This is a genomic window from Luteimonas sp. 100069, from assembly GCF_003813845.1.
In the GTDB taxonomy this organism is placed as follows: Bacteria; Pseudomonadota; Gammaproteobacteria; order Xanthomonadales; family Xanthomonadaceae; genus Luteimonas; species Luteimonas chenhongjianii.
This window is the reverse complement of record NZ_RPFN01000001.1, coordinates 229040-286710: the sequence shown is the minus strand read 5'-3', so window position 1 is coordinate 286710 and position 57671 is coordinate 229040. Positions and strand designations below refer to the sequence as shown.

At 69.4% G+C, this 57671-nt stretch carries 45 protein-coding genes and 1 pseudogene (2 of these 46 running past the window's edge); 21 read left to right on the top strand and 25 right to left on the bottom strand.

Annotated features, from left to right (window positions below; all coding sequences use genetic code 11):
* The 3 genes from EGK76_RS01245 to rluD form a co-directional block, all read right to left on the bottom strand.
* Window positions 1-205: the 5' portion of a DUF4166 domain-containing protein gene (locus EGK76_RS01245; RefSeq protein WP_123831303.1), read on the bottom strand. Its footprint begins 362 nt before the window's first position; 205 of the gene's 567 nt are visible here — the first part of the coding sequence; its start codon is at window positions 203-205; the stop codon falls past the left edge of the window.
* A gap of 374 nt (window positions 206-579) precedes the next feature.
* Complete coding sequence (pgeF, locus tag EGK76_RS01240) at window positions 580-1350, bottom strand: peptidoglycan editing factor PgeF (protein WP_123831301.1); 771 nt, start codon at window positions 1348-1350, stop codon at window positions 580-582.
* Window positions 1347-2336 carry a 23S rRNA pseudouridine(1911/1915/1917) synthase RluD gene (gene rluD / locus EGK76_RS01235; RefSeq protein WP_096299849.1) on the bottom strand — a complete coding sequence of 330 codons (990 nt, stop codon included), beginning with the start codon at window positions 2334-2336 and terminating at the stop codon, window positions 1347-1349. The genes pgeF and rluD overlap by 4 nt, the downstream gene beginning before the upstream one ends.
* Before the next feature lie 90 nt (window positions 2337-2426).
* On the opposite strand from rluD, the gene EGK76_RS01230 reads away from it, so the two are divergent.
* The 4 genes from EGK76_RS01230 (at window position 2427) to EGK76_RS01215 (ending at window position 6444) form a co-directional block, all read left to right on the top strand.
* Entirely contained in the window at window positions 2427-3293 is an 867-nt protein-coding gene (locus EGK76_RS01230) for an outer membrane protein assembly factor BamD (RefSeq protein ID WP_096299850.1), read from the top strand.
* Between the two features lie 127 nt (window positions 3294-3420).
* Window positions 3421-4341: a lauroyl acyltransferase gene (locus EGK76_RS01225; protein ID WP_123831299.1), complete on the top strand. Its 921-nt coding sequence runs from the start codon at window positions 3421-3423 to the stop codon at window positions 4339-4341.
* Entirely contained in the window at window positions 4338-4907 is a 570-nt protein-coding gene (locus EGK76_RS01220) for a PH domain-containing protein (RefSeq protein ID WP_123831297.1), read from the top strand. Before EGK76_RS01225 ends, EGK76_RS01220 begins: the two co-directional genes overlap by 4 nt.
* Complete coding sequence (locus tag EGK76_RS01215) at window positions 4894-6444, top strand: PH domain-containing protein (protein ID WP_096299856.1); 1551 nt, start codon at window positions 4894-4896, stop codon at window positions 6442-6444. Before EGK76_RS01220 ends, EGK76_RS01215 begins: the two co-directional genes overlap by 14 nt.
* Window positions 6445-6534: 90 nt before the next feature.
* On the opposite strand, the gene EGK76_RS01210 is transcribed toward EGK76_RS01215, so the two are convergent.
* From EGK76_RS01210 to def, 5 genes are all read right to left on the bottom strand, one after another.
* Window positions 6535-7641: a glycosyltransferase gene (locus EGK76_RS01210; RefSeq protein WP_199730828.1), complete on the bottom strand. Its 1107-nt coding sequence runs from the start codon at window positions 7639-7641 to the stop codon at window positions 6535-6537.
* Between the two features lie 20 nt (window positions 7642-7661).
* Window positions 7662-8669, bottom strand: coding sequence for a glycosyltransferase family 2 protein (locus EGK76_RS01205; RefSeq protein ID WP_096299860.1), 1008 nt, complete (start codon window positions 8667-8669; stop codon window positions 7662-7664).
* A gap of 116 nt (window positions 8670-8785) precedes the next feature.
* A complete protein-coding gene (rsmB, locus tag EGK76_RS01200) occupies window positions 8786-10078 on the bottom strand; it encodes a 16S rRNA (cytosine(967)-C(5))-methyltransferase RsmB (RefSeq protein ID WP_123831293.1) in 1293 nt (430 codons plus the stop codon).
* Between the two features lies 1 nt (window position 10079).
* Window positions 10080-11006, bottom strand: coding sequence for a methionyl-tRNA formyltransferase (fmt, locus tag EGK76_RS01195; protein ID WP_123831291.1), 927 nt, complete (start codon window positions 11004-11006; stop codon window positions 10080-10082).
* 100 nt (window positions 11007-11106) lie between these two features.
* Complete coding sequence (gene def, locus EGK76_RS01190) at window positions 11107-11622, bottom strand: peptide deformylase (protein ID WP_096299866.1); 516 nt, start codon at window positions 11620-11622, stop codon at window positions 11107-11109.
* A 134-nt stretch (window positions 11623-11756) separates the two neighbouring features.
* Between def and EGK76_RS01185 the strand changes: the two genes are divergently transcribed.
* The 10 genes and pseudogenes from EGK76_RS01185 to EGK76_RS15470 all read left to right on the top strand — a co-directional run bounded on the left by EGK76_RS01185 (window position 11757) and on the right by EGK76_RS15470 (window position 27408).
* Window positions 11757-12914: a LysM peptidoglycan-binding domain-containing protein gene (locus EGK76_RS01185; RefSeq protein WP_096299867.1), complete on the top strand. Its 1158-nt coding sequence runs from the start codon at window positions 11757-11759 to the stop codon at window positions 12912-12914.
* Window positions 12915-13000: 86 nt separating this feature from the next.
* A complete protein-coding gene (dprA, locus tag EGK76_RS01180; protein WP_123831289.1) occupies window positions 13001-14152 on the top strand; it encodes a DNA-processing protein DprA in 1152 nt (383 codons plus the stop codon).
* Window positions 14153-14185: 33 nt separating this feature from the next.
* Window positions 14186-14659, top strand: coding sequence for a DUF494 family protein (locus EGK76_RS01175; RefSeq protein ID WP_096299870.1), 474 nt, complete (start codon window positions 14186-14188; stop codon window positions 14657-14659).
* 599 nt (window positions 14660-15258) lie between these two features.
* Window positions 15259-16227, top strand: coding sequence for an RDD family protein (locus EGK76_RS01170; protein WP_123831287.1), 969 nt, complete (start codon window positions 15259-15261; stop codon window positions 16225-16227).
* Window positions 16228-16367: 140 nt separating this feature from the next.
* Window positions 16368-18827, top strand: a pseudogene (locus EGK76_RS01165) (DNA topoisomerase I); the annotation flags it as partial.
* Window positions 18828-18951: 124 nt separating this feature from the next.
* On the top strand, window positions 18952-19518 hold the full coding sequence (locus tag EGK76_RS01160) for a Sua5/YciO/YrdC/YwlC family protein (protein WP_123831283.1): 567 nt from the start codon (window positions 18952-18954) through the stop codon (window positions 19516-19518).
* 191 nt (window positions 19519-19709) lie between these two features.
* The gene (gene gltB, locus EGK76_RS01155; RefSeq protein WP_123831281.1) at window positions 19710-24179 is read left to right on the top strand and encodes a glutamate synthase large subunit; all 4470 of its coding nucleotides are present in this window, start codon (window positions 19710-19712) and stop codon (window positions 24177-24179) included.
* A gap of 148 nt (window positions 24180-24327) precedes the next feature.
* On the top strand, window positions 24328-25809 hold the full coding sequence (locus EGK76_RS01150; RefSeq protein WP_123831280.1) for an FAD-dependent oxidoreductase: 1482 nt from the start codon (window positions 24328-24330) through the stop codon (window positions 25807-25809).
* A gap of 259 nt (window positions 25810-26068) precedes the next feature.
* Window positions 26069-26764, top strand: coding sequence for a DUF4124 domain-containing protein (locus tag EGK76_RS01145; protein ID WP_158613426.1), 696 nt, complete (start codon window positions 26069-26071; stop codon window positions 26762-26764).
* Window positions 26764-27408, top strand: coding sequence for a DUF4124 domain-containing protein (locus EGK76_RS15470; protein WP_199730827.1), 645 nt, complete (start codon window positions 26764-26766; stop codon window positions 27406-27408). The genes EGK76_RS01145 and EGK76_RS15470 overlap by 1 nt, the downstream gene beginning before the upstream one ends.
* Before the next feature lie 143 nt (window positions 27409-27551).
* Here the strand turns inward: EGK76_RS15470 and EGK76_RS01140 are convergent, their stop codons facing one another.
* Window positions 27552-27824, bottom strand: coding sequence for a hypothetical protein (locus tag EGK76_RS01140; RefSeq protein WP_199730826.1), 273 nt, complete (start codon window positions 27822-27824; stop codon window positions 27552-27554).
* 112 nt (window positions 27825-27936) lie between these two features.
* Entirely contained in the window at window positions 27937-28713 is a 777-nt protein-coding gene (locus EGK76_RS01135) for an SDR family oxidoreductase (protein ID WP_096299886.1), read from the bottom strand.
* A gap of 63 nt (window positions 28714-28776) precedes the next feature.
* On the opposite strand from EGK76_RS01135, the gene EGK76_RS01130 reads away from it, so the two are divergent.
* Window positions 28777-29025 carry a hypothetical protein gene (locus tag EGK76_RS01130; protein ID WP_123831276.1) on the top strand — a complete coding sequence of 83 codons (249 nt, stop codon included), beginning with the start codon at window positions 28777-28779 and terminating at the stop codon, window positions 29023-29025.
* Between the two features lie 20 nt (window positions 29026-29045).
* Here EGK76_RS01130 and EGK76_RS01125 read toward each other — a convergent pair whose 3' ends face one another.
* The 7 genes from EGK76_RS01125 to EGK76_RS01095 form a co-directional block, all read right to left on the bottom strand.
* Window positions 29046-30632, bottom strand: coding sequence for an SDR family oxidoreductase (locus tag EGK76_RS01125; protein ID WP_123831275.1), 1587 nt, complete (start codon window positions 30630-30632; stop codon window positions 29046-29048).
* A gap of 597 nt (window positions 30633-31229) precedes the next feature.
* Window positions 31230-32321, bottom strand: a complete 1092-nt coding sequence (locus tag EGK76_RS01120) for a GDSL-type esterase/lipase family protein (RefSeq protein WP_233580185.1) — start codon at window positions 32319-32321, stop codon at window positions 31230-31232.
* Window positions 32322-32431: 110 nt separating this feature from the next.
* The gene (locus EGK76_RS01115) at window positions 32432-33070 is read right to left on the bottom strand and encodes an RpiB/LacA/LacB family sugar-phosphate isomerase (RefSeq protein WP_123831272.1); all 639 of its coding nucleotides are present in this window, start codon (window positions 33068-33070) and stop codon (window positions 32432-32434) included.
* Between the two features lie 82 nt (window positions 33071-33152).
* The gene (gene kduD / locus EGK76_RS01110; RefSeq protein ID WP_096299896.1) at window positions 33153-33908 is read right to left on the bottom strand and encodes a 2-dehydro-3-deoxy-D-gluconate 5-dehydrogenase KduD; all 756 of its coding nucleotides are present in this window, start codon (window positions 33906-33908) and stop codon (window positions 33153-33155) included.
* Window positions 33909-33950: 42 nt separating this feature from the next.
* Window positions 33951-34799, bottom strand: coding sequence for a 5-dehydro-4-deoxy-D-glucuronate isomerase (kduI, locus tag EGK76_RS01105; RefSeq protein ID WP_123831270.1), 849 nt, complete (start codon window positions 34797-34799; stop codon window positions 33951-33953).
* 239 nt (window positions 34800-35038) lie between these two features.
* A complete protein-coding gene (locus EGK76_RS01100) occupies window positions 35039-36091 on the bottom strand; it encodes a LacI family DNA-binding transcriptional regulator (protein WP_096299900.1) in 1053 nt (350 codons plus the stop codon).
* Window positions 36092-36183: 92 nt separating this feature from the next.
* On the bottom strand, window positions 36184-37815 hold the full coding sequence (locus EGK76_RS01095) for a family 43 glycosylhydrolase (RefSeq protein WP_199730825.1): 1632 nt from the start codon (window positions 37813-37815) through the stop codon (window positions 36184-36186).
* 408 nt (window positions 37816-38223) lie between these two features.
* Here EGK76_RS01095 and EGK76_RS01090 point away from each other — a divergent pair, with 408 nt between their 5' ends.
* Window positions 38224-39633, top strand: a complete 1410-nt coding sequence (locus EGK76_RS01090) for a sugar porter family MFS transporter (RefSeq protein WP_123831268.1) — start codon at window positions 38224-38226, stop codon at window positions 39631-39633.
* Window positions 39633-40505: a methylglyoxal synthase gene (locus tag EGK76_RS01085; RefSeq protein ID WP_123831267.1), complete on the top strand. Its 873-nt coding sequence runs from the start codon at window positions 39633-39635 to the stop codon at window positions 40503-40505. The genes EGK76_RS01090 and EGK76_RS01085 overlap by 1 nt, the downstream gene beginning before the upstream one ends.
* Window positions 40506-40774: 269 nt before the next feature.
* On the opposite strand, the gene EGK76_RS01080 is transcribed toward EGK76_RS01085, so the two are convergent.
* The 4 genes from EGK76_RS01080 to EGK76_RS01065 are packed head-to-tail and all read right to left on the bottom strand — an operon-like array spanning window position 40775 to window position 44433.
* Window positions 40775-42058 (bottom strand): TRAP transporter large permease, encoded by a 1284-nt coding sequence (locus EGK76_RS01080; protein ID WP_123831265.1) that lies wholly within the window; start codon window positions 42056-42058, stop codon window positions 40775-40777.
* A gap of 1 nt (window position 42059) precedes the next feature.
* Window positions 42060-42578, bottom strand: a complete 519-nt coding sequence (locus tag EGK76_RS01075; RefSeq protein ID WP_096299910.1) for a TRAP transporter small permease — start codon at window positions 42576-42578, stop codon at window positions 42060-42062.
* Window positions 42579-42607: 29 nt separating this feature from the next.
* Entirely contained in the window at window positions 42608-43600 is a 993-nt protein-coding gene (locus EGK76_RS01070; RefSeq protein ID WP_123831264.1) for a TRAP transporter substrate-binding protein, read from the bottom strand.
* Window positions 43597-44433, bottom strand: a complete 837-nt coding sequence (locus tag EGK76_RS01065; protein WP_233580184.1) for a 2-keto-4-pentenoate hydratase — start codon at window positions 44431-44433, stop codon at window positions 43597-43599. Before EGK76_RS01065 ends, EGK76_RS01070 begins: the two co-directional genes overlap by 4 nt.
* A 142-nt stretch (window positions 44434-44575) precedes the next feature.
* Between EGK76_RS01065 and EGK76_RS01060 the strand changes: the two genes are divergently transcribed.
* The 4 genes from EGK76_RS01060 (at window position 44576) to EGK76_RS01045 (ending at window position 50547) form a co-directional block, all read left to right on the top strand.
* A complete protein-coding gene (locus EGK76_RS01060; RefSeq protein ID WP_123831262.1) occupies window positions 44576-45535 on the top strand; it encodes an alpha/beta hydrolase in 960 nt (319 codons plus the stop codon).
* Window positions 45535-47139: a carboxylesterase/lipase family protein gene (locus EGK76_RS01055; RefSeq protein WP_123831260.1), complete on the top strand. Its 1605-nt coding sequence runs from the start codon at window positions 45535-45537 to the stop codon at window positions 47137-47139. Before EGK76_RS01060 ends, EGK76_RS01055 begins: the two co-directional genes overlap by 1 nt.
* 182 nt (window positions 47140-47321) lie before the next feature.
* Window positions 47322-48137 (top strand): rhamnogalacturonan acetylesterase, encoded by an 816-nt coding sequence (locus EGK76_RS01050; RefSeq protein ID WP_233580183.1) that lies wholly within the window; start codon window positions 47322-47324, stop codon window positions 48135-48137.
* Window positions 48138-48234: 97 nt separating this feature from the next.
* On the top strand, window positions 48235-50547 hold the full coding sequence (locus tag EGK76_RS01045; protein WP_233580122.1) for a glycoside hydrolase family 95 protein: 2313 nt from the start codon (window positions 48235-48237) through the stop codon (window positions 50545-50547).
* A gap of 45 nt (window positions 50548-50592) precedes the next feature.
* Here the strand turns inward: EGK76_RS01045 and EGK76_RS01040 are convergent, their stop codons facing one another.
* From EGK76_RS01040 to EGK76_RS01025, 4 genes are all read right to left on the bottom strand, one after another.
* Window positions 50593-52323 (bottom strand): glycoside hydrolase 43 family protein, encoded by a 1731-nt coding sequence (locus EGK76_RS01040; RefSeq protein ID WP_199730824.1) that lies wholly within the window; start codon window positions 52321-52323, stop codon window positions 50593-50595.
* Window positions 52323-56102 carry a LamG domain-containing protein gene (locus EGK76_RS01035; protein ID WP_233580182.1) on the bottom strand — a complete coding sequence of 1260 codons (3780 nt, stop codon included), beginning with the start codon at window positions 56100-56102 and terminating at the stop codon, window positions 52323-52325. Before EGK76_RS01035 ends, EGK76_RS01040 begins: the two co-directional genes overlap by 1 nt.
* Before the next feature lie 85 nt (window positions 56103-56187).
* Entirely contained in the window at window positions 56188-57261 is a 1074-nt protein-coding gene (gene pelA / locus EGK76_RS01030; protein WP_123831254.1) for a pectate lyase, read from the bottom strand.
* 8 nt (window positions 57262-57269) lie between these two features.
* Window positions 57270-57671 carry the end of a pectinesterase family protein gene (locus EGK76_RS01025; protein WP_123831252.1) on the bottom strand. It continues 513 nt past the right edge of the window, so 402 of the gene's 915 nt are visible here — the last part of the coding sequence; its start codon lies beyond the right edge, outside the window; it ends in the stop codon at window positions 57270-57272.

Genomic DNA, 57671 nt, shown 5'->3' with positions numbered 1-57671 from the left:
AGTCCACCGTGAGCGGCGCATCGACCATCGCGGGCGGCAATCCAGCCAGTCGCGCACACAGGCGCGATAGCAGGCCGGTTCCGCGCTCCACCGTCACCTGCCCCGCATGGCGCGACGTGCCGTGTGCGCCATGCAGGCTGCGCAGGGTGTCGGGCAGTCGGAAAAACGCGGCGCCGAGCAGGGTCTGGTAGAGGGTCGGCGTCATCGCACACGCATCGCAAGGGGCGGCGCAGGATAGCGCCTGCCGCGGACCACGGGTCGCCCCGTGCGCTCGCGATGAGCGTAGCTGCGCCCGAGGGCGCGAATCGGCGACGACCTGGCATCAAGGCTGGCGAGCCGCCTGCCTGCTGGCATGGCGCGGCCATGATCCCCACGATTGAGGTTCGTGCCTCATGCCGGGGCGCCGCGCGCGCCGAACCAACTGCGGCCGCTGGCGCGGCAGCGCATCAGGCATCACTCGCCCTTAGGGCGCACATGTGCAGCAGCAAACAGGCATTCCGAGCGTCGACAGATACGCGCTGCGAGCAAAGCACCGGCATCGCAAGGCGCCTTCGCCAAGGTATTTCCACCGCTCTCGCGTCAGCGGGCATCCATCCACACCAGCGTGGCCAGGCGCCCGGTGCGCTGGTCGCGACGGTGGGAATAGAACGCCTCCGGCTCGGCAATCGTGTCCCGGTCGCCGCCGTGGATCGCATCACCGCGCAGGCCGGCCGCCTCCAGCCGCCGCCGCGCCAGCGCATAGAGATCGACGCGCCAATGGCCTGCGCGCGTGGCGGCGAACGCGGTCTGCGCGCCCGGATCCGCGCCGGTGAACGCATCGCGCACCTCGGGCCCGACTTCGTAGGAGGCCGGTCCGGCGGCGGGGCCAAGCCAGGCGAGCAGTCGCGATGGTGGCGTCCGCATTGCGGCCACCGTGGCCTCGAGCACGCCGCCGGCCAGGCCCCGCCAACCGGCGTGCGCCGCGCCGACTTCGCTGCCGTCGGTCGCGGCGAACACCACCGGCAGGCAGTCGGCGGTGAGGATCGCGAGCACCACTGCCGGGGCCGGGGTGACTGCGGCGTCGGCCTCCACCAGTGCCTGCTGCGCTTGGGCGGCGGGCGCGACGAAGCGCACCACATCGACGCCGTGCACCTGCTGCAGCCAGTGCGGCGGCGACGGCAGGCCGGCGAGTCCGACCAGGGCCGCACGATTGCGCGCGACCGCCGCCGGATCGTCGCCCGAGGGCGTGTTGCAGTTGCCGAGGTTGAAGGTGTCGAACGGCGCACCCGACACGCCGGCGCCGCGCCGCAGGGTGGTCAGCGCGTGCACGCCGCGCGGCGCAGGCCACTGCGCGTGCAGCAGCGCGCTCACCTGCGTCCCATCTCCGCGTGCTGGATCGAATCGGCGCGCAGCACCTTGAGCAGGGCCTGCATGTCGTCGGGTAGCGGCGCCGAGCAACGCACGGCCTCGCCGGTGACCGGATGCTTGAACTCGAGCGTTTCCGCATGCAGCGCCTGGCGACGGAAGCCGCGCAGCATCGCGATCATCTCGTCGGACGCGCCCTTGGGCAGCTTCAGGGCGCCGCCGTAGAGCGGGTCGCCGAGGATCGGATGGCGCAGGTGCGCCATGTGCACGCGGATCTGATGGGTGCGACCGGTCTCGAGACGACACTCGAGCGCGGTGTGCGCGCGGAACCGCTCGCGCAGGCGGTAATGGGTGACGGCCTCGCGCCCGTCCTCGCGCACGCCCATGCGCAGGCGGTCGCGCGGGTGGCGGTCGATCGGCGCATCCGCCGTGCCGCCCGAGACCAGCGCGCCGACGACGACCGCGAGGTACTGCCGGTGCACGTCACGCGCGGACAGCTGTTCGACCAGGGCGTTGTGCGCCTCCAGGGTGCGCGCGACCACCATGACCCCGGAGGTGTCCTTGTCGAGCCGGTGCACGATGCCGGCGCGCGGCAGGGTCGCCAGCGACGCGTCCCGGAACAGCAGGGCATTGACCAGGGTGCCGTCGTGGTTGCCGGCGCCGGGATGGACCACCAGCCCGGCCGGCTTGTCGACGACGATCACCTGATCGTCCTCGAACAGCACCGACAGCGGGATGTCCTGCGGCTCGGCGGCGGTCTGGGTTTCGAGCACGACGTTCAGGCTGACGGTCTCTCCGCCCACCACGGCGTCGCGCGGCCGCGGCACGGCGCCATCGAGCAGCACCTCCCCGGACTTGATCCAGCTGGTCAGCTTGGACCGCGAGAACTGCGGGAACAGTTCGGCCAGCACGGCGTCGAAACGGCGCCCCGCTGCGGCATCCGGCACGGTGGCGGTGCGCTGATCGGGAAGGTCGTTGGGGTCATGCTGCATCGGGACGGCTCGGGTTCAGGCGGGGAAAGCCGGGCAGACGACCCGGACTGTTATTATCCGCGGTTCGTGCCCATACGCCCAATCGACCCCATGACCCGACGCCCCGCCTTGCCGTTCCGCGCCCTGGCCCGCACTTCGCTGCTCCTGCTGCTGGTGGTGCTGCTGGCCGCCGGGTGCTCTCGCGACACCCGCGACGACGAGAACGAAGGCGTGCCAGTCGCCGAGCTCTACCAGAAGGGCCACGACTCGATGCGCCGTGGCAACTGGAACAACGGCGCGACCACGTTCCGTCGCCTCGTCGCCCAGTACCCCTACGGTCCGTATACCGAGCAGGCGCTGATCGAGACGGCATACGCCAACTACAAGATGGGCAACAACGAGGAAGCGATCTCTGGCATCGACCGCTTCATCCGTACCTATCCCACGCACCCGAACATCCCCTACATGTATTACCTGCGCGGTCTGGTCAATTCCAACCGCGACACGGTGTTCCTGCAGCGCGTGTGGAGCCTCGACCCGAGCCGCCGCGACCTGGCCTCGCCGAACCAGGCCTACGCCGACTTCAATACCGTCGCCGACCGCTATCCCAACAGCCGGTACGCCGCCGACGCCCGCCAGCGCATGGTCGCGCTGCGCAACACCTTCGCGCGTCACGAGATCGAGACCGCCCTGTACTACCTGCGCCGCGAGGCCTACGTGGCCGCCGCGCAGCGCGCGACCTACCTGCTGGAGACGTATCCGCAGAGCGAGTACCAGAACGACGCGGTCGCCCTGCTCGCGGTGGCTTATGAGCGGCTCGGCAACGAGGCCCTGGCGGCCGATGCCCGCCGGGTGCTGCAGCAGAACGAGCCCAACCACCCGGCGCTGACCGGACAGTGGCCGAACGAGCCATGGCGCATCCGTCGTCTCAACCCGTTCGCCACCGAGCGCACGGCGATCGACGCCAGCCGCGACTGAGCCGGCGCGCATGACCCGACGCGCATGACCCACGACGCCGCCCACAGGGCGGCGTCCTGCGTTTCAGGCTGCGTCCGGCGCGGGGGCGCCTATCCCCGTTTCGACGACAGCGCCTAGACTTCCCGACATGCCGGACCTGATCGCGCGACTCCTCTACGCCCTGGCCACGCTGGTGGGCGGCTTGCCCCTGCCGGCGATGCGCGGCCTGGCGAGCCTCGCGGGGCGCTGCATGCGTCTGGCGGGCAGCCGCGAAAGCCGGGTCGCCCTGCGCAATCTCGAACTCGCCTATCCCGAGCTTTCGCCCGAGGAGCGCGACGCCCTGCACCGTGCGGTGCTGCGCACGACCGCGCTGCAGGCGCTGGAGACGCTGCGTCTGTGGACGCGGCCGCACCGCGAGAACCTGCGGCGCCTGCGCGAGCAGCATGGCGTGGGCCTGTTCGACGCTGCGCTGGCCGGGGGCCGCGGCCTGATCGTCTGCGCGCCGCATTACGGCAACTGGGAGCTGCTCAACCAGTGGCTGGCCGCGCGCACGCCGATCTCGATCCTCTACCGGGCGCCCGAATCGCAGGTCGGCGAAGCCTTCCTGCGCCTGGTCCGCGCCGGCGTGCCCGATCGCGTGCGCCAGGTCCGCGCCGAAGGGCCCGCCGTCCGCCAGCTCTGGAAGACACTCAAGGAAGGCGGCGTCGTCGGCATCCTGCCCGACCAGCAGCCCAAGGCCGGCGATGGCGAGTTCGCCCCGTTCTTCGGCATGCCCGCGCTGACGATGACCCTGGTCTCGCGCCTGGCCGAGCGCACCGGCGCGACCGTGCTCTTCGCCTATTGCGAACGCATCGGCGACGGCCCGGACTTCGCGCTGCGCATCGAGCCCGCGCACCCGGCGATCGCCGATACCGACCTCGTGCGCGCGACGACGGCGCTCAATGCCGGCGTCGAGCACATCGCGCGTCGTGACCCGGCGCAGTACCAATGGACCTACAAGCGCTACAAGGCCCGACCGCCGGGCACCGGCGAAGACAATCCCTACGCCGACCTGGAACGTCGAAGATGAGCGCGCCGATGACCGCCAGCCACGACCACGCCGCGGCACCGCCGCCCCTGCCGGCCGAGGCGACAGTGCCCGCACCGCAGGTCGAAACCGATATCTGGCAGCCATTGCCCACGCGCGCCCGCACGCTCGCGACGATCACCACGCTGATCGGGACGGTGGTACCGCTGGGCATCGCGCTCGGCGTCGGCCTGGTCGCTTCCGCGCGCCAGCCGTCGTCGTTCGCGATCGCCGGCGTGCTGTTGCTCGGGGTGCCGGCATGGACGGTGTGGATCGCGCGGCGGCGCTGGCTGCGCACGCGCTGGCGTCTGGACGACGACGGCTTCGGCGTGCGCCGCGGCCACATGTGGCGCAGCGACACGCGCGTGCCGGGCAACCGCGTACAGCATCTCGACGTGCGCCGCGGCCCGCTGGAGCGCGCGTTCGGGCTGGCGACACTGATCGTGCATACCGCCGGCACCCGCAACAGCGCGGTGGCGCTCTCCGGCCTCGACCACATGCAGGCAGAGCGGCTGCGCGACACCCTCGCCGCGCGCGCAGCGCGCGACGACGACCATGACGACGCCTGAGCCCGCCGCAAGCGAGGCCCTGCTGCCCGAAGACCGGGAACGCAGGCTGCACCCCGCCAGCTGGCTGTTCGTGCTGCTGCAGAACCTGCGGCAGTTCATCGTGCCGCTCCTCGTCCTGCTGTTCGCCGGCGGCCGCCGGGACGACGGCTATCCGTGGTGGCTGCCGATGGTCGGCGTCGGCGCGCTGGTCGTGGTCTCGATCTGGCAGTACCTCACGTTCCGCTACCGCATCGAGGACGACCGGCTGATCGTGCGGAGCGGCCTGCTGGAACGCAGCGTGCGGCAGATCCCGTACTCGCGCATCCACAACGTGGCCATCCACCAGAGCCTGCTGCACCGGCTGATGGGCGTGGCCGAGGTGCGGCTGGAGTCGGCCGGGGGCACCAGGCCTGAGGCGCAGATGCGCGTGCTGCGCCTGCCCGAGGCGCTGGCGCTGGAGCAGCTGATCCGCGATCGCGGGCAGGCGGTCCACGTGGGCGCGGATGCCGGGCCTGCGTCGACGCCCGCCCCGGCCGGCATCACCCTGCTCGCGCTGTCGACCTGGGAAGTGGTCAAGCTGGGGCTGATTTCCAATCGCGGCATGATCGTGGTCGCCGGCGCCTTCGCCCTCGCGTTCCAGGCGCTGCCCGACCGCATGGCGGGCCGCCTCCTGGTCGACTACGGCCGCGAAGCCTTCGGCTATGCCAGCGGTTTCGCTGCGACGTGGATGGCCAAGGGCCTCGTGCTGCTGGCCGTGGTCGGTGCCGCGCTGCTGCTGATCCGTGCGTTCTCGGTGCTGCTCGCGCTGCTGCGCTACTACGGGTTCCGGCTGCAGCGGCAGGGGCGCCGGCTGACCGTCGAGCGCGGCCTTCTCGCGCGCTCGCGCAGCAGCGTGCCGCGCCGGAGAATCCAGGCCTGGACCATGACCGAGGGCGTGCTACACCGCCTGTTCGCCCGGCGCACGCTGGATATCGACACGGCGAGTGCCCGCGGCGCCGATGGCCAGGGCGATGCCGGCGCGCAGCGCGGACTCGACGCCCTGGCGCCGATCGCGCCACCGGCGACATGCGACGCGATCGTGCGCGACGTCGCCCTGCTGCCGGACTGGCCGCCGCAGGCATGGCGCCCGCTGCATCCGCGCGCATGGCAGCGCCTGGTCATCGGCGATGTGCTGATGACCGCCATTGGGTGCGCCGTGCTGGTCTGGTTCTTCCAGGCCTGGGGCACGCTCGCGCTGCTGTGGCTGCCGTGGTCGATCTTCGTCGCACGCCGGCATGCCGCCCGCGCCGGCTACGCCGTCGATGCATCGCTGGTCGCGGTGCGCGAAGGCTGGTGGACCCGGCACTGGCGCTTCGCCGAGGTCGGCAAGCTGCAGGCGGTCGAGCTGCGCCAGTCGCCATTGGACAGGCGCTATGGCATGGCATCGGTCTGGTGCGACACCGCCGGCGCCAGCCCGCTGGCAACGCCGCTGCGCCTGCGTCTGCTACCGCTTGCCGAGGCCGAATCCATCCACGCCACGCTCGCCCACCGGATCGCCCGGCGGCCGCTGCGCTGGTGACCGCAGCTCCCGCGCGTTCGGCGTTGGATCGGGCGGATGGCGCCCCGTCGCAAGCCCGGCCCCGGATCGCGGCCCGACCTGCGTTGCGGCTCAGTCCGGGCGCGCCGTCCCGGCGTCCCGGGCAAGCTCGAGAAACAAGGCCTCGTAGCGCGCGTTCATCCGCTCCCGGCCGTATTCCTCGACCGCGCGCAGGCGGGCCTGCCGCGCGATCGACGCCGCCAGCCCGTCGTCGCGCAGCAGGCGTTCGAGCGCATCGGCCAGCGCCTGCGCGTCCCCCGGCGCCACCAGCAGGCCGTCGACGCCGTCACGGATCACCTCGCGCACCCCGGGGACCGCGCTGCCGACCACGGCGCAGCCGGCTGCCATCCCCTCGATCAGGGCAAGCGGCATTCCCTCGTAATGGGTACTCAGCACCGCGATGCGGTGGCCCAGCAGCAACTCGGGCACATCGCGACGCAGGCCGAGGAACTGCACCTGCCCGTCGACACCGAGCTCGCCCGCCAGTTTTTCCAGCGACGCGCGGTAGCGGGCCTTGCCCGTGCCCGCCAGCAATACCGGCGGCAGCAGGCCGCGTGCGCGCAGCAGGGCGATCGCACGCAGGAGGGTGGGATGGTCCTTCTGCTTCGACAGCCGCGACACCATGACGATGCCGGGCGCGCGCGCGGGCAGCGGATTCGACTCGGCGTCGGCGAAGGGCTCGAGCCGGATGCCGTTGGAGATTGCGATGGTGCGGTCGGCCGGCATCCCCATCTGCAGCAGGACCTGGCGCACCCCTTCGGAGCAGCCGACGATGCGCGCGGTGCGCCGCGCCAGCCAGCGGGTCTGCGCGATGCGCCACCGGGTGTAACGCTCGCGGGTGTTGTGCTCGACATGGACGAGATTGGGCACCTTGGCCAGCAGGCCCGCGTAGCGGCCCCACAGGTGTTCGCTGAACCCATGGGCGACCAGAACATCGGGCCGGAACTCCCGGCACAGTCGCACCAGCTCCCGGATGGTCGCCAGGTGCGACCAGCCGGCAACCACGCGGACCGGCACCCCGGCCTGCTCGAGTTCGGCGATACGCGCAGGGTCGGTGCGGCGTTTACGCCGCAGCACCAGCAGCGGCTCGATGGGCCCCTCGGCGCGCGCCGCGTTGACCAGGGCGATCGCCACCTGGGTGGCGCCACCGGAAAAACCGCCGGTAACGAAATGGAGCACGCGCGTGCGCCGGGCGCCGCTCACTGCAGCCACCCGCGTCGATCGAGGCTGCGCCGCGCGCGCCAGGCCCGCAGCCACCAGCCACGCTCGCGGCAGGCGGCGAACACCGCATCCGCCCCCTGCGGAAACACCGCCCGGAACGCGTCCCTGCATTCCTGCGCCTGTACGAGATCGTCGTCAGGCACCTTGCGGGCCAGCGCGGCGAACGTCCGCAGCGCGAAATAATCGGCAGCCAAGCGGGCCTTGCCATCCTGTCCACCGGGCAGCGCCGCCAGATCGCCGTGCAGCTGACGGAGCGAGACCAGCAGGTCGCCGGTCTTGGTGGCATCCATCCGCGCCATGATGCTGTCGCCCCGCTGCCGGTAGCCGACCCAGGGCTCGGCGACATGCACCCAGCTGGTGGTCCTTCCGATGAGTTGACCGGTGATGGCCATGTCCTCGAAGAAGCGCCCTTCCGGAAAGCGCACGCCTTGCCAGATCTCCCGGCGCGCGATTTTCGACCACACGTGCAGCTGCCGACCTTCGAGCAGGCCGGCCACCAGCGCCTCGCGGCTGGACCCCGCCGACCCCCGTCCGGAACTGGCGAAACTCGGCCGGTGCAGTTCGCCGCGCAGCCGATGCCGCAGGCCGAAATCCTCGCGGAGCAGGCGGAAATCGCAAAGCACGAGATCCGGCTGCGAGGTATCGATCACCGCCTTGAGCCCGGCCAGGGCGCCGGGCAACAACACGTCATCGGAATCGAGGAACCACAGGTACCGCCCGCTGGCATTGGCCAGCAGCGTGTTGCGTGCCGCAGCGAGACCGCGGTTGCTCGGGTGTTCGATCATCCTGACCCGCCCCGGGTGGGCTGCAACCAGGCTCCGGGCGATCTCGGTCGAACCGTCGGGCGACGCATCGTCGAGCAGGACCAGCTCGATGCCCTCGGCCCCGCCGGGATCCTGGCCGAGTACCGATTCGGCGCTTTCGCGCAGGTAATTCTCGACCTTGTAGACCGGCATCAGGACGCTCAGCCAGGGTGTATCGGACATGGATTCAGTTCCGTTGCGTGCTGCAGGGAGACCGCGGGATGGCGCGAAGCGAACCTGGCCCTGGCTGCCGGCAGCGGACCGCCGCACAGGATGCCAGCATCGTCGCCGTCAGGGACTCAGGCCCTGCGCAGGCGTGCGTAGAAGAACCCGTCCATGCCCGCTTCGCCGGGCAGACGCTGGTGGCCGGCACCGGTATCCCGGCCGAAACGCGTGTCGAGCGGCTCCAGCGCGAAGTCCGGATGGTCGGCGAGGAACCGTTCGACCTGGGCGGCGTTCTCCCGTCGCAGGATCGAGCAGGTCGCGTACAGCAGGATGCCGCCGGGTGCGACGACGTTCGCGAGTGCATCGAGCAGCTGCGCCTGCAGGGCGACCAGTGCGTCGAGATCGCGCGGCCGGCGATGCAGCAGCACGTCGGGCTGCCGGCGCACGATGCCGGTCGCCGAACACGGGGCGTCCAGCAGCACCGCATCGAAGGGGATGCCATCCCACCAGCGCGCGGGGTCGAGCGCGTCGGCGGTGCGCACCTGCGCCTGCGCGCCGAGGCCCAGGCGCGCGAACGTCTCTTCGATGCGGGCCACGCGCGGCGCGGCGATGTCGATCGCCAGCAGACGCAGGGCGGGATCGTGTTCGAGCAGATGCGCGCTCTTGCCGCCCGGCGCCGCGCAGGCATCGAGCACGCGCGCGCCGGCGGCCGGCGCCAGCGCTTCGCGCACCCGCTGCGCGGCAGCGTCCTGGATCGACACGTCGCCGTCGTTGAAACCGGGCAAGGCATCGACCGGCACCGGCGTGGCGAGACGCAGGGCATCGGGCATGTCGGCGGGGGCGTCGGCCTGCAGGCCCGCGCCAATGAGTCGGGTGTAATACGCATCGCGGGTGCCGTGGCGGCGGTTCACCCGCAGCCATTGCGGCGCTTCGGCGGCGCTGGCCGAAAGGATCGCATCCATGTCGCGTGGCCAGTCGGTGCGTACCTGCGCCAGCAGCCACGCCGGCCATGCCGCGTCGACGCTGGCAGCCGGCAGGCCGTCTTTCTGGGCCCGTCGCAACAGCGCGTTGACGAGGCCGGCCTGGTGGGCGCGGCCGATCAGGCGCGCCGCATCGACGGTCGAATTGAGCGCGGCATGCGCCGGCAGCGCCATCGGATCGAGCTGGGCGAAGCCGGCATAGAGCAGCGCGCGCAACGGTGCGTCACGGCTCCCGAGCGGGCGTGGCATCCAGCTCGACAGCGCCGCGGCATACCGGCCCTGGTGGCGTACCGCGGCGAACGCCATCGCCTCCACCAGCGCGCGGTCGCGGACATCGTCGATGTCCGCCAGTGCCGTCGACAGCTCACCCTTCAGCGAGCGGCCCTGATGCAGTACCGCGTCGATGACCCGGGCTGCAGCCGCCCGTGCGTGCGCGCCGTGATCCATCTCAGGCGCCCACCGCGCGCAGATCGCTGCGCGCATTGAGGTAATCGGCGACGTCGATCGCGCGGCCACCGGCGCGCTGCACCCGCTGCAGGCGCAGGGCACCCTCGCCGCAGGCGATATCGATGCCCTGGCGGCCGGCGAACAGCACCGAGCCCGGCGTCTGGGCGTGGGCGAGCGGCAGCGCACTTGCGGCATGGATGCGCAGGCGCTCGCCGGCCACTTCGGCCTCGGCCACCGGCCAGGGATCGAAGGCGCGCACGGTATTGGACAGCTCGATCGCCGGTCGCGACCAGTCCAGTCGCGCCTCGGCCTTGTCGAGTTTGTGGGCGTAGGTGATCCCTTGCGCCGGCTGCGGGTTGAGTGGCAGCTGCATACCGACGCGCAGCAGGCCGAGGCCGTCGGCAAGGACCTGGGCGCCGAGAACCGCGAGCCGGTCGTGCAGGCTGCCGCCGGTATCGGTCGGCGCGATCGGCGTGGTCTGACGCAGCAGCACCGGGCCGGTGTCCAGGCCTTTCTCCATCTGCATCAGGCATACGCCGGTTTCGGTGTCGCCGGCCTGGATCGCCCGCTGGATCGGCGCCGCGCCACGCCAGCGCGGCAGTAACGAGGCATGCACGTTCCAGCAGCCGTACTTCGGGATATCGAGCACCGCCTGCGGCAGCAGCAGGCCGTAGGCGACGACGATGATCAGGTCGGGCTCCAGCGCGCTCAGCGATTCGAGCACCTCGCGGCCCTTCAGCCGCTCGGGCTGATCCACCGCCAGTCCGCGCTCGAGCGCCGTCCGCTTGACCGGGGAGGCGGTCAGCGCCCGCCCCCGCCCGGCGGGCCGGTCGGGCTGGGTGTAGACCGCGACGACCTCGTTGCGCGCGTCGGCAGCCAGCAGCGACGGCACGGCGAAGTCGGGGGTGCCGGCGAAGACGAGTCTCATGAGCGGTTTCCTGACAGGCAGCGGCAAAAAGCGGAGCGCCCACGCGCGTGTCCCGCAACGGCGACTCCGGGATCGGCGGGCGGCGTGCGCGGCGTGGCGATCAGTCGCGACCCTTGCGCAGCTTCTCGAGCTTCTTCAGCGCGCGGTCGCGCTTGAGCGGCGACAGATAGTCGATGAACAGCTTGCCGTCGAGATGGTCGATCTCGTGCTGCACGCACGTCGCCAGCAGGCCGTCGACGCTCATCTCGAACGGTTTGCCATGCCGGTCGAGCGCAGTGACGGTGATGCCGTCGGCTCGGGTCACGTCGGCGAACACGCCCGGAATCGACAGGCAACCCTCGGTATGGACGCGCAGATCGTCGGAGCGATCGCGCACTTCCGGATTGACGAACACCAGCGGCTGCTCACGGCCCTCGGTCACATCGATGACCATGAAGCGCGCATGGGTGTCGACCTGGGTCGCCGCCAGGCCGATGCCGGGCGCCTCGTACATGGTCTGGAACATGTCGTCGATCAAACGCTGGAAGGCCGGATCGGCGAAGGAGTCGGCGGCGACCGGTTCGGCCAGTTTGCGCAGCCGGGCGCTGGGGTATTCGAGGATCTCAAGCAGGGGCATGGTGGCAAACAGCGAAAGCGGTCACAGCCGCGGGAGCGAGGTTGGAATTGTAGCGCGGCCACAGTTGCGTCCGCGCCGGACTTTCAGGCTATATTGCGCCGCTGCAAGGGGAAAAACTTAAGGGGAGCAGGTAGATGGCGGGCACGCTTCAGCGTCTTTCCAGGTCGCTACGCACGGGTTGTGCCGTCGCGTTGTTGACCGTCACCACGTTCGCCGCTGCCCAGCAGATGCGCGGAGACCATCCGGAAACCTATGTCGTGGTCCGCGGGGACACGCTATGGGACATCGCCGGTCGCTTCCTCGATCGGCCCTGGCTGTGGCCCGAGATCTGGCAGGCGAATCCGCAGATCGCCAATCCGCACCTGATCTATCCGGGTGACGTGATCAGCCTGGCTTACCTCAATCGGGTGACGATGGCGCCGGGGCCGCGGCCGCTGGAAGCCTCGCCGATCAATGCGATCCCGCTGTCGGACGTCGAGCCGTTCCTGAAGAACCGCCGGGTCGTGTTCGAGTTCGAAAACCTGCCCTACGTGCTCGGTCTGGAGGACGGACGCCTGCGCGGCAGCGTCGGCCGCAATGTCTACGTCAAGGGACTGGACGCTGCCCGTCCGGGCGAGCGCTATGCGGTGCTGCGCCCGGCCACGGAGTTCTACGGTGCTCGCGGCTCGCGCGATCTCGACTTCCGCGGCAAGCGCATCCCCGGCGAGAGCAACCTGTGGTCGCAGACCCAGCCGAAGTCCCGCCAGCAGGACGCGTTCCTCGGCTACGAAATGGTGCAGATGGGCGTGGGCACGGTGCTCCACGGCCCGACCGCGCAGAGCGACACCACGACGCTGGTGCTGGACAACGACGGCTTCGAGGCACGCGTGGGCGACCGTCTGGTCCCGGCGAATCCGCAGCCCTACGACCTGCAGTTCTTCCCGCACGCGCCGAGCGCCGAGGCACTCGCGGCCAATGCGCGCATCATCGGCGTGGCCGACATGCTGGTCACCGGTGGGCCGCGCGACGTCATCGCGATCTCGGCCGGCTACCAGAACGGTGTCGACAACGGCACGGTGTTCTCGATCTGGCACGACGGTTCATACGTCATCGACCGGGTGAAGCACCCCAACACCTCGCAGATCACCAGCTCGCCCAACCCCGGGGTCAACCGCGATCGCCTGCCCGACGAGTACGCCGCGCACGCGATGGTGTTCCTGACCTTCAACTTCGTCAGCTACGCGCTGGTGATGGAAGGCGAGAAGCCGGTGCAGGTCGGCTACACGGTCAAGCACCCCGACGCCGAACAGTAGGCGGCGCCCGCCACGCGGGCTTTCCCGACCGGATCGGACGACGGCACCTTCGGGTGCCGTCGTCGTATGCGGCCTAGGCTTGGGCCATGGACGACGATCGCGACCTGCAGGCGGTGCTGCGCCTGATCCATGCCGGCGGCGCCGCCGCGCCACGCCGCGCCCTGCTGTCGATGCCTGGCGGGCCGGCGTCCGCGCTCGACGCTGGCCCGGCCGTGTGGCGGGCCGCCGGGCTCGATGCGCGCCAATGCGCCCTGCTTGCCGGTGACGCGCCCGACATCGATCGCTGGCACGACTGGCTGACCGCCACATCCGCCCGGCAGCTGATCGCCTGGCACGATCCCGACTACCCGGCGCTGCTGCGCAGGATGTCGGCGCCGCCACTGGCGCTGTTCGTCGAAGGCGACGTGGCACGGCTGTGGCGGGCGGGCATTGCCGTGGTCGGCAGCCGCGCGCCCACGGTCGGTGGTCGCGACAACGCGGCTGCGTTCGCGCGACGGTTCGCAGTCGCGGGCTTCGCCGTGGTCAGCGGGCTGGCCAGCGGCATCGACGCGGCGGCGCACGCGGCCGCGCTCGACGCCGACGGGGACACAGTGGCGGTCCTGGGCAGCGGGATCGACCAGCCCTATCCGCGCTCCAACACACGGCTGCATGCGCGCATCGTGGGCACCGGGACGGTGGTCAGCGAATACCCGCCGGGCACGCCGGCACGGCGCGAGCAGTTCCCAAGCCGCAACCGCATCGTCGCCGGACTCGCGCTGGGCACGCTCGTAGTGGAGGCCGCACACCGCTCCGGGGCATTGATTACCGCCAGGCTCGCCGCCGACGCGGGTCGCGAGGTCTTCGCGATCCCCGGCTCCATCCACAATCCGATGGCGCGCGGCTGCCACCGCCTGTTGCGTGATGGCGCCACCCTGGTGGAAACGCCCGAGGAAGTGATCGATGCGCTTGCGGCAATCGCCGCCGGCCTGGCCGACGCCTTGCAGGGGCGGCTCGGCGCCCCCATTCAGAGGGGCAAGACGATACCCGCCGTGCCCGCTGAACAGCAGGCCTCCCCGTCATCCGATGGCGATCCGGACTACCACCGGTTGTGGAATGCCCTCGGGCACGACCCAACCGGTATGGATGAACTGATCTCGCGCAGCGGATTGACGGTGGCCCGGGCGTCGGCCATGCTGCTGTCCATGGAGCTGGATGGACGTGTGGCTGCGGCGCACGGTCGGTATTCCCGAAAGTCCTGACACGATGTGCCGCGAGGCGCAGGCCGAGGGGAAATGAAAGAAAGCATCCTGGATGTCCTGCTGTACCTGTTCGAACACTACTTCACCGAGGATGCGGACCTCGTCCGTGATCGCGACTCGCTGCAGAGCGGCCTGCTCCAGGCCGGATTCAGCCCCGCCGAAGTCAGCAAGGCTTTCGACTGGCTGGACGCATTGGCGGACCAGCGGCCGAGTGTGCCGGTGGTCCGCGCCGATGGCCCCACACGCGTCTACAGCGGTCCGGAGCTCGACCGGCTGGACGTCGACTGCCGGGGGTTCCTGATGTTCCTCGAGCAGCATCGCGTACTCGATTCCGACCAGCGCGAGCTGGTACTCGACCGCGTGATGGCGCTCGACCAGGACGAGCTGGACCTCGACGACCTGAAGTGGGTCGTGCTGATGGTGCTGTTCAACCAGCCCGGCAGTGAGGCGGCCTATGCGTGGATGGAAACGCAGATGTTCGACGATGAGCCCGAGCCGGTGCACTGAGCCGCCATCTTCAGGCCGGAATCGACGAAAGGCGCCTGCGGGCGCCTTTCTCGCGTCTGGCGCTTGGGGCGGCGACAGCGCGCCTGTAGGATGAACAGCGGGGAGTGGCCGGGCGTCCGGCCGCGCAGGGAAGCCACGCCAATGTCCGATCCGGTTCCACGCGCCGCCGGCAGGCCGGCGCCTCGGCTGCATGCCTATCGGCGCTCCGGTCGGACAGCGACCCGGCTGGCGTCCCGGAGCATGACCCGCTGGTATTACCTCGACGGTGGCAATACACGCCGCGGCCCGATCACTGCGGCTGCGCGGCGGCAACTGCGCCACCAGGGCGGGCTGAACGACAGCATCCCGCTATGGAGGGACGGACTGCCGGCACGGACGCCGCTGCGCGGGCTGGCGCAGAAACTGAACTGGCGGCGCGCATGCGTCCGGGGCCGCCGACGCACCTTCAGATCCTGCCCGGCGCCAGGGACTGCCGGAGCCGCCTTGCATCCCGCCGGCGGCGGACCGGCCACCGGAGGCGCGAGCGTCGTGCCCGCGGCCGGCGCCCGGCGCCGTAACCCTCCGCTCCACTCCATCACCGACCCAGAGACCTTACGCCGATGACCGACTGGTACTACACCGATGCCCGGAACACCCGCCACGGCCCGGTGACGCTGCCCGCGCTGCTGCAGCTGCGTCGCGACGGCATCGTCCACGACGCCACCTTGCTGTGGCGCGAGGGCCTGGCCGATTGGCAGCCGCTGCGCGAGCTGGCGCCGGAACTCGCTGCCGACGGCGCTGCACCGGGCGTCATGCCCAGTGCCAATTCCTGGGCGTTGGAGCCGGTGCCCCCGCCGACGGAGGAAGCGCCGCACCCGGTGCAGGACCCCGGCTGGCGCGCCGTCGCCGCTGCCGGCGGCGTGCAGTCCGCCGATGCTGCGGGACGCGCAGCGGGCGCGGGGGCCGGCTCGCCCTACGCGCCGCCCGCATCGAACGTCGCGCGTCGCAGCACCGCCGTGCTCGGCCGCGATGTCGTGCTGGCCGGTTTCTGGAAGCGGGTGGCCGCCTACCTGATCGACAGCGTCATCGTCGGCCTGGCCGGCATGGCGCTGGCCGCGTTCGCACTCAGTTTTGCCGGGGTGGCGGGCCTCGGGCGCGGCGAGTGGATGAACGCGCTCGTGACGAACCTGATCTCGATCGCGCTTTCCGCCTCCTACTACGCCTGGTTCCATGCGTCGCACTCGATGGCCACGCCCGGCAAGATGGCCGTGGGTATCAAGGTGGTGCGGCTCGATGGCGAACGGATCTCGCTCGCGCGCGCCATCGGCCGCTACTTCGCCACGATCCTCAGCGGGATGATCTTCGGCATCGGCTTCCTGATGGCAGGCTTCACCGAGCGCAAGCAGGCACTGCACGACATGGTCTGCGACACCCTGGTGGTCGACCGCTGGGCCTTCACCGCCCATCCCGAGCTGCAGCGCCGCGAGCTCGGCACGGTGGCGGTCGTGGTGTTGGCGATTGGCGGCGTGCTGCTGGGACTGGCCCTGCTGGGGATCCTCGCAGCCGTCGGATTGGCCGTACTTTCCTGACCGGCAGCAGTGCCGGCGCTTGACAGCTGCCGGCCTGCGTGATTCCACTATAAAAGCAATCGACCGCCCGGGCCTGCCCCGGGCGTCGTCATCTTCACCTTTTTGATGGGCCGCCCTGGTGCGCCCTGGATGCCGCCGACATGGCCAAGAACCTCCTCATCGTCGAATCGCCCGCCAAGGCGAAGACGATCAACAAGTACCTCGGCAAGGACTTCCAGGTCCTGGCCTCGTACGGCCATGTGCGCGACCTGATCCCGAAGGAGGGCGCGGTCGATCCGGCGCACAACTTCGCGATGCGCTACGACCTGATCGAGAAGAACGAAAAGCACGTCGAGGCGATCGCCAAGGCCGCCAAGGCCGCGACCGACATCTTCCTGGCGACCGACCCGGACCGCGAGGGCGAGGCGATCAGCTGGCACATCGCGGAAATCCTCAAAGAACGCGGCCTGCTCGAGAACCGCACCCTGCAGCGGGTGGTGTTCACCGAGATCACGCCGCGGGCGATCAAGGAAGCGATGACCAGGCCGCGCCAGATCGCCGGCGACCTGGTCGACGCCCAGCAGGCACGACGCGCGCTCGACTACCTGGTCGGCTTCAACCTCTCGCCGGTGCTGTGGCGCAAGGTCCAGCGCGGCCTGTCGGCCGGCCGCGTGCAGTCGCCCGCGCTGCGCATGATCGTCGAGCGCGAGGAAGAGATCGAAGCCTTCGTCGCCCGCGAGTACTGGAGCATCGAGGCCGAATGCGCGCATCCCTCGCAGGGTTTCACCGCGCGGCTTACCCGCCTCGACGGGCAGAAGTTCGAGCAGTTCACGGTCACCGACGGCGATACCGCCGAGGCGGCGCGCGCGCGCATCCAGGCCGCCGCGCAGGGTGCGCTGCACGTCACCGATGTCGCCAGCAAGGAGCGCAAGCGTCGCCCGGCGGCGCCGTTCACCACCTCGACGCTGCAGCAGGAAGCCTCGCGCAAGCTCGGCTTCACCACCCGCCGCACGATGCAGGTGGCGCAGAAGCTCTACGAGGGCATCACGCTTGGCGATGAGGGCGCGGTCGGCCTGATCACCTACATGCGTACCGACTCGGTGAGCCTGTCGCAGGAAGCGCTGGGCGAGATCCGCGACGTCATCGCGCGCGATTTCGGCACTTCCTCGCTGCCGGACCAGCCCAACGTCTACCAGACCAAGTCCAAGAACGCGCAGGAAGCCCACGAAGCCGTGCGCCCGACCTCCGCGCTGCGCACGCCCGCCCAGGTCGCGCGCTTCCTCACCGATGACGAGCGCCGCCTCTACGAGCTGATCTGGAAGCGCGCCGTGGCCTCGCAGATGATCCCGGCCACGCTCAACACCGTCACCGTCGATCTCGCCGCTGGCAGCGAGCACAGCTTCCGCGCCTCGGGCACCACGGTGATGGTGCCGGGCTTCCTCGCCGTCTACGAGGAAGGCAAGGACAACAAGGGCAAGGAAGACGAGGACGAGGGCCGCAAGCTGCCGCAGATGAAGACCGGCGACCGCATTCCGCTCGATCGCATCCATGCCGACCAGCACTTCACCCAGCCGCCGCCGCGCTTCACCGAAGCCTCGCTGGTCAAGACGCTCGAGGAGTACGGCATCGGCCGTCCGTCGACGTACGCGTCGATCATCCAGGTGCTGCAGTTCCGCAAGTACGTCGAGATGGAGGGCCGGAGCTTCCGCGCCAGCGACGTCGGCCGCGCGGTGTCGAACTTCCTGTCCAGCCATTTCACCCAGTACGTGGACTACGACTTCACCGCCAGGCTCGAGGACGACCTCGATGCCGTCTCGCGCGGCGAGGCGGACTGGATCCCGCTGATGGAGAAGTTCTGGGGCCCGTTCAAGGAACTGGTGGACGTCAAGAGCGAGTCGGTCGACCGCACCGAGGCCACCGGCGCGCGCGAACTCGGCACCGACCCCAAGACCGGCAAGCCGGTCAGCGTGCGACTGGGCCGCTTCGGGCCCTACGCGGCCATCGGCAGCACCGCCGAGGACGCCGAGGACAAGCCCAAGTTCGCTTCGCTCCGGCCCGGCCAGAGCATGCACACCATCAGCCTCGAGGACGCGCTGGAGCTGTTCCAGCTGCCGCGCATCCTCGGCGAGGACAAGGGCGAGCAGGTCAGCGTGGGCATCGGCCGCTTCGGCGCGTTCGCAAAGCGCGGCAGCGTCTACGCCTCGCTGAAGAAGGAGGACGACCCGTACAAGATCGACCTCGCGCGCGCGGTTTTCCTGATCGAGGAGAAGGAAGAGATCGCGCGCAACCGGATCATCAAGGAATTCGAAGGCAGCGAGATCCAGGTGCTCAACGGCCGCTTCGGTCCCTACATCAGCGACGGCAAGCTCAACGGCAAGATTCCGAAGGATCGCGAGCCGGCGTCGCTGACGTTCGAGGAAGTGACCAGGCTGCTCGAGGAAACCGGCAAGCCGGTACGCAAGGGCTTCGGCAAGAAGGCCCCGGCGAAGAAGGTCGCAGCGAAGAAGGAACCTGCCGCCAAGAAGGCGGCCACCAAGAAGGCGCCTGCGAAGAAGGCGGCCAAGAAAGCGGCGAAGAAGGTCACCAAGAAGGTCGCCAAGAAAGCTGTCACGCCCGCGGCGGAACCGGCGAAGTCCCTGTTGACCCCGTCGAAAGTCGAGACCGGCAAGAAGCGCGTGATCAAGGCCGGAGCCGCTGCGCCCGCCCCCGACGACGCGCCGTTCTGAGCGCGCGTCACCGATCCGCATGAGCGCGATCCCGCTCGAAGTGCCCGCCGCCGCCGCCCTGCTCGCGCGCGGCGGCGTCATCGCCTATCCCACCGAAGGTGTCTGGGGACTGGGCTGCGATCCCTTCGATCGTGCGGCGGTGCTGCGCCTGCTCGATATCAAGCAGCGCGCGGTCGACAAGGGCGTGATCCTGATCGCCGGCGCGGTCACGCAGCTCGACCCCATCGTGGACTGGAGCGCGTTGCCGCAGGCGCGCCAGGCCGCCGTCATGGCCAGCTGGCCGGGCCCCAACACCTGGGTGATGCCCGCGCGCGCGGACGTGCCTGGCTGGATCACCGGCGCGCACGCGAGCGTCGCGGTCCGCGTCAGCGCCCACGCGCCGGTCATCGCGTTGTGCGCCGCCTTCGGCGGTGCGCTGGTGTCGACCAGCGCCAATCTCTCAGGACATCCGGCGGCCACCACGCGCGATGCACTCGATCCGCATCTGATCGCCCGGATCGACGGCGTGCTCGTCGGCGAAACCGGCGGCCGGAGTTCGGCCTCGACCATCCGGGACGCGCATTCCGGCGACGTCCTGCGCGCCTGATTCGCGACGCGGACAACGCAGGCGCCGAACTCGCGAGGCGGTTGCATTCGCAACTGAAACGCCGCCACAACCGCGGTTGTCGCACTGCACAATCTATGCTCTATTCCTAGTCCGGCGTGCACGCGTCGATGCGACGCAAGGACCGTGGCGCTTCGATTCCGCGCCGGCCATCTGCCTCTCCACGGACTGCGATGACGACGATGCCGGAACTCCCGGGTCGGGGCCTCTACGACCCCGCCGACGAACGCGATGCCTGCGGATTCGGACTGATCTCGACCATCGGCGGCGACGCTTCGCGCGCGATCGTCGATGGCGCGCTGCAGGCGCTTTCGCGCATGGCGCATCGCGGTGGCATCGCGCCGGACGGGCTTTCGGGTGACGGCTGCGGCGTGCTGCTCTACGGCGCGGATGCGTGCATCGCCGAGCTCGCCAGCGAAGCCGGCCTGCTGTTCGAAGGCGAACATCGTGCGGCCGGCATGGTGTTCCTGCCGCACGACGGCGACGCAGCCTCGCGGTGCCGCGGCGTGTTCGGCGACCTCCTCGTTGCGGCCGGGGTACGCGTCGCCGGCTGGCGCGAGGTGCCGGTCGACATCGACGCCTGCGGCGCACTGGCGCGGGCATCGATGCCGCGTATCGAACAGGTGTTCGTGGACTGCAGCGGCATCGACGTGCGCGCCTTCGAGCGTGCGCTGTATCTGGCGCGTCGCCGCGCCGAAGTCGCATTGAGCGGGGTCGAGGACTTCTACGTGGTCGGGCTGACGCCCGGCCTGCTCGGCTACAAGGGCATGGTCCTGCCGGCCCATCTGCCCCGGCTGTTCCCGGACCTCGCGCGCGCCGACCTCACGGCGAAGACCGTGGTCTTCCACCAGCGCTTCTCGACCAACACCCTGCCGCGCTGGCGGCTGGCGCATCCCTTCCGGCGTCTGGCGCACAACGGCGAGATCAACAGCATCGAGGGCAACCGGCGCTGGGCGCAGGCGCGCCGCGGCGTGTGGGCATCACCGCTGCTCGACATCTCCGAGTTCGACGAGACCGTGACCATGCATGGCTCGGATTCGCAGACCCTCGACAACATGCTCGAGTGGATGCTGCTCGGCGGCATGGACCTGCTGCAGGCGATGCGCATTCTGATGCCGCCGGCCACGCAATCGCTGGAATACAAGGACGCCGACCTCGCCGCCTTCTACGAGTACTACGCGATCAACTCCGAGCCGTGGGACGGCCCGGCCGGCGTGGTGATGTGCGACGGCCGCCATGCCGCGTGCACGCTCGACCGCAACGGGCTGCGCCCGGCGCGCTGGACGCTGTCGAGCGACGGCATCTTCGTCATCGCATCGGAGGCCGGCGTCTGGGACGTCGCACCCGAGCGCGTGCAGGCCAAGGGCAAGCTCGGTCCCGGCGAGATGATCGCGATCGACCTGGCCGCCGGCACCCTGCTCGACAACGACGCGATCGACGCGGTCAACCGTGCCCGCGCGCCGTACAAGCAATGGCTCAAGGGCGGCATGCGCTACCTGCACACCGAACTGATCGACCCCGCGCTTGCTGCCGAGCCTTTCGCGCCCGACACCCTGCTGGCGTTCCAGAAGCTGTTCCAGCTCACGCGCGAGGAACAGGAGTCGGTGCTGCGGCCGCTGGCCGAGACCGAGCAGGAAGGCATCGGTTCGATGGGTGACGACGTGCCGATGGCCGCGATCAGCCAGCGCGTGCGCCCGCTCTACGACGTCTTCCGCCAGGCCTTCGCCCAGGTCACCAATCCCCCGATCGATCCGCTGCGCGAAGGCGCGGTCATGACCCTGTCCACGCAGATCGGCCGCGAGGGCAACATCTTCCTCGATCGGGCCGAAAACGTGCACCACGTGCTGCTGAACTCGCCGGTGCTGTCGCAGCGCAAGCTGCGCGAACTGCTGGCGCTGCCGCGCTTCGCCGACGCGAACCGGCTGCTGCATCTCTACTTCGATGCCGACACCGAGACGCTCGAATCGGCCCTGCACCGGCTGTGTGCCGAGGCCGAGGCGGCAACACGCGCGGGCGTGGAAATCCTGCTGCTCAGCGACCGCTACCCCAGGCGCGGCTCGGTGCCGGTGCATGCACTGCTGGCGACCGGTGCGATCCACCTCCACCTGGTGCGCGCGGGCCTGCGCTGCGACGTGAACCTGCTGATCGAGACCGGCACCGCACGCGATCCGCACCACTTCGCCTGCCTGATCGGTTTCGGCGCGACGGCGGTCTATCCTTATCTCGCGTTCCAGACCCTGCACGCGCTCGGCCGTCGCGGCGTGCTGGCGACGAAGGTCGGCAACGAGGCGTTGCAGCTCGGCCGCAGCTACCGCCGCGGCATCCGCAAGGGCCTGCTGAAGATCATGTCGAAGATGGGCATCGGCAGCATTGCCAGCTACCGCGGCGCGCAGCTGTTCGAGATCGTCGGCCTGGCGCCCGAGGTCGTGGCGCTGTGCTTCGAGGGCACGCCCTCGCGCATCGGCGGCGCCGGCTTCGCGCGCCTGGAAGCCGATGCACGCCACCTCGCCCAGCAGGGCTGGGACGACACCGCCCTGCCCGAGCCGGGCGGGCTGCTGCACTACGTGCACGGCGGCGAGTACCACCAGTTCAATCCGGACGTGGTGACCTCGCTGCAGCGCGCGGTGCTGACCGGTGATCGCGCCGACTGGAAGCGTTACTCGGAGTTCGTCGACACGCGCGCCCCGGCCGCGCTGCGCGACCTGCTGCGCCCGAAGGCCGCGGCTGCACCGGTCCCGCTGGACGAGGTGGAACCGGTGTCGGCGATCGTGCGCCGCTTCGACTCGGCGGCGATGAGCCTGGGCGCCCTGTCGCCCGAGGCGCACGAGGCGCTGGCGATCGCGATGAACCGGCTGGGCGGCCGCAGCAATTCCGGCGAAGGCGGCGAGGACCCCGAGCGCTACGGATCCGAGCGTCGCAGCAAGATCAAGCAGATCGCCTCGGGCCGTTTCGGCGTCACGCCGGAATACCTGATCAATGCCGAAGTACTGCAGATCAAGATTGCCCAGGGTGCCAAACCCGGCGAGGGCGGCCAGCTGCCGGGCAGCAAGGTCAATCCGCTGATCGCGCGCCTGCGCTATGCCAAGCCCGGCATCGGCCTGATCTCGCCGCCGCCGCATCACGACATCTATTCGATCGAGGATCTTGCGCAGCTGATCTTCGATCTGCGCCAGGTCAATCCCGATGCGCTGATCTCGGTGAAGCTGGTCAGCCATGCGGGGGTCGGCACGATCGCCGCCGGCGTGGTCAAGGCGGGCGCGGATCTGATCACGATCTCCGGGCACGACGGCGGCACCGGCGCGAGCCCGCTGGGCTCGATCCGCTACGCCGGCGCGCCCTGGGAACTGGGCCTGTCGGAAGCGCGCCAGGCGCTGCAGTTCAACGACATGCGCGGGCAGGTGCTGCTGCAGACCGACGGCGGCCTGAAGACCGGTCTCGACGTCATCAAGGCCGCGCTGCTCGGCGCCGACACCTTCGGCTTCGGCACCACGCCGATGATCGCGCTGGGCTGCAAGTACCTGCGCATCTGCCATCTCAACAATTGCGCCACCGGCGTGGCCACCCAGGACGAGCGCCTGCGTGCGCATCACTACAAGGGCTTGCCCGAGCGCGTGGAAACGTTCTTCCGCAACGTCGCCGAAGACGTGCGCGAGCATCTGGCCGCGCTTGGCGCGCGCTCGCTGGGCGAGATCACCGGCCGCACCGATCTGCTGGAACAACACCTGCGCCACACGCGCGAGGCGGTCGACATCGACCTGTCGATGCTGCTGCGCAGCGATCCGGACAAGCCGCTTTCGTACTGCGGCACGCCGGCGTTGCAGGCACCACCCGACGGCCTGGCCGCGGCGCTCGATGCGAATGTGTCGAAGATGATCGAACGCGGCGACGGTGGCGCATTCGATTCGAGCATCCGCAACACCGACCGCAGCATCGGCACGCGCCTGTCCGGGCTGATCGCGCGGCATCACGGCAACACCGGCATGAGCGGCTCGCCGGTCACGCTGATGCTGCGCGGCACCGCTGGCCAGAGCCTCGGCGCATTCAATGCCGGCGGCCTGCACATCGATCTGGAAGGCGAGGCCAACGACTACGTGGGCAAGGGCATGGCCGGCGGGCGCATCGTGCTGCGCCCGCCCACGGGCAGCGTGTTCGAATCGCGCGATACCCCGATCCTCGGCAACACCTGCCTCTATGGCGCCACCGGCGGCGAGCTGTATGCCGCCGGCCGCGCGGGCGAACGCTTCGGCGTGCGCAACTCCGGCGCGGTCGCGGTCATCGAAGGCGCCGGCGACCACTGCTGCGAGTACATGACCGGCGGCGCCGTCGCGGTGCTCGGCCGCATCGGCCTGAACTTCGGCGCCGGCTTCACCGGCGGCATCGCCTACGTGCTCGATCTCGATCGTGATTTCGTCGACCGTTACAACCACGAACTCATCGACATCCTGCGCGTTACGCCCGAAGCGTTCGACAACTACCGTTCGCACCTGCGCGATCTGATCGAAACCCATGCACGTCTGACCGGCAGCGCGTGGAGCGGCCGCATCCTCGAGGAGTTCCGCGATTTCGTCGGCAAGTTCTGGCTGGTCAAGCCCAAGGCCGCGAGTCTGGAAGCGCTGGCCGAAGACCTGCGGCGGGCGGCGTGATGTCCGCGCGATTCGCCCTCGCCCTGTCCGCTGGCGCCGGCTGTCGTGGCGTGCACACCGTGCCGGCGATGTCCACACCCTTCGCCGCGCGCATCTGCCGGGCGTTTGATGTGCCCACCGGCGCGGCGCGCGTGCAGGAGTCCGATCGATGACCAAGCGCGACGTCTTCCGCTTCCTCAACGAACCCCGCGAGATGCCGGCCAAGCTGCCACTGGCCTTGCGCACCGAGGGCGACTGGAACGAACTCTACGGGCGGTTCGAGGACCGCCAGGCCGCACACCAGGCCGACCGCTGCCTGGACTGCGGGATTCCGTACTGCGAAGCCAAGTGCCCGGTACACAACTACATACCCAACTGGCTCAGGCTGGTGCAGGAAGGCCGCGTGCTGGAAGCGGCGGTGCTGGTCCACGAAACCAATCCCCTGCCCGAGATGTGCGGCCGCGTCTGTCCGCAGGACCGGTTGTGCGAAGGCGCCTGCACGCTCGAGGACGGCTTCGGCGCGGTGACCATCGGCGCGGTCGAGAAGTACATCGTCGACTCCGCGTTCGCACAGGGCTGGCGGCCCGACCTGTCGAAGGTCGTCGCGACCGGGCGGCGCGTGGCCGTGATCGGCGCCGGGCCCGCCGGCCTGGCCTGCGCGGATCGCCTGGTACGCGCCGGCATCGGCGCGGTGGTGTTCGACCGCTACGAGCAGGTCGGCGGCCTGCTGCAGTTCGGCATACCGAACTTCAAGCTCGACAAATCGGTGATCGCGACGCGGCGCGCGGTGCTGGAGGGCATGGGCATCGAGTTCCGCCTGGGCGTGGAGGTGGGCCGCGATATCGGCATGGATGCACTGCTCGCGGAGTTCGACGCGGTTTTCATCGGCACCGGCGCCTACCGCTACACCGATGGCGGACTGCCAGGCCAGGACCTGCCCGGCGTGCTGCCGGCGCTGCCGTTCCTGGTGAACAACGGCCGCATCGTCACCGGGGGGGATACCTGGGGCCGCCCGGTCGCGGGCTGGGAAACCACGCTGGCGCTGCCGGACCTGCGGGGCAAGCGCGTGGTCGTGCTCGGCGGCGGCGACACCGGCATGGACTGCGTGCGCTCCGCCGTGCGCCTGCGCGCGGCCAGCGTGACCTGCGCCTACCGCCGCGACGAGGCCAACATGCCGGGCTCGGCGCGCGAGGTCGCCAACGCGCGCGAGGAAGGCGTGCGTTTCCTGTTCAACCGCCAGCCGCTGGAGATCGTGCCGGATACGGCCGGCAGGGCCGCCGGCGTGCGCGTGGTCGAAACCCGGCTGGGCGAACCCGATGCCGATGGCCGCCGCAGCGCGGTGCCGATCGATGGCACCGGATCCCTGCTCGAGGCCGACGTCGTGATCATCGCGTTCGGTTTCTCGCCGCAGGTGCCCGACTGGCTCGACGGGCACGTCGAGTCGCCCGGCAACGGCCGCATCGGCGTTGGCGGCGAGCGTCGCCTGCCCTACCAGACCGCCCACCCGAAACTGTTCGCCGGCGGCGACGCGGTACGTGGCGCGGATCTCGTGGTCACCGCGGTCCAGGAAGGCCGCGACGCCGCGGCCAGCATCGCGCGGATGTTGCGGAAGGCCGCGCGCCCGGCCAGCGCGGCGCTCGACGCCATCTGACGCGTCGCATGGTCGCCCTGGCGCTCGGGCAGCGCGGGGTAGCGGCCCGCCGGGACCAATCGTGGCCTGGGCCAGGCACCCCGCGCAGAAGGCCGGACCTCCCCCGCATCGCAACACCGCAGGCGTAGCGACGGGCGCGCTGACGGCTCGCGCATCGGCTACCCCAAGGTCCGGGCCCCCGCCCCCCCTCGCGCTGAACCGGAGCGTCGCCATGTCCTGCGGGACTTGTGCGGGGCGCTGGAGCTTGCATGATGTCCCCATGCGCCAATCCCTCCGCCCGCTCATTGCCTCCGCGTGCCTGCTGCTGTCGGCCGTGCCGGCGATGGCGCAGTCAACGGGCCAGGTCACGGTCTATCGCTGCACCGATGCCGGGGGAAACGTGACCATCGGCGATTCGCCGTGCGCCCGCGGGCAGACGCAGGAGATCCGCAACATGCTGCGCCCGGTCGACGGCGCGCCCCCGCCCGCGCGTCCCGCGGGACCGACCGCGCCTGTCGTCGATGCGCCGGCGCCGCAGGTCATCGTCATGCGGCCGCCGCAGCCGATGTACCGCTGCGTGCGGCCCGACGGCAGCCGCTACACCAGCGATTCGTCGGAAGGCAATCCGCGCTGGGTGCCGCTGTGGACGATGGGCTATGGACCCCCGGTACGGCACGGACCCTCCACGCGCGTGGGCGTCGAGGTGGGCGACGGCAAGGGCCGCCTGGAGATCGACAGCCGTCCCGGCCACCGCCCCGGCCCCCCTCCGATGCCGCGCGGCGGCTACTACGGCGCCGGCACCTGGATCCGCGATGACTGTCGGCCGATGCCGCAGGGCGAGGTCTGTGGCCTGCTGAGCGACCGCCGCGAGGAAATCCGCCGTCGTTTCTTCAATGCGCAGCCGACCGAGCGTGCCGAGCTCACCCGCGAGGAACGCACGATCAACGCGCGTCTGGCGCAGGACTGCGACCGTTGATGCGGCGCGTCCTGCTGCTCGCCGGGTTCGCGTGCGCCGTGTCGGCGGCAGGCCGTGTCGACGCAGAGACCACGGTGATCTATCGCTGCACCGATGCGGCCGGCGCGGTGACGTTCCAGAACGGCACGCCCTGCCCCGCGGGCCAGACCCAGCAGCGTCGCGTGGTCGAGATGGCGACATCGATGCCGACCTACGTCGCCCCGCCCACCGCTCCCCCGGCACCGCCGCGGGTACCCTTGATCTCGACCCTGCAGGCGCCGGCAACCGAACGGGCCAGCACCGACGAGCCGCCGCCCCCGCCCCCCGCCCTGTACACCTGTCGCGTCCACGACAACACCACCTACTGGCGTGAGGACGACACGCCGCCATTGCGTTGCCGGCCGTTGCCGACCGTCGGCATCGGCGGGCTGCCCGGCATGGGCGCAGGCCAGGCCTGCGAGCAGGTGGCCGATGTCTGCACGGCAGTGCCCGAGGCGGCGCTGTGCAGCAGCTGGGAGACGCGGGTGCGCGAAGCCGAGTTCCGCTGGCGCTTCGCGCAGGCCCGCGAGCAGCCGCCGCTGCGCCTGGAGTACGAACAGCTGTTCTCGACCTGGCGCGACAGCAGCTGCGGCCCGGGCGCCGGTGTCGCGCCCGCGGCCGGCTAGAGCCAACGCGGTACGGTCGCCCGGTCGGCGTCGTACTCGGATCCGAAGCAGGCGCAGGCGCGCCTCCTCGAACGGGATGATCGCGTGCTGCAGGGCCAGCACCGGCAGCGGCAGCACGGCCAGCGCCCACGGCAGATCCAGCATCAGCGCCAGACCGACGTAGGTGAGCGGCCTGGACCAGGTAGATCGGGGTGGGCGCCAGCGGAACGGGGCCGCGCAGGATCGGCCGCGCCGACGTGCGGGGGAATGATCGTGGTCCGGCGCCACGCGAACGGCGCGAGCGCCCACACGACCAGCACCAGACCGGCGTCGGCCAGCAGCGCGCCGGCCAGATGCAGCGCAGCGCCGATGCCTTCCGGCGCCAGCAGCAGGCCGAACGCGTACTGCAACGCGGCGCCTGCGGCGAAGGCCAGCACAAACTGAACCGGCGAGCCGGCCGTGGCGCCCCTCCACCTCCGCCACCGCGTCGGCGCAGGCGTCGACGTGCTGCGCACCGGCCATGGCGCACGCGGGGCGATGTCCAGCGGCTCAGAAGCCGTGGCGCAGGAAGCCCCCGTCGACCGCGATGCATTCGCCGGTGATGTAGCTGGCGGCCGGCAGGCACAGGAACGCCACTGCGGCAGCGACCTCTTCCGGCTCTCCGATCCGGCCCATCGGGGTACGCATCAGCACTTCGTCGAGGTAGTCCGGGTCGGCCAGCGGTTCGGAGGTGCGCCGGGTACGGATGTACCAGGGCGCGACCGCGTTGACGCGCACGCCGTCCTCGGCCCATTCCACTGCCAGATTGCGGGTCATCTGCTGCAGCGCGGCCTTGCTCATGCCGTAGGCGACGCCGGTGCGCACGTGGGTCATGCCCGACACGCTGCCGACGTTGACCACGCTCGAGGTCGCATGCTGGATCAGCAGCGGATGCGCATAGCGGGTGAGTTCGAAGGCACTGAACACGTTGACCTCGAAGATCTCGCGCCACTCGTCCTCGCTGTACTCGGTGGCCGCCCGCGAGATGTTGCCGCCGGCGTTGTTGACCAGGATATTGAGGCCATCACCCTGGTCCTCCACCCAGTCGAGGATCTCGCGCCGCTGGTCCTCGTCGACGACATCGGCGATCAGCGCGCGCACATCGGCGCCGGGAAACTCCTCGACCAGATCGTCGCGGGTGGATTCCAATGCATCGCCGTTCCGGCCGACGATCAGGACCGTCGCGCCGAAGCCTGCGAGCTCGCGGGCGATCGCGCGCCCGATGCCGGCGCTGCCGCCGGTAACCAGAGCCAGTTGCCCATCCAGGCGCCAGCGGTGCGGATCCATCGACAAGTCCCCGATCTGTGTCGGCGTTAGGATAGCGCCGAGCCTCCCCCGCAGGAGTACCGCATGTCGATGCCACGTTCGCCCGCAGCCGCTTCGCGTCTTTCGCATGCCGTGATCGCGGCCGCCCTTCTCTCGACCACCGCGGCCTGCACGCCGCCGCCCGATTCGCCGACCGAGAAGCCGACGGAGCCGCAAGCCGCGCAGCTGCGCGATGCGGTTCGCGCGCCGCTCGAGGCCGCGCAGAAGACCCGGCAGTCGGTCGATGCCGACGCGCAGCGCACGCGCGAGGCGATCGAGGCTGCCGGCGGCTGAGCCGCCGCCGGCGCGCCGGCTCACCAGTCGGTGGGTTTGTAGTCCTTGAGGAACTGGCCCCAGACGTGGGTGCCGGTATTGATGCCGTCGATGATCGGATCGACGATGCGCGCCGCGCCATCGACGATGTCGAGCGGTGGATGGAAGCGTTCCTCGACGATCTTGCGCTCGGCGATCTCCACCGGATCCTCGTCGGTGACCCAGCCGGTGTCGACGGCGTTCATGTGGATGCCGTCGCCGTGGTAATCCGCGGCCGAGGTCCGCGTCATCATGTTGAGCGCGGCCTTGGCCATGTTGGTATGCGGGTGCTTGGTGGTCTTGAAGTTGCGATAGAACTGCCCCTCCACCGCGGACACGTTGACGATGTGCTTGTCCCGGCGCGGTGCTTCACCCTCGGGCGTGCGCAGCATCAGCGTCTTCAGGCGCGCGTTGAGGATGAAGGGCGCAACCGCGTTGACCAGCTGGGTCTCCAGCAGCTCGACCGCCGGCACTTCGTCCATCTGCAGGCGCCAGGAATTGCGGCCACGCAGGTCGACCTGCTGCAGGTCCTTGTCGACGCGTCCTTCCGGGAACAGATGCGCCTGTCCGACCAGTTCGTCGGCGAGCAGTGGCACCTGCGACAGTTCCGCCGCGCGCGCCAGGCCCGCGCGGCTGGTGTCGCCGGCCACCAGCGACTGGCTTCCACCGGGCAGCAGATCCGCCGCGCGCAGCCCCTCGTAACCGCCGACGAGCCTGCGGACGTGTTCGGGCAGCGTCTCGATCGCGGCGGTCTCGCCGGCCATCATGTGCGCATAGAACGCCGGCGGGCGGCGCACGGTCTGGCAGGCATTGTTGATGATGAAATCGAGCCGGTCGCGGGTGGCGACGAGTTCGGCGCAGAAGGCCTCCACGCTCGGCGTATGGCGCAGGTCGAGGCCGAACACTTCCAGCCGGTGGCCCCATTGCTCGAAGTCCGGCTCCTGCGCGTAGCGCTGGGCGGAGTCGCGCGGGAAGCGCGTGGTGACGATCAGCGAGCAGCCCGCGCGCAGCAGCTTGAGACCCGCCTGGTAGCCGATCTTGACCCGGCCGCCGGTCAGCAGCGCGACGCGCCCGGTGAGATCGGCGGTCTCGGTGCGCTTGAGGAAGTTCAGTTCCGCGCAGGTCGGGCACAGCTGGTCGTAGAAATGATGGATCTGCGTGTACTTCTGCTTGCAGACGTAGCAGTGCAGCAGTTCCGGCGATTCGGCATAGGCAAGCGGCTCGCTCGCGCAGTTGCGCGGATCGTGCTGGCCCGGCGGCTGCGGCGGGAAATAGTTGGGCGTGGTGAATACCGGTTTGCGACGCAGCGTGCGGATGCCGGTCCGGTCGAGGAGTTCCTCGGTGCGGCGCACCTTCTCCCGGTTCGCTTCGCGCAGGGCTTCCTTGGCCTGCTTGCGGCGCGCGCGCGGCTCGGGATGGTGCACGACCGCGACGGCCTGCAGCAGACGGATCCGGTCGGCTTCGGGCAAGGCGTCGAGCACGCTGCGGTCGTCGCGGATCGCCTCGAGCAGTTCGAGCGCGACGCGGGCGCGCTGCGGCAGGGAGTCGTCGGCATCGGATGCCGGGAGCGGGGCGGAGATCGGATTCAAGAGAGTGTCCAGGAGCGTGCACGACAGCCGCAGCGTGGCGCGCCGGGGTCGAACGGGTCAAAAGCGTGCGGTGCAGCAGCCGGGCGGCCGTCGCGGGCATGGTGTGGTCGCGGGGGTGCGAAGCGCCTGCCCGGTGACCGCGCAGCAGGTCCGGTGGACCTGCGACCGGGCCATTTTCGCCGATCGGCGGGGGCTGTGCCATCGGCCGGTGGTGCGCCAGGCGAGGCCGGAGCCGAAAGCGCGCGATCAGGCGCCAGCGCAGGAGACGCTTGGACCGTCATCCGGAGGCGCCGGCACGCCCGTCGAAGGCGGGGCGGCGCCGATGGTCCGGCTAGGCCGAGCGCAGCACGCTCCGGCAGCTGGAGTGCGCCGCGCCGACGATCGCAAGCCGGCCGCGCAGAGCGTTCAGGCAGCCCGGGCAAGGGCGTACTCAGGCTTGAGGGTGACCGGTCGCGGCGGACGGGTCGACATTCGCGGGCCGGCTGGCAGCCGCCTCCCGGACTACCTGGACACCTGCCGGGGCGTCCGCCCGTCCGGCACGTGCGCGCCAGCGGGCGTCGCACGCGCACCCGGACGGTTACACCCGGCGCGGTCTTCTCAGCGCGCCACCGGACGGTAGACGATGAAGATCACCAGTTCCTCGTCGCCGAGCTGCTCGAGCGCATGACGATCGCCGTTGCGGGTGAGGATCGCATCACCCGGCCCGACCTCGCGCACGGTGTCGTTGAGCGTCAGCCGGCCACGCCCCGACAGCACGTAGTAGATCTCGTCCTTGTCGTTGACGTGGTCGCCGATGGTTGCGCCGGGGTGGAAGGCGCGCTTGCGGAAGACCAGGTCGAAACCGGTGGCATCGCTGAAGAACGGATAGGCGGTGGTCGTGCCCAAACCGTCGTGGGGGCCGGGCTGCTCGATCGCGATGTCGCGTTCGTTGACGACCACCGAGGGCGAGACTGGCGTCGCGGGCGGCGCTGGCAGCGCATGACAGTCGGCCGCGGTCACCGCCTTGACCGGCGCGGCCGCATCGATCCCGCGCCATCCGGCCGCAACGAGGCAGGCCACGGCGTCTGCGCCGGCCTCGCTGAAATGGGTGCCGTCGGACTTGCCCTGCCCGGGCACGAACATGAAGAAGGGCTTGGCATCCTGTTCGCCGTGGTGGCGGATCCAGGCGCTGGAACTGCGGTCGAGATCGATCAGGGGCACCTTCTCGCGCGCAGCCAGTGCCTGCATCGCGAGCGTGTAGCGGCCATGGGTATCGAGCAGCGAACGGAAGTCGTAGAGCATCCGCGCCGCGGGCGTGATGAGCACGGGCGTGGCGCCACGGCTGCGCGCGGTGTCCACATAGCGCTGCAGCAACCGCGGATAGTCGGAATCTGGATCGGTGTAGCGGCTGGCGTCTTCGCGCTTGGCGTCGTTGTGGCCGAACTGGATCAGCAGGACGTCACCCGCCCGCAGCTCGGCGGCGATGGCATCGAGCCGGCCTTCGTCGATGAAGCTGCGCGTGCTGCGCCCGCCTACCGCATGGTTGCGGACCTCCCAGCCACCGGTCGTCCAGGCTTGCAGTTTCTGGCCCCAGCCGGCCTGCGGCGCACGTTCCGGGCCATAGGCGGCGGCGGTGGAATCGCCGGCGATGAAGATGCGGTGGGTGACGGGCGCCGCGGCGGACGCACTTGCCGCAACGGTCAGCAGCATCAGCGACAGGAAACGGATCATCTTGGGCGGCACTCCGTCAAACCGGATCGAACCGCAGGCCGCCGCACGATGGCGGCGACCTGCAGCATGTTGCGATGTCGCGCGGCGCGTTACTTGCCGAGGACTTCCTTGACGTAAGCCACGATCGCCTCGTCCTTGGCGTTGTCGAAGAACGCCTTCTGGAAGCGCTCGCCGCCGACGGCCTGCTTCACCAGCTCCTGGTCGATCGCCTTCAGGCCTTCGACGAAATCCTTCGACGCGCCCTTCTTGACGTCCGCCAGGATGCCGGCGTTGGTCATCTGCGATTCCTTGCGCTCGGCCGGATAACCCTGGCCGCGCTCGCCGTCGAACGCCTTCTCGAAGATGTAGCGGATGTTGATTTCCGCGCCCCAGCCGTAGCCCTTGGCGAACGGCAATGCCAGCGCGTTGCCGTTGTTGACCTGCGCGAACAGGAACGCGTCGGTCGGCTCGATGCAGTAGCCGCAGTACACGCCCGGCCAGGCGTTGAGCGACATCATCGCGCCCTGGCCCGTGCCGCAGCCGGCGACGACGAAATCGACCGCCTTCGAGTTCAGCAGCAGCGCGGCGCAGATGCCCAGGTGGATGTAGGTCAGGCGGTGGTCGTTGTCGCCGTCCATGCCGACGTTGAAGACCGTGTGGCCCTTGTCAGCGGCGACCGTGTTGAGCTGCTCCAGCACGACCGGGTTCTTGGCGGCCTGGCTGAATTCCTGCATCAATGCGATTTTCATGGCGTGTCTCTCTTGCGTGTTCGAAGGGGGAAAGAACGACGGGCCCGCCGATGTGGCAGGCCGGTCGCAGAACGTGGGTGGATCAGCGCGCGAGCCAGCCGCCGTCGACCGGGATCACCGCACCGTTGACGTAGTCCGACGCGCGGCTGGCGAGGAACACCGCCGTGCCGCCGAGATCGGACGGCTCGCCCCAGCGCGCGGCCGGGATGCGGTCGAGGATCGCCTTGTTGCGGGCCTCGTCGGCGCGCAGCTGCGCGGTGTTGTCGGTGGCCATGTAGCCCGGCGCGATGGCGTTGATGTTGATGCCCTTGCCGGCCCACTCGTTGGCGAGCAGGCGCGTGATGCCGGCGATGCCCGACTTGCTGGCGGTGTAGGACGGCACGCGGATACCGCCCTGGAAGGACAGCATCGACGCGATGTTGATGATCTTGCCGCTGCCCTGGGCGATGAAGTGCCGGCCGATGGCCTGCGACAGGAAGAATGCGGACTTGATGTTGACGTTCATGACGTCATCCCAGTCCTGCTCGCTGAAATCGACCGCATCGGCGCGGCGGATCAGGCCTGCGTTGTTGACCAGGATGTCGACGCCACCGAGGCCATCGAGCGTCTCCTGCAGCAGGCGCGGCACCGGCTCGATGCTGGTCAGATTGGCCTCGATCGCCACGAAGCGGCGACCGAGTGCCTTGACCCTGGCTTCGGTTTCCGTGGGCGGGCTGATACCGGCCGCGGCGATGTCCGCGCCGGCCTGCGCCAGCGCCACTGCGATGCCCTGCCCCAGGCCGGTGTTTGCGCCGGTGACCAGCGCGACCTTGCCTTCGAGGCTGAACGGATTGCTCATTGATTGCTCCCTGTTGTGTGCGTGGGTGGCCGCGTGCGGCCGTTACTTGAGCTGGCAGATGTCCAGCACGTGCATGTCGGTGTAGTCGAGGTTCTCGCCGCCCATTGCCCAGATGAAGCAGTAGTTCGAGGTGCCTGCGCCCATGTGGATCGACCAGGGCGGCGAGACGACGGCCTCGTTGTTCTGCATGACCAGCAGGCGTTGTGCGTCGGGCTCGCCCATGAAGTGGTAGACGCGGTCGTTCTCTCCGAGATCGAAGTAGAAATAGACCTCGCTGCGCCGGTCGTGCAGATGCGGCGGCATCGTGTTCCAGACGCTGCCGGGCTTGAGGATCGTCAGGCCCAGCAACAGCTGCGAGGACTGGCAGGTGGCCGGCACGATGTACTGGTAGATCGTGCGCTCGTTGCTGGTTTCCAGTGCGCCACGCTCCAGCGGCACCGCGTCGGCGATCGAGATCTTCTTCGCCTCGAAGCGCGCATGCGCGGGGGCCGAGGCGAGATAGAACTGCGCCGGCACTGCGGCGTCGTTCGACGCGAACACGACCTCCGCGCTGCCCATCGGCACGTACAGCCCGTCCTTCGGCGCGAGCGCGAATTCCACCCCGTCGACGCGCACGGTACCGGCGCCCGCGCCCACGTTGACGACACCCAGCTCGCGGCGCTCAAGGAAGGGACGCCCGGCAGCGGAGGCCGGTTCGGTCTGCTGCGGCAGGGAAAGCGGCGCGGCAAGCGGGCAGGCACCACCGATGACGAAACGCTCGTAATGCGTATAGCTCAGGCGGATCGCATCGTCGGCGAACAGGCCGTCGAGCAGGTAGAGATCGCGCAACGCGTCGTTGTCGATGCCCTGCATGACCCCGGGGTGGGTCGCGTAGTAGGTCTTCCGGTACATGACGTCCTCCAGAGCGCCAGGAGGCGCCGGCCAATTCTACGATGTCCGGTAACCGGTGTCATACCGCGCCGCGGCATGGGTTCAGCCGGGCACCTGGTCGCTGACATCCAGCCGATGCGGTGCGCCCGACCCGCATCCCTCAATGCCGGGTCGGGCGCGGACGGATTCGTGCATGGCGCGCTTCACCCGCACGCAGCGCCGCGGCGGAAAGCCCGCGTGCAACACGCGGGCCTGCAACGCTAGCCCGGCGGCTGGCAGGAATCGCGCAGGATCAGGTGCGGCCGCACGCTGGCCAACGGCCGCAGATCGTCCTCGGGCTGGATCAGCATCGCCGCGGCGATGCGGCCGGTATCGCGCGTGTCGCGACGGACCGAGGTCAACGGTGGCCACAGGCGCGTCGCCAGCGGGCTGTCGTCGTAGCCGACGACCGACAGCTCGCGCGGCACGCTGATGCCTTCGCGCATGGCGACCCGATAGACACCGGCGGCCATCTCGTCATTGCCGCAGAAGACCGCCGTTGGACGCTTCTTGCCCGACAGCAGCTTCTCCGCCGCGGCCACGCCGGATTCGAAGGTGTAACCGGCCTCCACGATGCGGGACTTGGGCAGTTCGATGCCGCGCTTCTGCAGCGCCGAGAGAAAGCCCCCGGTCCGTTCGATGGACGAGCGGTAGTCGCGCGGGCCGGTAATCAGGCCGATGTCGCGATGGCCCAGCGACTGCAGATAATCGGCGACCTCGGCGGCGCCGTCGTGGTCATGGGTGACCACCATGCGCTCGGGCCTGTCCATCGACACCGCGGCGATGCGCACGTAGCGCATCCCGATCGAATCGAGCATCGCGGCCAGCGCCGGGTCCTCGGACACGCGTGGTACCAGCATCACGCCATGCAGCTTCTGCTGCTGGACGAATCGGCGCACGCCATCGACGTAATCCGGGCTGCGGCTGTCGCACGGATGCACCACCAGCTCGAAGCCCGAACCGCGCAGCGAATCCAGCGCGCCGTACTGCATGTTCACGATGAACTGCGCGGTCGGGTTGTCGTAGACCATGCCGATCAGGAACGAGCGCCGGAACGCCAGCCCGCGCGCGAGTGGATCAGGCGAGTAGCCCACCTCGCGCATCAGCGTCTCGACCTTCTCGCGCGTGTCCTGCCGCACCAGCGGCGAGTGGTTGATGATCCGCGAGACGGTCTTCTTGGACACCCCGGCGAGCCTGGCGATGTCGTTGATCGTCGCCGGCCGCTTCATCTCCACCGGAACCGTTGCCTTCGGGGTCTTCTTCGCTGCGGGCATCGGCCGTTCCGTCCATTGAGTTTTCGCGCAGCATCCATTCTAGCGGTACGGACCGGGCCGTCGAATGACGGCCCGGCCGTGCGGTGCGACCCTCAGTCGAGCGCGCGGTACTGGAAGTTTCGGAAGTGCACCTGGCCCTCGCCGGCCGCATAGATCGCGGGCTTCACCGCCAGGAACCGCCCGGCCACATTGTGGTGATAGCCGGAAATTTCCATCTGCACCGGATACTTGGTCCAGCTCTCGCCATCGGTGCTGGTGTGAATGGTGACGATGTGCTGATCGTTGCGGACACGCATCCACAGCTTGCCGCCCGTCGCGCTGGGCGCGATCTGGGTCGGGCGCTCTTCGCCATAGCGATGCATGATGAAACGCTCGCCGTTGCTGCCCACGCCGACGTAGAGCCTGTCGCTGTAGAACAGCAGCGCCCCGCCCTGCGCGCCCGGCTCGATCTCCATCTCCACCTGGAACTCGTAGGACTTGTCGCCGGCGATGACCGTCAGCGGCGAGCTGTCGCGCGGCTGCGTGCCCTTGCCCTGCAAGCTCAGGGTGCCGTCGCCGAACGACAGCCGTTCGTACTCGTTCGGCGTCGGGTTGTAGAACGACCACTGCGCGCCCAGCCGTCCGCTGCTGAAATCATCCGACAGCGCCATGCCGTGTTCGCCGACGGACTCGCCCGCCGGCTTGGCCAGCGGCTGGCCGAGGTCGCCGCCCTTGGCCACGAACCAGCCGGCGTCGGTCCATTCGATCGGCTCCAGCAGCGCCTGCCGGCCGAGCGTCCAGTACCCGTTCTCGTAGCCGTGATACATCATCCACCAGCGGTCGTCGGTGCCTTCGACAATCGTCGCGTGGCCTCGCGACCACCACGGCTCATCGCGGCTGACGGTCCGCACGATCGGATTGTGCGGCGAGTTCTCCCACGGTCCATGGATCGAACGCGAACGCGCAGTGATCACCATATGCCCGGTCGGCGGGCCGGCAGTGCCGCCGACGGCAGTGGTCATGTAGTACCAGCCGTCGCGGAAGTTGATCTTCGGCCCTTCCTGCGCGTAGGCCTCGACGTCCCATTCCGCGGGATACTGCCAGCCGTCGTAGACGTGCCTGGCTTCGCCCACGACGCTCAGGCCGTCGTCCGAGAGCTGCACGTAGGCGCCCCCGCTGAGGAACAGATAGCGCTTGCCGTCTTCGCCGACCGCGTGCCCGGGATCGATGTAGCGGCCAAGACCGATGTTGACTGGCTCGCTCCATGGCCCCCTGATGTCGTCGGCCCAGACCACATAGTTGCTGCGCTCGCTGCCCTCGGTACCGCCGGTCCGCGCCGGGAAGTAGATGAAGTACCGGCCATCGTGCTTGATGATGTCCGGCGCCCAGATCGAGCCGACGTTCTTCGTGATCGCGTGGCCCAGCGGCTGCCAGTTCACGAGATCGCGCGAATGCCACAGCGGCAGGCCCGGATATGCATCGAACGAGGACAGGGTCAGGTAGTAGTCTTCGCCGTCCTTGAGCACCGAGGGGTCGGGACGGTCGCCGGCGAAGACCGGATTGAGGAAGGTGCCGTCGCCGAGATCGGCCTTGCGCTGGTTCTCGATGCCGCGTGCCCAGGGCGACGCCTCCGAAGCACCCGCCGTCGCGCTGGCGGGGGTCGCTGCAACAGTACCGGCGGCATACGACAGGCCGGCCAGGCAGCAGGCAACGAGCAGGGGGGCACGCAACATTGATCGCGACATCAGCAACTCCGTAGGGGAAACATGCGGCTCACCTGTTAATGACACCGCTGGTCAACAGACCCTACCAGACAGGCCTGATTCCATCATTTTGCGATGCAGCAAGGCTTTTTACAGGCGCGACGTTACAGTCCCGGCAACGCCCGATTCGCAAATCGCACCAGAAATGACACCGATAGCCAACGTGCCGGAGCCGGGACTCGGCAGCGGGCGCATCGCGCGGGCTCCGGTCGTGGCGATGGGCGGCCTCCGCCGCAGACAACACGACGCGCAGGATCGGCGCGAGTTTGCGTTACGCTCGCGCCGAGCCGAGCCGGCACAACGGGCGGCAGCCGCATCACGAGAACCTGATCAACCCGTACCTGCGCCGCTGAACCTACGCCGCGCAATCACTTCGCAAGGGGAAGCAGCATGACGTCAAGACAGACGGGCGAGAACACCGGGCTGATCATCATGATCAGCTGTGTCGCCACGATCGGTGGATTCCTGTTCGGATTCGACAGTGGTGTCATCAACGGCACCGTCGACGGCCTGCAGCGGGCCTTCAATTCCGACTCCGTGGGCACGGGCTTCAACGTCGCCTCGATGCTGCTCGGCTGCGCGGTGGGTGCGTTCTTCGCCGGCCGGCTGGCCGACGTGTTCGGCCGGCGCGCGCTGCTGATCGCGGCCGCGGTGCTGTTCCTGGTGTCGGCATGGGGGTCGGGCATCGCCAACGGCTCTTTGGAGTTCGTGATCTACCGCGTCATCGGCGGCCTGGCGGTCGGCGCCGCCAGCGTGATGTCGCCGGCCTACATCAGCGAGGTCTCGTCGGCCCGCTATCGCGGACGCCTGGCCACGATGCAGCAGATCGCGATCATCGGCGGCCTGTTCGCGGCGTTCCTCAGCAACTACCTGCTGGCACGGGTGGCAGGTGGCTCGACAGCAGAGTTCTGGGCCGGCTACGAAGCCTGGCGCTGGATGTTCTGGATCGAGATCGCACCCGCCGCGCTGTTCCTGCTGGCGCTGTTCGCGATTCCCGAAAGTCCGCGCTTCCTCGTCGCCCGCGGGCGCATGGTCAAGGCCGAGCAGGTGCTCGTTCGCCTGTATGGCGAGATCGAGGGTCGCCGCAAGCTGGTGGAGATCCGCGAATCGCTGGCTGCCGACCTGCATCGGCCGAAGTTCTCCGATCTGATCTCCAAAGCCACGGGCCGGGTACGCCCGATCGTCTGGGTCGGCATCGGCCTGGCCGTGTTCCAGCAACTGGTCGGCATCAACGTGGTCTTCTATTACGGCGCCGTGCTGTGGCAGGCCGTCGGTTTCTCGGAGAACGATGCGCTGTTGATCAACGTGCTGTCCGGCGCGCTGAGTATTGGCGCCTGCATCGTGTCGCTGCTGCTGGTCGACCGCATCGGTCGCAAGCCGTTGCTGTGGATCGGCTCGCTCGGCATGGCGGTCACGCTGACCGGCGTCACGATCGCATTCGCCACCGGCACGCTCGGCGATGACGGTCGCCTGCTGCTGTCCGATTCGATGGGCATGCTGGCCCTGGTCGCCGCCAACCTCTACGTGATCTTCTTCAACATGTCCTGGGGCCCGGTGATGTGGGTGATGCTCGGCGAGATGTTCCCCAACCAGATCCGGGGCTCGGGTCTCGCGGTCGCCGGCCTGTTCCAGTGGGGCGCGAACTTCCTGATCACCTGGACCTTCCCGATGCTGCTCGCCGGGATCGGCCTTGCGGGCGCATACGGGCTCTATGCCTTCGCGGCGGCGCTGTCGGTGGTGTTCGTGCTGCGCTACGTCCACGAGACCCGCGGTCGCGAGCTCGAGGACATGGAAGGCTGATGCAGCTCGGCCTGGCCGCGAACCGGCGTCACCACGCCAACGGGGATGCCGCCCTGTTCCGCTGGCTGCACGCCAGCGGCGCGGGTTTGCGCGAACTCGGGGTGAGCCTGCACGCGGTCGGCCGCACCTTCGATGCGATCCACGAGCGCGGCGCGCTCGCCGGCTATGACGGCCTCCGGCGCTACCCGTATGGCCGCGAGGGCGGCCTGATGAAACTCGTCGCCGAAGTCGTCGGCATGGGTGAGGACCGCACGCTCGATGGCGCCATTTACTTCATCGATCCGGTTGATCCCTCCTCGATCTTCCCCGAGGCCGTCGCTCTCAAGCGCCAGTGTGTGATCCAGGGCAAGCCATTCCTCTCCACCGTCGCTTCGGCGCGCGACTGGGTGGAAAGCGAGCGCATCCATGCAGGCCTGGTACCGGATGCCGGCGCGGACGATCTGTACCGTTTCACCGGCCAGACGGTGGCCCTGATCGCACACGATGCGCTCAAGCCGCGCATGCTTGAATTCGCCGACCGACATTTCGACCTGCTGTCCCGCTTCGCCTCGCGCGTGGCCACCGGGACCACTGGCCTGCGTCTCAACGAACTCGCCTGGCGCCGCGGATGGCCGCAGGGTCAGGCCTGGACGCAGCGCTTCCAGAGCGGCCCGCTCGGCGGCGATGCGCAGATCGCCGACCTCGTGCTCGACGGCCGCTGCCAGCGCGCGGTGTTCTTCGAGGATCCGCACGTCGCGAGGCAGCACGAGGCCGACATCCAGCTTCTGGAGCGCGCCGTCACGACAGTGACCGACACCGTGGCGTGTCTGACGTCACCGGGAGTGGCCGATCGATGGGCGGTGGCGGCGACGCGGCGGGCGACGCTCAGCTGAGCCTTTGATGGCGCTCAGCGACGTCTGCGGTCTCGCCGAGACGAGCCCAGTAGTGTCGCAGTGATTCCGCTGCACGCTCGGTCGTGCCTTGTCTCGCCTTGGCTCCGCTGGGGGCTTGCTGTGGCTTTGCTCGGGCGTTGCTCTGGCTTGGCTTAGCTTGGCTCCCCCTTTGATTTCCATCAAGAGCTGAAGCCATAGCAGGAGCAGCAAGTTCAAAAGAAACGGCCCCGCGAGCGGGGCCGTTCGAAACACCACCCCCGACAGTGCCGTCAGGCCCGCAGCACCCCCGGCAGCCACAACGACAGACCCGGGAACAGCGCCACGATGAGCAGCACCACCAGACCTGCAATCCAGAACGGCCAGATGGTCCGCATGCTCTCGCCCACGGTGATCTTGCCGATCGCCGTGCCGATGAACAGCACCGAGCCCACCGGCGGCGTCACCAGTCCCAGGCCGCCAGCGAGTACCAGCACCAGGCCGAAGTGGATCGGATCGATGCCGTAGGCGCGGGCGACCGGCAGGAAGATGGGCGTGCAGATCAGGATCAGCGGCGCCAGGTCCATGAAGGTGCCCAGCAGCAGCAGGACCAGGATGATCATCAGCAGCACGGCGAGCTTGCTGTGCGCGAACGACTGCAGGAACTCGACCGCAGCCGACGGCACCTGAAGGTAGGCCAGCAGCCAGCCGAATACCGACGCCGTCGCGATCACGAACAGGATCACACCGGTGCTGCGCGCGGCATGGACGATGGTCGCGCGGAACTCGGCCAGGCGCAGCTGGCGGTAGAGGATCACGGTGACCAGCAGCGCATAGACCACCGCGATCGCCGCACTCTCCACCGCGGTGAAGATCCCCATGCGGATACCGACGAAGATCAGTGCGACGAGCCCGAGGCCCGGCAGCGCCGATACCAGGCGCAGCAGCACAGCGCGCCAGCCCGGGAAGATCTCCACGCCGTAGCCGCGATGACGCGCCACCAGATAGCCGGTGAACATCAGCACGACCGTCATCAGCAGCGCCGGCGCGATGCCCGCGGCGAACAGATCGGCAATCGACAGTCCGCCGCCAGCCGCTGCAGTGAACAGGATCAGGTTGTGCGAAGGCGGCACCAGCAGCGCGACCAGCGCCGCGGTGATGCTGACGTTGACCGCGAAGTCACGGTCGTAGCCGCGCTTGACCATCTGCGGAATCATCGTGCCGCCAACCGCCGATACGTCGGCGATTGCCGAACCCGACACACCGCCGAAGAACAGCGAAGACAGGATCGAAACCTGTCCCAGTCCGCCGCGCATGCGTCCGACCAGCGAGGACGCCAGCGAGATCAGCCGCTCCGAGATGCCGCCGCGCATCATGATTTCGCCGGCGAAGATGAAGAGCGGGATCGCGATCAGCGAGGCCGAGCCGATGCCGGCCGAGACCTGCTGGACCAGCACGATGGACGGCAGGTCGAGATAGAGCAGCGTCGCCAGCGCCGCAGCGGCAAGCGCGAAAGCGACCGGTACGCCGAGCACCAGCAGCAGGGCGAAGACGATGAACAGAATCGCGATTCCCATGTCAGCGGCCCTCCCCGGCCGACGGGGCGCGCAGCACGCCAACGAGTTGATTGAGTGCGAACACGACCATCAGCGCGCCACCGAGCGACAGCGGCAGGTAGTTGATGCTCTGCGGAAGCGATGCGCCGGCGGCCTTGATGTGCAGGCCGTCGAGCAGCAGCACCGCGCCCCAGTAGGCGACGACCGCGCCGATGGCGACGACCACGCCGGGGATCAGCAGATCCACGAGTTTCCGGATCGTCGGCCGCATGTGTTCCTGCAGCAGGAAGAAGCCGAAATGGCGGCGGGTATGCACGCCGGCCGCGGCGCCGAGGCTCATCGCGATGCTCAGCAGCAGCAACGTTACCGGCTCGGTCCAGCTTGGCGAGTCATTCATCACATAGCGGGCGAACACCTGCCAGCCCTGCACGATCACCAGCCCGAACAGGGCGGTGGCGGCAATGGCGATGACGGCGTCGGCCAGGCGGTCGAGCGCACTCTTGGCGGCCTCGTCAGGCGCGAGGATCGTGTCTTCGGACATCGTGGATTCCCGTGTCGGATTCAGTCGGATCAGGCGAGGTCGCGGATGCGACGGTAGAGGGTCTGGAGTTCCGGCTGCCGGAGGTAGCGATCACGGATCGGCTGCGCCGCGCTGCGGAAGGCGTCCATGTCGACCTCGTTCAACTCGATACCGTACTCGGCGACCTGCTGGCGCGCGGCGCCTTCGGACTCGTCCCACAAGCGCCGCATCTGCGAAACCGACGCGCGCGCGGTGTCGATCAGCAGGTCGCGGTCGGAGGGACGCAGTGCATCGAGCGAGCGCCGCGAGATCAGCAGGATGTCGGGCGCATAGGAGTGCTCGCTCTGCGACCAGTAACGCGCGGCCTCGAAATGACGGCTGGAATGGAAGCTGCGCATGTTGTTCTCGGCGCCGTCGATCATGTGCGTCTCCATGCCGGAGAACGTGTCGCCCAGCGACATCGGCGTGGGATTCGCGCCGAGCAGGCGAACCAGTTCGATGAACATGTCCGACGAGGCGACGCGCAGCTTCAGCCCTTGCAGGTCCTTCGGGGTGACGATCGGATGGCGGGTGTTGTAGAAGCAGCGCGCGCCGCTGTCGTAGACCGCGAGACCGACGAGATCACGGGAGCCGAAGCCATCGAGCACGGTCTGCGCCACGCCGCTGTCGAGCGCGTGGCGCATGTGCGCGACGGAATCGAACGCATAGGGCAGGCACAGCGCGGTGGTCAACGGAAACGCGTTGTTGAGCGCGCCCGAATACACCCGGGTCATGTCGATCGCGCCGAAGCGCGCCATGTCGATCGCTTCCGCTTCGCGGCCCAGCTGGCCCGAATGGTACTGCCGCAGCCGCACACGGCCGCCGGTCTCGCGTTCGAGCACCTCGCCGATCCAGCGCACGGCTTCGACGGTCGGATAGTTGGACACGTGCACATCGGTGGCGGTCAGCACCGTGGCCGCATCGTCGGCACGAAGTGCGCTCGGCAGAAGTGGCGCAGCACAGGCCGCGCCGAGTCCTGCGAGGAAGGCGCGGCGCGTCGTCATGCAGCACCAGTCCCGGCCGCGCCCGCGGCCTCGACGGTGGCAACGATCTCGCCATGCCCCTCGAACACCAGCCGTGCGCGCTGGCCCGGCAGGATGTCGTGGATGCCGGTGGCATTTCCGGTCGCGATCAGTTCGCCGCGCTTGAGCGGGCGGCCGCGTCGCGCCGAGCGCGACAGTGCGAACGCGAACGCCTGCCGCAGTCCACCGGGCAGGGTGGTCGCACCGCCGGTGCCGACGACGACATCATCGATACGGCTCTCGACGCGCAGGGCGGCGTCGTCGAGCCGGGTCCACTGCGGAATCTCCGCGCCGACCACCAGACCGTTGTTGTTGCCGAAATCGGAAACCACCACCAGCGGGCCGAGCTGGTTGATCGTGGCCAGCGGACTGCTGGCGACTTCCAGCCCGACGAACAGTGTCGCCGGCAGGGCCGCGGCCTCTTCGGGTGTCCACTCGGCCTTGTCGGCCGGCGCATCGGCGTCCAGGCGCAGCACATATTCCGCTTCGATCGCGCCGAAGCCGCCCGCGAAGACCGCGATACGCAGGTCGTCGCCGACCTGTTGCAGATTGCGGCGGAAGACCGGGCCCAGCAGGCGGTCGTCCCCGGAGGCATCGCGGCGCTCGGGGGCGATATATCCCACCTTCCAGCCGACGAGTTCGTCGCCCCATTCGGCGATCGCCGCGTCCTGCACACCGTAGGCATCGACAAGCGTTTCGGGAATCGTTCCGGGGAATTCTGCGAGCGCCTCACCTGCCCGCCGCGCGCGCAGGAATGCGTCGACGATGGGTCGTTTCGCGTCCGCGGATGCGTCCGGCGTGTCCGGACCCGCGATGGCCTTGTTCAACTCGGTCTCCTGGGTGTTGTTGCTGCGCCGCAGAACACGGGCGCCGATGATGTCTTGTATGGTAAACCGGTGTCATCTTCAATGTGCACTGCGGCAAAACGCAGGCCACGCAGCGGATGGAAGGCGGTAAATGGGGCGATTTTCAATAACGTTCGCGCGGTGCCTGATGCTGGCGCCGCTGCTTGCCGGCAGCGCCTGGGCGGCGACCCCGGCGCGGGAAGACACCGCGCCCATCCTGCGGCTGTGGCCGGCGACGTCGCAGGTCGCGCCGCGGATCACTGAACGCAGCGATGATCCCGCGATGCCCGACCGGATCATCGAGGATGTCCGCGACCCCTATCTCGTCGTCTACAGGCCCGCGCTCCCGAACGGCATCGCGCTGCTGGTGACACCGGGCGGCGGCTATGCCCGCATCGTGCTGGACAAGGAAGGCACGGCGCTCGTCCCGCAGTTCGTGGACGCGGCGGGCTTCACCCTGTTCGTGCTGCGCTATCGCCTGCCCGATGCCGTCCACCGCGAAGGCGCGGACGCGCCGCTGGTCGATGCCCAGCGCGCGATGCGCCTGATCCGGGCGCAGGCGGCCGACTACGGCATCGATCCGCAGCGCGTCGGCGTCATGGGTTTCTCGGCCGGCGGCCATGTCGCGGCGCGACTGGCGACGACCCCCGAGACCCTCTACCGCGTGACCGACGGCGCCGACGCGCAATCGGCGCGTCCGGACTTCGCCCTGCTGGTCTATCCGGTGAGCTCGATGCACGCGCCGCTCGCGCATGCCGGCTCCCGCGATCGGCTGCTGGCCGCCCGCGGCGGAAGCGCCGATCAGGCCGTGCTCGACCGCCTGTCTCCGGAACTGCAACTCGGACCCGGGACGCCGCCACTGTTCCTGCTGCATGCGCAGGACGACGACGTCGTGCCGGTGGGCAATGCCCTTGCCCTGCATGCGGCGGCGTTGCGTGCCGGCGTACCGGCCGCTTTGCACGTCTTTCCCCGCGGCGGGCATGGCTTCGGGACCCGCGGCGCAACCGGCGCCCTGGCCCGATGGCCACAGCTCGCCATCGACTGGATCCACGAACAGACCGCAGGCCCATGATGACCACAGCCCCGTTCGATCCCCGGCGCCGCCACTGGTTGCGCGTTGGCGCGGCCACTGCCGCCATCGCCGCCCTCCCCCTCGGGCTTGCCCGGGCGCAGCCACGCACCACCGTCGCGCGCACGCGCAGCGGGCAAATCGGTGGGCAGATCGAGGACGGCGTCCATGTGTTCCGCGGCGTCCCCTATGGCGCCGACACCGCGGCGCGCCGCTGGCAACCGGCACTGCGCGAGACGCGCTGGCGCGGCGTGCGCGATGCGCATGCATACGGACCGTCGGCGCCGCAACGTGGCGGCGAGGGTCCGGGCAGCGAGGACTGCCTGCGCGTAAATGTCTGGACCCCGGCCCTGCGCGACGGTGCGCGTCGCCCCATCCTGGTCTACATCCACGGCGGCGGGTTCACCACCGGCTCGGGCAGTGACCCGCTCTACGACGGCGGCGCGCTGTGCCGGCATGGCGACGTGGTCGTGGTCACACTGAATCATCGGCTCAATGCCTTCGGTTACCTGCACCTGCGCGACCTCGGAGATGCCTCGTTCGCGCACGCCGGCAATGTCGGCCAGCTCGATCTGATCCAGGCGCTGGAATGGGTGCACGCGCACGCGGACGAATTCGGCGGAGATGCCGGCAATGTCACCGTGTTCGGGCAATCCGGTGGCGGCGCGAAAATCGCCACGCTGATGGCGATGCCGGCCGCGCGCGGATTGTTCCACCGCGCCTGGACGATGAGTGGCCAGCAGGTCACCGCCGCCGGTCCACGTGCGGCGACGCAACGCGCCGAGCTCTTTCTCGGCGAGCTGGGCGTTGCACCGGGCGAACTCGAACGCCTGCGCACGCTCCCCATGCAGGCACTGCTCGACGCGCAACGCGTGCGCGACCCCTCGCGCGTCGAGAACAGTGCGCTGTACTTCGGGCCCGTGGTCGACACGGTCACCCTGCCGCGCCACCCATTCTGGCCCGATGCGCCGCCGCAGTCGGCCGACATCCCGATGGTGATCGGCAACACGCGCGACGAAACCCGCGCCTTCCTCGGCAACGATCCGGACAACTTCACACTGGACTGGGACGCGCTGCCGGCAAAGCTGCGCACGCAGCAGTTCGTCGATCTCGACCCGGCGGTGGTGATAGCCGAGTACCGGCGCCTGTATCCTGGCTACACGCCCTCGGAAGTGTTCTTCGCCGCGACCACCGCCGGCCGCTCCTGGCGCGGCGCGGTCGAGGAGCTCGAAGTGCGCGCCGCGCAGGGCCGCAACACCTGGGCCTACCAGCTGGACTGGCATCCGCGCACCGAAGAAGGCAGGCGCAGCCGGGCCTTCCACACCCTCGACATCCCGTTGGTGTTCGACACGGTGCAGCTGCCGTCGGCGCGCACCGGCAATGACGATGACGCACGACGCATGGCTGCGACGATGCGCGACGCGCTGCTGGCCTTCGCCCGCAGCGGCGATCCCAGCCATGCCGGAATGCCCGCATGGGCGCCGTATTCGATGGCCGCCCGCGAGACGATGGTGTTCGATACACCCTCGCGGCTCGAGCACGATCCCCGTGGCGGCGAACGCAGGCTCTACCAGCAGGCGCCCTTCCTGCAGCGCGGTACGCAGTGACTGCGGCGATGCGGTCCGGATGTCGGGTGCGCGCGTGCTTCCGACCGCGCGCCGGCGCCGCGTGCATCCCCACCCGTTTTTCCTCTGCCTGACCCCGGAGTCCGCCAATGCGTCGACCGCTCGTCCTTGCCCTCGCCGGCTGCCTGCTGGCGCCCCTGTCCGCCATCGCCGTCGACGACCCCATGCGTCCACCGGTCACACCGATCCGCGCCAGCAAGATCGTGCTCGTCGGCGATTCCACGACTGCGGTGCAGGGCGGATGGGGTGGCGCGTTCTGCGATCGCCACGTGGCTTCGTTCCTGGCCTGCACCAATCTCGCCCGCGGTGGCCGCAGTACCTACAACTACCGCGCCGAGGGCTCGTGGGACATCGCGCTGCACGAAATGCGCGCCGGGCCGTTCGAGGCGGTCTACGTGCTGGTGCAGTTCGGCCACAACGACCAGCCGGGCAAGCCGGGCCGCTCGACCGATCTGGCGAGCGAATATCCCGACAACCTGCGCCGCTATGTCGCCGAAATCCGCGCCGCCGGTGCGCAGCCGGTGCTGGTGACCCCGCTCACGCGTCGCCAGTTCGAGGACGGCCGCCTGCTCGACGATCTCGCGGCCTGGGCCGAAGCGACCCGCGCAGTCGCGCGTGAGCTCGACGTGCCGCTGGTCGACCTGCATGCGCGCAGCCGCGATCTGGTGCAGGGCATGGGTCCGGTGCTGGCGATGCGCACCGCGCAGCGTCCGGCCGCGCCCGAACAGGTCGTCGCCGCGCAGGCAGGAACGACGATCGGCGCACCTCCCCAGACTGCGCCTGCCGCGACTGTGGCGACTGCAGGCAGGCCTGCGCCGGCCGGCGCCCAGGACAACGCCACCACCGAGCCGATGGGACAGGCCAAGCTCGCCTTCGATTACACGCATCTCGGCCCGGAAGGCGCCGCACTGTTCGCGGCGATCGTCGCCGACGAGCTCGCGCAGCAGGTGCCGGCGCTGCGACGCAACCTGATTCCCTGAGCACCCCGCTCCACACGCGCTCCAGTTCGAGGACAGCACACGCATGGTCGATCACCAGCGCCGGGGCCTGATTGCGGCCGCCGCTTCCACCTTGTTGATGGCACATCTGCCGGCCCTGACCTTCGCGCAGTCGCGCGCGGCTGGCGTCCCGCGCACGCCGGACGAGGCGCTCAAGCTCTGGTATCGCGTGCCGGCACGACAGTGGGTCGACGCCCTGCCGCTGGGCAACGGCAGTTTCGGCGCGATGGTCTGGGGCGGCACGGCGCGTGAGCGCCTGCAGCTCAACGTGGACACGCTGTTCGCCGGACGCCCCTACGATGCGAACCCGGGCGATGCGCAGGACGCACTGGCCGAGGTCCGCCGCCTGATCTTCGACGGCCGTTATGCGGACGCGGAAGCGCTGACCCAGTCGAAACTGATGTCCGATCCGGTCCGGCAAATGCCTTACCAGGCGCTCGGCGATCTGTGGCTGGATCTCGACAACCTCGGGGCGATCCACCAGTACCGCCGCGAACTCGATCTCGACACCGCCACCGCAACCACGCGTTTCCGCGCCGGTGATGTGGGCTACACCCGCGAGATCTTCATCTCGCCGGTCGATCAGTGTCTTGTACTGCGCCTCACCGCCGACCGCGCCAGGGCGTTGACCGGCTGGCTCTCGGCGGCCAGCGAACAGGACAACGCGATCACGGTGGAAGACGGCGCGCTGGTGATGCGCGGCACCAACGGCGCCCGCTTCGGCATCGAGGGGGGCCTGCGCTTCACCCAGCGCAGCCGGGTGATCGCACGCGGAGGCCGCATCGAGGCGGTCGGCAACCGGGTGCGCTTCGCGGATGTCGACGAACTGCTGCTGATCGGCGCCGCCGCGACGAGCTATGTGCGCCATGACGATGTCAGTGGCGATCCGGACCGGATCACGGCCGAGCGCGTGGCAGCGGCAACCGCGAAGGGCTGGGACGCGTTGCGGACCACACACCTCGACGCACATCAGCGTCTGTTCCGGCGCGTGCATCTCGATCTGGGCACCACCGAATTCGCGGCACGTTCGACGGACATCCGCATCGATCGCTTCGCCGGCCAGGACGATCCCGCGCTCGCCGCGCTGTACTTCCAGTTTGGCCGCTACCTGCTGATCTCGAGTTCGCAGCCCGGCTCGCAGCCGGCGAACCTGCAGGGCATCTGGAACGACCTGCTCGACCCGCCGTGGTCGAGCAAGTGGACCCTCAACATCAACACCCAGATGAACTACTGGCCAGCGGAGATGACGGCGCTGGCCGAGCTTGTCGAGCCGCTGCAGCGGATGATCGAAGACCTGTCGGTCACCGGCGCGGAAACGGCGCGGCGCATGTACGGTGCGCCCGGCTGGGTGGTCCACCACAACACCGATCTGTGGCGGCAGACCAGCATCATCGACGGCGCCCGCTTCGGTACCTGGCCGATGGGCGGCGCCTGGCTGCTGATGCATTTGTGGGACCACTGGGACTACGGCCGCGACCTGGACTACCTGCGCAGCGTCTGGCCGTTGTTCCGCGGCGCTGCCGAGTTCTTTGTCGCCACGCTGCAGGAGGATCCCGCGACCGGCGAACTGGTCACCAATCCATCGACGTCGCCCGAGAACCGCCACCCCTTCGGCTCGAGCCTGTGCGCAGGTCCGGCAATGGATTCGCAGCTGCTGCGCGACCTGTTCGACTGCTGCATCGAGGCGACCGCGTTGCTGGAGACCGACGCCGGTTTCGCCGAACAATTGCGCGCCACCCGCGATCGCCTGCCGCCGGATCGCATCGGCAAGGCCGGGCAGTTGCAGGAGTGGCGCGAGGACTGGGACATGGACGCGCCCGAGCTCCACCACCGCCACGTCTCGCATCTGTATGCGCTGCATCCATCGAGCCAGATCAACATGCGTGACACACCGGCGCTCGCGGCCGCGGCGCGAAAGTCGCTGGAGATCCGCGGCGACGATGCGACGGGCTGGGGCATCGGCTGGCGCTTGAACCTGTGGGCGCGCCTGCGCGACGGCGAACACGCCTACAAGATCCTCGAGATGCTGCTCAGCCCGGAGCGCACGTATCCCAACCTGTTCGACGCGCATCCGCCGTTCCAGATCGACGGCAATTTCGGTGGCACGGCCGGTATCACCGAAATGCTGATGCAGAGCTGGGGGGGCACGATCTTCCTGCTCCCTGCGCTGCCGCAGCGCTGGGCGCGCGGCGAGGTGCGTGGCCTGCGCGCGCGCAACACCGCGACGGTGGACATCGCCTGGGCCGACGGCGCGCTGTCGACGGTCACCCTCCGCAGCGCAAAGGGGGGGCGTTATCGGCTCGACTACGACACCGTCGAAAGCGCATGGACACTCGACGCGGGCCAGACGCTGACGCTGCACTGGAGCGACGGCGCGCTGCGTCGGCGCTAGACCGCAGAGCGGAAGCGCCCGGGTTCGTGGCCCGGGCGCACCGCGTCAGCGCACCCGGAAGTCGTCGAAGTCCGCGTACCCGACCCGTGTCGCGGTGAACGCCGGCGTGCCCGCCGGGCTCTGCGCGAACAGGCCCAGCTGCGCGCCCACCCATCGACCCGGCAGCACGTGGACCGGCTCGCCGAGCGCGGTCCAGGCGTGGCCGTCGAGGCTGTAGTGGAACTGCGCGCGCGCGTGATACGCGCGCTCCATCGACGGCCAGTAGCGTGTGGGATCGGCCGGCGGCGCGACCGCGACTTCGACCGGCGCGACATCGACGCGCAGGTGTACCGGGCCATGGATCGCGACGTCGGCGGTGACGCTGCGCGCGTCACCCTGCCCGGCCGCATCCTCGCGCGTGACCTGCACGAGACGGACGCCGTCGGCGGCGTGCTCGAGTCCGATCCAGCCGTAGGCCGCGCCGAACAGCGTCAGGCCCGCGCGCTCGCCGAGCGCGACCGGTGCGAAGTCCAGCGTCGTGGTCGCGCTGAAGGTCATGCCCGGCAACTTCTGCGACAGCACGTGGCCGGCTTCCCACAGGTTGACCGGCGACGAGGCCGACTTCAGCCGCAGCACGCCGGTGGCGGACGCGTCGTGCCAGTCGGCCGCCGGGTTCGATTGCCATTGCCAGCCGAGGTGGAAGCCGTCGTCGAAGCTGTCGTCGACGACCGGCGCGCTCATCGCCTGCGGCGGCAGTGCGGGTTTCGCATGCGCCAGCACCGGCTGCCCGCGATGCGTGCCCGGCTGCGGCGTGCCGACCAGCGGCCAGCCATCGGCGTTCCAGGTCATCGGCTGCAGATGCACGCGACGCCCGTACGCATCGGCATCCGAGAAATGCACGAACCAGTGTTCGCCCTGCGGGGTCTCGACCCAGCCGCCCTGGTGCGGTCCATTGACCGGGGTGTCGCCCTGGTCGAGCACATTGCGCGCCTCGTACGGCCCGGTGATGTCGCGCGCGCGGAACACGCCCTGCCAACCGCCCTTGACCCCGCCCGACGGCGCGAACAGCCAGTACCAGCCGTCTCGCTTGTAGAGCTTGCCGCCTTCGATGACGACCCAGGTCTTGGGACCGTCCGAGGTTTCGACCTGCGCCAGCGTGTCGCCGTCGACGATGATGCGTTCCTCGCCGACCGCCCGCGTGCCGCTGTCGTCGAGACGCTTGAGCGCGACGAGGTTGATCTTGCCCGACCGCGACTTCGCGTACGAATAGACCAGCCAGCCCTGGCCGTCGTCGTCCCAGAACGGCGCCGGATCGATTGCACCGCCCGGATTGTCGACCAGGATCGGCTCGCTCCACGGCCCCGCCGGATCGGCTGCGGTGACGGTGTAGATGCCGAAATCCGGATCGCCCCAGAAGATGCGGAACAGGCCACCGTGATGGCGGATCGCGGGCGCCCACACGCCGCCACCGCGGCGCGGCACGTCGTGATGCGCCTGCGGCAGGCGGGTGAGTGCATGGCCGACCAGCGTCCAGTTCACCAGGTCGCGCGAATGCAGCACCGGCAGGCCGGGTACGTTCGCGAAGCTCGACGCGGTGAGGTAGTAGTCCTCGCCGACCCGGACGATGTCCGGATCGGAGTAGTCGCCGGCCAGGATCGGATTGGCGTAGGTACCATCGCCCTGGTCCGGCATCCACACGCCGGGCGCCATCGGCGGCTGGGCGAGGACAGGCGCTGCGCAGGCCCCGGCAATCGCGACTGCCAGCAGCGCGGCGCGAAGGCCGCGATGCGCGGTCATCAACGCACCTCGGCGACGTTGTTGAGGCGGGTCACCTCCTCGTCGTCACCCGGCAAGGCGATGCGCACGCGTCCACCGCGCGGATCGATACCAGCCGCATGCTGCAGACGCAGCGTGGCCGTGCGCGGTTGCAGGTCGCGCGGTGCATCCAGTGCGGGAATGTCGGCGCGCGCGAGTTCGCGGCCCCATGCGTCCTCGAGGATCGCGACGCCACCCGGTGCATCGGCGTGGCCGAGGCTGTGGACGGTGACCTCGACCGCGCCGTCGACCACGCGCACGTCGCCACGACCGATGCCGATGTCGGCGCGCGTCTCCACCGGCGTGCCGGCTTCGATCAGCTCGAACTCGAACACCTCGGTGCGACCCGGCCCGAAGGCCAGATCCACCGACACGCTGGTCTCGAGCGTGACCTCACGCGTCTGCGCGCGACCGTCGATGGACTCGTCGCCATCGCGGTCGACGCCGCTGGTGATGCGCCAGCGCCCGGGCGCGACGTTCCAGCCGGTCATCGCCGCATCGGCCCGGCGCGCGCCGGTGTTGTGCGCGATCACCTTGAAGCGTTCGCGAGACGGCGCCGAGACCAGCAATGCGACGGCTTCGGCCTGCGCGTCGTCGGCGAAGCGCCAGCTCACGGTGTGGCCGGGATACGTGGTGTTGCGGCGCAGGGCCAGGCCGCCGAGACGCGCGCGCTGCAGGAACTCGCTGGGCGCGTCGACGCGATCCGACCACCAGTGGCCTTCGGTGTTCATGTACTCGCGCATCGCCTTGGCCCGGATGCCGTCGGCATGCAGGGCTTCGAGATAGGCCTTGTCACCGGTCTGCTGCCAGGCGAACACGCTCTGTACGCCGGTCTCGCCCTTGTCGGCCGACTGCTGCAGGCGCTTGCCCCAGTCCTCCCGCCTGCCGAGCACATCGACGTAGTTCTCGGCCAGGTTCGACAGGCCCGCGGGGCCGCTGCGGTCGACGCGGTACTGCAGCGGCCGCAGGTACTTGTCGTCACCCGTCCAGCGCCAGGCCGCCCAGTACAGGTGCATGGTGTCGGCGCCGCCGGAGCCGTCGAACAGATCGCCGCCGCGACGCTCGCTGGTTGCCCAGTTGATCTCGTTGGGCAACTGCCAGGCGCCCTTCTCGTCGGTATAGGCATGCGCGAGATAGCCGTCGGCGAGACCGGTGATCATCGCGCGGCTGGTCGGGTCGGCATTGAACACGCCGAGCACGAACGCCGGATGCAGCACCGGGAACGAGTACGGCTTCTGCCACTGCCAGCGCGGCTCGCGATAGACCTTGTTGCCGCCGAACCAGTTGCTCGAGAACAGCACGTGACCCTGCGGATTGCGCAGCACGATCTTCTCGTCGAGATCGCGGACGGTCTCCATCAGTCGCGTCGTGCTCAGCGGATCACCCCAGTTGAGCAGGTACATCGCGCTGTTGGTGTTGATGCCTTCCTCGTAGGCGTGCAGCTCGTCGGTCTCGATCGCCGACAGGCCACCGGCGAACATTCCGTGTGCGTAGGCCGCGTCGGCCAGTGCGGTGATCGAGGCATTGAGCTTGTCGGGGATCACGCCCATCAGCGCCAGGCCCGGCCACTGCTGAGACAGGTCGCTGTCGTCGGAAATGCCGCCACCGAAATCGCCGAACTCCGCCTGGCGCTCGTCGATCCACCACTCGACGAAGCGGCGCACGGCCTTGAGATCCTCGAGCTGGCGGAACGCCCACAGCGGCACGCCGGCCGGCGCCTGTGGCTGCTCGAACGGCGGCAGCCCCTGGCTGTTGTAGCTCATGTAGTTCCAGTAGAGCCGGCCGAGCTCGTGGTCGGGATCGACCCGCAGCAGGTCGCTGATGTCGGCATGGACGCGCGCGTAGAGACGCTGGCGCTGCGAGGTGGTGTGTTCCTCGACCAGGAAGCCCCAGTTGTCGCGCACCTGGTTGAAGCGGTCTTCCACGTGCTCGGCAATCGCCTGCTCGCGCGGCTTGTAGACCATGCGCACCTCGGCGCCGTCGAGCGTGCCGGCATTGAAGCCCTCGGCGGCCGAGGCAATGCTGATCCACAGGCTGTCGTCGGTGAGGATGCGGTCGCGCAGGTCCAGCCACAGCGTGCGCGCTTCGCCCGGCTTCACCGCGACCGAGACATCGATCATGTCGCGGTCCGGCCAGATGGGATCCTTGACGCGGATGTTGAGCGGGATTGCCGGGCTGCCATCGACGGTATGCGAGGCCGGCAGGTCGAGCGCGGGGATGTCGATGGCGACGCCGTCGAGGCCGTCGTACATGTTCTCCCAGCTGTGTGCCCAGCTGCGGATCAGCGGCTGCGCCGCCGGCGCGGCGCCGATGCCCGACGGAATCAGGATGTGGACGATGGGCTGATCGCTGGCCTCACGGGCCGCGTCCCGCGTGCGATACGCCGCGCGGCCGGGTAGCGCCAGCACCTTGCTGCGTTCGCCGGCCGCAAAACGGCTGTCGATATGGGTGCGCAGGGCGACGAGATTGTCGTAGTCGATCTCCGCGTCGCTGTGGATCGTGTAGCGCTGCTTGACCGAGCCCTCGGGCTCGGCCGCGTCGCTGACGTGATAGGCCCAGATCTCCTGGATCGGGGTTTCCTGGGCGGCGTTCTCGAAGCGCAGGTGGCCGCCGCGGCGCTCGTCGAACGTATCCACCGTGCGCACCACGCCCTGCGGACGCTGGAACAGCGGCGACAGCGACCCGGGTGCGTCTCCAGCCTGCGCCTGCCCGTAGGCCGCGCCGCGCAGTTCGATGCGGTTCCAGGGCTCGTCGGGCAGGGTCAGATCAAGCGCCTTGCCGCCGTCGACATAGGTATCCCAGTCCGGCAGCTGGAAGTAGTCGTCGCGACCGCGCAGCCGCGAGCGGTTGTAGACGCCCGGCCAGGTGGTTTCGGAGATGCCGTCGGTGCCCTTCCACATCCACTGCTTGAGGTCCCTGGCATCCGCGAACTCGACCTTGCGGATCGTGGTCGTCGCCGCTTCCAGCAGCGGTGGTGCCACGCCGTCCTGCCAGCCGTGACGGAACAGCCAGGCCGCATGCCGGCTGGCAGGCGCGACGGCGCTGGTCGGCGCGCGGAAGCTGCGCACGGCCTGGACGCCCGCGGTGTCGAGCATGCGGTCGTGCACACGGATGTCGTCGAAATCGCTGCCGCGCAGGAAGTTGTAACGGCTCTGCACCTGGTGCGGCGCGAGCACGCGTGCAGCCAGACCGAACTGGTCCAGGCCGGCATCGAAGTCGAACGACGCCTGGGCATTGGCCGGCCGCTCCTCGCGGCCCACTTCGCGGCCGTCGACATACAGGCGCACGCCGACGGTTTCGTCCCAGGCGAACGCGATATGGGTCCAGGCGTCGGCAGCCGGTGGCGTGTCCATCTTGAACGACACCCGCGAGCGCGCGAGGTTGGCATCGGTGACGAAGGCATCGAAGCCTTCGCCGTTCCAGTCGATCCGCATCCACGCCATGTCCCAGCTGGAGTGGTCGGCATAACCGGCGCGGAAGATCACGAACGGCGCCTCGCCGACGGGATCGCGCGAGCGCCAGAAGAAGCTCAGGGTGCCGCGCGCGGCATCGATGTTGCCCGGCGCATTCCAAGACAGCACGCCGTCGTCGTCCCACTCGATCGCGCGTCCGCGCGCGCCGCCTTCGACCAGACGCACCTTGTCCTTGAAGTTGGGCACCGGATCACCGAGCGCGGTGTCGGCGACGAAATCCTCATCGGCGGAGACGTGGAACAGCAGGCGCGGCGCCTCCTGGGCGTGCAGGGAGGCGGACAGCCCCATGGCGCAGGCGATGGCCAGCACCCGCTTCGACATCTGGTTCAACGTGTTCTCCTCTACAGCGCACCGGCGCGGAGCCGGCGCTTGGTTAACGGTGCCCCGCCGATGCGTGGGCGGTCGCCAGGCGCTGACGCCAGGCGGGCAGGTCCTGATCCAGCAGGCGCGCCGGCCAGACGCCGTACCAGGCATAGCCGGTCCGGCGCTCGTGCGACATGTCCGCCAGCGATGCGACGATGTCGCCACTGCGATCGACCAGCAGTGGCTGCTGCCGCTCGAGATCATAGAAGCGGGCCCACAGCCTTGCACCGGGCCGCGCGATCAGACGCACGTCGCGCGGACGCCCCTCGGACGCCTCATCGCGTTCGATTGCGATATCGGTGAGCGCATGCGCGCCGAACCAGGTGCAGGCGCGCTCGATCGCATCGATGATCGCCGGCGACGGAGCGGGCTGGCGCATCAGCAGGCGGACGATCGCCACCGATTCGCCGCTCGCCAGCGAGGGCGGTTCGTACTTGCGCGCAGTCGCCGGGACCAGGGTGGTCTCGTCGTACTGCGCAGCCCAGATCGTCGGCACGCCATCGATGCGCACCTGCAGGGACACGATCAACGCGATTGCGCGATCAACTGCGGCGCGGGCGGCTTCGCCGCGCAGCGGCGCGAGCCCGGCCACGTCGCCGCGCCCCTCCGCGATGTCCTGCAGCAGCCCGACGACCTGGGTCATCGCGTCGTCGTTGAAGGTGACCTGGCCGCGATAGCCGGAGCGGTCCGGGTGGAACTGCGGCCAGCCGCCATTCGCGTATTGGGCGGCCAACAGGTAATCGACGCCACGCAGCGCCGCGTCGCGGTAGCGGCTGTCGCCCGAGCGCTGCCCTGCCCCGGCGAGATGGACGATCTCGCGCGTGGTCGCATCGTTGTCGATCGTGGCATCGTCGGGACGCCCGGACCGGGCGAGCGCGGCGCTCGCCGCCGCATCGAACGGCCGCGCGTAGTCGATGGCCTTGCCGGCAAGATGCTTGGGCCAGCCACCCGACGCGGTCTGCGCCTGCAGCATGCGTTCGGCCACCGGGTCGGGCTCCGATGCGAAGACGCTCGTGGATGCGAGCAGACCGGACAGCAGGCAGATCCACGCCAGTTGCAGCACAGGAAAACGCAGTCCGGGCATCGGCATCCTCATTCGAATGGTTTCCAGTCCTGCATCAGTGTGACGGCATCAGGCGGCGCGCTGTCATCCAGGCGCCACGACACGCGACCATCCAGTGCGCTGCCCCGGCCGCTGTTGCCGAATTCGGCGAAGCGCGCGGTCTGCCGGTTCCCCGGCTTGCCCCAGTCGTGCCAGCCCTCGGCCAGTACCGGGGCATCGAACCGGCAGCCGACGAAATATGCCGCGCCGTGCGGGCGCCACGGCCGCCCGAGATAGACGCCCGCCACGCCGGACGCGGCGGTCAGCGTGCAGTCGCGGAACACGAATCCATAGGCCTGCTCGGGGGGCGTCGACGGCGCGGTGATGTAGCCGTCGCCCACCGAATGCAGGGCGCAGCGCTCGAACAGTGCAGTCGCTGCGCCGAAGATGTA

What these genes read in the sequence shown, in the direction of transcription:
- EGK76_RS01040 (WP_199730824.1), bottom strand. Translation starts at nt 52,323, where the DNA reads ATGACCGCGCATCGCGGCCTTCGCGCCGCGCTGCTGGCAGTCGCGATT.
- EGK76_RS01080 (WP_123831265.1), bottom strand. Translation starts at nt 42,058, where the DNA reads ATGGGAATCGCGATTCTGTTCATCGTCTTCGCCCTGCTGCTGGTGCTC.
- EGK76_RS01185 (WP_096299867.1), top strand. Translation starts at nt 11,757, where the DNA reads ATGGCGGGCACGCTTCAGCGTCTTTCCAGGTCGCTACGCACGGGTTGT.
- dprA (WP_123831289.1), top strand. Translation starts at nt 13,001, where the DNA reads ATGGACGACGATCGCGACCTGCAGGCGGTGCTGCGCCTGATCCATGCC.
- fmt (WP_123831291.1), bottom strand. Translation starts at nt 11,006, where the DNA reads ATGAGACTCGTCTTCGCCGGCACCCCCGACTTCGCCGTGCCGTCGCTG.
- EGK76_RS01175 (WP_096299870.1), top strand. Translation starts at nt 14,186, where the DNA reads ATGAAAGAAAGCATCCTGGATGTCCTGCTGTACCTGTTCGAACACTAC.
- EGK76_RS01160 (WP_123831283.1), top strand. Translation starts at nt 18,952, where the DNA reads ATGAGCGCGATCCCGCTCGAAGTGCCCGCCGCCGCCGCCCTGCTCGCG.
- pelA (WP_123831254.1), bottom strand. Translation starts at nt 57,261, where the DNA reads ATGCCCGGACTGCGTTTTCCTGTGCTGCAACTGGCGTGGATCTGCCTG.
- EGK76_RS01150 (WP_123831280.1), top strand. Translation starts at nt 24,328, where the DNA reads ATGACCAAGCGCGACGTCTTCCGCTTCCTCAACGAACCCCGCGAGATG.
- EGK76_RS01095 (WP_199730825.1), bottom strand. Translation starts at nt 37,815, where the DNA reads ATGTCGCGATCAATGTTGCGTGCCCCCCTGCTCGTTGCCTGCTGCCTG.
- EGK76_RS01075 (WP_096299910.1), bottom strand. Translation starts at nt 42,578, where the DNA reads ATGTCCGAAGACACGATCCTCGCGCCTGACGAGGCCGCCAAGAGTGCG.
- EGK76_RS01055 (WP_123831260.1), top strand. Translation starts at nt 45,535, where the DNA reads ATGACCACAGCCCCGTTCGATCCCCGGCGCCGCCACTGGTTGCGCGTT.
- EGK76_RS01215 (WP_096299856.1), top strand. Translation starts at nt 4,894, where the DNA reads ATGACGACGCCTGAGCCCGCCGCAAGCGAGGCCCTGCTGCCCGAAGAC.
- EGK76_RS15470 (WP_199730827.1), top strand. Translation starts at nt 26,764, where the DNA reads ATGCGGCGCGTCCTGCTGCTCGCCGGGTTCGCGTGCGCCGTGTCGGCG.
- kduI (WP_123831270.1), bottom strand. Translation starts at nt 34,799, where the DNA reads ATGTACCGGAAGACCTACTACGCGACCCACCCCGGGGTCATGCAGGGC.
- EGK76_RS01230 (WP_096299850.1), top strand. Translation starts at nt 2,427, where the DNA reads ATGACCCGACGCCCCGCCTTGCCGTTCCGCGCCCTGGCCCGCACTTCG.
- EGK76_RS01135 (WP_096299886.1), bottom strand. Translation starts at nt 28,713, where the DNA reads ATGGATCCGCACCGCTGGCGCCTGGATGGGCAACTGGCTCTGGTTACC.
- EGK76_RS01130 (WP_123831276.1), top strand. Translation starts at nt 28,777, where the DNA reads ATGTCGATGCCACGTTCGCCCGCAGCCGCTTCGCGTCTTTCGCATGCC.
- EGK76_RS01085 (WP_123831267.1), top strand. Translation starts at nt 39,633, where the DNA reads ATGCAGCTCGGCCTGGCCGCGAACCGGCGTCACCACGCCAACGGGGAT.
- EGK76_RS01100 (WP_096299900.1), bottom strand. Translation starts at nt 36,091, where the DNA reads ATGCCCGCAGCGAAGAAGACCCCGAAGGCAACGGTTCCGGTGGAGATG.
- EGK76_RS01060 (WP_123831262.1), top strand. Translation starts at nt 44,576, where the DNA reads ATGGGGCGATTTTCAATAACGTTCGCGCGGTGCCTGATGCTGGCGCCG.
- EGK76_RS01225 (WP_123831299.1), top strand. Translation starts at nt 3,421, where the DNA reads ATGCCGGACCTGATCGCGCGACTCCTCTACGCCCTGGCCACGCTGGTG.
- EGK76_RS01170 (WP_123831287.1), top strand. Translation starts at nt 15,259, where the DNA reads ATGACCGACTGGTACTACACCGATGCCCGGAACACCCGCCACGGCCCG.
- def (WP_096299866.1), bottom strand. Translation starts at nt 11,622, where the DNA reads ATGCCCCTGCTTGAGATCCTCGAATACCCCAGCGCCCGGCTGCGCAAA.
- EGK76_RS01090 (WP_123831268.1), top strand. Translation starts at nt 38,224, where the DNA reads ATGACGTCAAGACAGACGGGCGAGAACACCGGGCTGATCATCATGATC.
- EGK76_RS01050 (WP_233580183.1), top strand. Translation starts at nt 47,322, where the DNA reads ATGCGTCCACCGGTCACACCGATCCGCGCCAGCAAGATCGTGCTCGTC.
- gltB (WP_123831281.1), top strand. Translation starts at nt 19,710, where the DNA reads ATGACGACGATGCCGGAACTCCCGGGTCGGGGCCTCTACGACCCCGCC.
- EGK76_RS01120 (WP_233580185.1), bottom strand. Translation starts at nt 32,321, where the DNA reads ATGCTGCTGACCGTTGCGGCAAGTGCGTCCGCCGCGGCGCCCGTCACC.
- EGK76_RS01070 (WP_123831264.1), bottom strand. Translation starts at nt 43,600, where the DNA reads ATGACGACGCGCCGCGCCTTCCTCGCAGGACTCGGCGCGGCCTGTGCT.
- rsmB (WP_123831293.1), bottom strand. Translation starts at nt 10,078, where the DNA reads ATGGATCACGGCGCGCACGCACGGGCGGCTGCAGCCCGGGTCATCGAC.
- rluD (WP_096299849.1), bottom strand. Translation starts at nt 2,336, where the DNA reads ATGCAGCATGACCCCAACGACCTTCCCGATCAGCGCACCGCCACCGTG.
- kduD (WP_096299896.1), bottom strand. Translation starts at nt 33,908, where the DNA reads ATGAGCAATCCGTTCAGCCTCGAAGGCAAGGTCGCGCTGGTCACCGGC.
- EGK76_RS01220 (WP_123831297.1), top strand. Translation starts at nt 4,338, where the DNA reads ATGAGCGCGCCGATGACCGCCAGCCACGACCACGCCGCGGCACCGCCG.
- EGK76_RS01115 (WP_123831272.1), bottom strand. Translation starts at nt 33,070, where the DNA reads ATGAAAATCGCATTGATGCAGGAATTCAGCCAGGCCGCCAAGAACCCG.
- EGK76_RS01045 (WP_233580122.1), top strand. Translation starts at nt 48,235, where the DNA reads ATGGCACATCTGCCGGCCCTGACCTTCGCGCAGTCGCGCGCGGCTGGC.
- EGK76_RS01035 (WP_233580182.1), bottom strand. Translation starts at nt 56,102, where the DNA reads ATGGGGCTGTCCGCCTCCCTGCACGCCCAGGAGGCGCCGCGCCTGCTG.
- EGK76_RS01205 (WP_096299860.1), bottom strand. Translation starts at nt 8,669, where the DNA reads ATGTCCGATACACCCTGGCTGAGCGTCCTGATGCCGGTCTACAAGGTC.
- EGK76_RS01145 (WP_158613426.1), top strand. Translation starts at nt 26,069, where the DNA reads ATGCGCCAATCCCTCCGCCCGCTCATTGCCTCCGCGTGCCTGCTGCTG.